General features: G+C 43.8%; 37 protein-coding genes, 1 pseudogene and 1 other annotated feature. Of the genes and pseudogenes, 13 read left to right on the top strand and 25 right to left on the bottom strand.

Translation table 11 applies throughout. The annotated features are described in order from the left end of the window. Positions 1-112: 112 nt before the first annotated feature. Together IQ211_RS05300 and rhtA are read right to left on the bottom strand one after the other, a co-directional pair. Positions 113-247 (bottom strand): annotated as a pseudogene (locus IQ211_RS05300) (DNA starvation/stationary phase protection protein Dps); the annotation flags it as partial. A gap of 382 nt (positions 248-629) precedes the next feature. Next, on the bottom strand, positions 630-1520 hold the full coding sequence (gene rhtA, locus IQ211_RS05295) for a threonine/homoserine exporter RhtA (protein WP_189758444.1): 891 nt from the start codon (positions 1518-1520) through the stop codon (positions 630-632). 190 nt (positions 1521-1710) lie between these two features. On the opposite strand from rhtA, the gene IQ211_RS05290 reads away from it, so the two are divergent. Then, entirely contained in the window at positions 1711-2175 is a 465-nt protein-coding gene (locus tag IQ211_RS05290; protein WP_189758445.1) for a GNAT family N-acetyltransferase, read from the top strand. A 134-nt stretch (positions 2176-2309) separates the two neighbouring features. Here IQ211_RS05290 and IQ211_RS05285 read toward each other — a convergent pair whose 3' ends face one another. Next, a complete protein-coding gene (locus IQ211_RS05285) occupies positions 2310-3311 on the bottom strand; it encodes a Gfo/Idh/MocA family protein (protein ID WP_189758446.1) in 1002 nt (333 codons plus the stop codon). 369 nt (positions 3312-3680) lie between these two features. On the opposite strand from IQ211_RS05285, the gene IQ211_RS05280 reads away from it, so the two are divergent. After that, positions 3681-5276: an ABC-F family ATPase gene (locus IQ211_RS05280; protein WP_189758447.1), complete on the top strand. Its 1596-nt coding sequence runs from the start codon at positions 3681-3683 to the stop codon at positions 5274-5276. Positions 5277-5355: 79 nt separating this feature from the next. Here the strand turns inward: IQ211_RS05280 and moeB are convergent, their stop codons facing one another. Together moeB and moeA are read right to left on the bottom strand one after the other, a co-directional pair. After that, complete coding sequence (gene moeB / locus IQ211_RS05275) at positions 5356-6111, bottom strand: molybdopterin-synthase adenylyltransferase MoeB (protein ID WP_189758448.1); 756 nt, start codon at positions 6109-6111, stop codon at positions 5356-5358. A gap of 112 nt (positions 6112-6223) precedes the next feature. Continuing rightward, positions 6224-7474: a molybdopterin molybdotransferase MoeA gene (gene moeA / locus IQ211_RS05270; protein WP_189758449.1), complete on the bottom strand. Its 1251-nt coding sequence runs from the start codon at positions 7472-7474 to the stop codon at positions 6224-6226. Positions 7475-7682: 208 nt separating this feature from the next. Here moeA and IQ211_RS05265 point away from each other — a divergent pair, with 208 nt between their 5' ends. The 3 genes from IQ211_RS05265 to yeiB all read left to right on the top strand — a co-directional run bounded on the left by IQ211_RS05265 (position 7683) and on the right by yeiB (position 10883). After that, positions 7683-8867: a YbfB/YjiJ family MFS transporter gene (locus tag IQ211_RS05265; protein ID WP_189758450.1), complete on the top strand. Its 1185-nt coding sequence runs from the start codon at positions 7683-7685 to the stop codon at positions 8865-8867. Positions 8868-9041: 174 nt separating this feature from the next. Beyond that, entirely contained in the window at positions 9042-9710 is a 669-nt protein-coding gene (folE, locus tag IQ211_RS05260) for a GTP cyclohydrolase I FolE (protein WP_189758451.1), read from the top strand. Between the two features lie 39 nt (positions 9711-9749). Continuing rightward, complete coding sequence (gene yeiB, locus IQ211_RS05255; RefSeq protein WP_189758452.1) at positions 9750-10883, top strand: DUF418 domain-containing protein YeiB; 1134 nt, start codon at positions 9750-9752, stop codon at positions 10881-10883. A 201-nt stretch (positions 10884-11084) separates the two neighbouring features. On the opposite strand, the gene sanA is transcribed toward yeiB, so the two are convergent. From sanA to metG, 6 genes are all read right to left on the bottom strand, one after another. Further along, positions 11085-11807 carry an outer membrane permeability protein SanA gene (gene sanA / locus IQ211_RS05250; RefSeq protein WP_189758453.1) on the bottom strand — a complete coding sequence of 241 codons (723 nt, stop codon included), beginning with the start codon at positions 11805-11807 and terminating at the stop codon, positions 11085-11087. Positions 11808-12223: 416 nt separating this feature from the next. Further along, positions 12224-13921 carry an NAD-dependent malic enzyme gene (locus IQ211_RS05245; RefSeq protein ID WP_189758454.1) on the bottom strand — a complete coding sequence of 566 codons (1698 nt, stop codon included), beginning with the start codon at positions 13919-13921 and terminating at the stop codon, positions 12224-12226. A 265-nt stretch (positions 13922-14186) separates the two neighbouring features. Continuing rightward, positions 14187-15071, bottom strand: coding sequence for a cytidine deaminase (gene cdd, locus IQ211_RS05240; RefSeq protein ID WP_189758455.1), 885 nt, complete (start codon positions 15069-15071; stop codon positions 14187-14189). Positions 15072-15264: 193 nt separating this feature from the next. After that, entirely contained in the window at positions 15265-15960 is a 696-nt protein-coding gene (locus IQ211_RS05235) for a CidB/LrgB family autolysis modulator (RefSeq protein WP_189758456.1), read from the bottom strand. Then, positions 15954-16439 (bottom strand): CidA/LrgA family protein, encoded by a 486-nt coding sequence (locus IQ211_RS05230; protein WP_189758457.1) that lies wholly within the window; start codon positions 16437-16439, stop codon positions 15954-15956. The genes IQ211_RS05235 and IQ211_RS05230 overlap by 7 nt, the downstream gene beginning before the upstream one ends. Positions 16440-16587: 148 nt before the next feature. Next, positions 16588-18615, bottom strand: a complete 2028-nt coding sequence (metG, locus tag IQ211_RS05225) for a methionine--tRNA ligase (RefSeq protein WP_189758458.1) — start codon at positions 18613-18615, stop codon at positions 16588-16590. A gap of 284 nt (positions 18616-18899) precedes the next feature. Here metG and apbC point away from each other — a divergent pair, with 284 nt between their 5' ends. From apbC to asmA, 4 genes are all read left to right on the top strand, one after another. Continuing rightward, positions 18900-20012, top strand: a complete 1113-nt coding sequence (gene apbC, locus IQ211_RS05220) for an iron-sulfur cluster carrier protein ApbC (RefSeq protein WP_189758459.1) — start codon at positions 18900-18902, stop codon at positions 20010-20012. Positions 20013-20308: 296 nt separating this feature from the next. Next, positions 20309-20950, top strand: a complete 642-nt coding sequence (gene udk, locus IQ211_RS05215; protein WP_189758460.1) for a uridine kinase — start codon at positions 20309-20311, stop codon at positions 20948-20950. Positions 20951-20997: 47 nt separating this feature from the next. Continuing rightward, the gene (gene dcd / locus IQ211_RS05210) at positions 20998-21579 is read left to right on the top strand and encodes a dCTP deaminase (RefSeq protein WP_189758461.1); all 582 of its coding nucleotides are present in this window, start codon (positions 20998-21000) and stop codon (positions 21577-21579) included. A gap of 65 nt (positions 21580-21644) precedes the next feature. Then, positions 21645-23501, top strand: coding sequence for an outer membrane assembly protein AsmA (asmA, locus tag IQ211_RS05205; protein ID WP_189758462.1), 1857 nt, complete (start codon positions 21645-21647; stop codon positions 23499-23501). 48 nt (positions 23502-23549) lie between these two features. Here asmA and IQ211_RS05200 read toward each other — a convergent pair whose 3' ends face one another. Both IQ211_RS05200 and IQ211_RS05195 read right to left on the bottom strand, forming a co-directional pair. After that, positions 23550-27107 (bottom strand): phage tail protein, encoded by a 3558-nt coding sequence (locus IQ211_RS05200; protein ID WP_189758463.1) that lies wholly within the window; start codon positions 27105-27107, stop codon positions 23550-23552. 244 nt (positions 27108-27351) lie between these two features. After that, positions 27352-28932 carry a TerC family protein gene (locus IQ211_RS05195; RefSeq protein WP_189758464.1) on the bottom strand — a complete coding sequence of 527 codons (1581 nt, stop codon included), beginning with the start codon at positions 28930-28932 and terminating at the stop codon, positions 27352-27354. A 290-nt stretch (positions 28933-29222) separates the two neighbouring features. On the opposite strand from IQ211_RS05195, the gene gndA reads away from it, so the two are divergent. Next, entirely contained in the window at positions 29223-30629 is a 1407-nt protein-coding gene (gene gndA, locus IQ211_RS05190; protein ID WP_189758465.1) for an NADP-dependent phosphogluconate dehydrogenase, read from the top strand. A 397-nt stretch (positions 30630-31026) separates the two neighbouring features. On the opposite strand, the gene IQ211_RS05185 is transcribed toward gndA, so the two are convergent. Further along, complete coding sequence (locus tag IQ211_RS05185) at positions 31027-31524, bottom strand: YbaK/prolyl-tRNA synthetase associated domain-containing protein (RefSeq protein WP_276529769.1); 498 nt, start codon at positions 31522-31524, stop codon at positions 31027-31029. Between the two features lie 167 nt (positions 31525-31691). On the opposite strand from IQ211_RS05185, the gene yiaY reads away from it, so the two are divergent. After that, complete coding sequence (yiaY, locus tag IQ211_RS05180) at positions 31692-32843, top strand: L-threonine dehydrogenase (RefSeq protein WP_189758466.1); 1152 nt, start codon at positions 31692-31694, stop codon at positions 32841-32843. Between the two features lie 84 nt (positions 32844-32927). Here the strand turns inward: yiaY and hisIE are convergent, their stop codons facing one another. From hisIE to hisL, 9 genes are all read right to left on the bottom strand, one after another. Continuing rightward, complete coding sequence (gene hisIE / locus IQ211_RS05175; RefSeq protein ID WP_189758467.1) at positions 32928-33563, bottom strand: bifunctional phosphoribosyl-AMP cyclohydrolase/phosphoribosyl-ATP diphosphatase HisIE; 636 nt, start codon at positions 33561-33563, stop codon at positions 32928-32930. Continuing rightward, positions 33557-34333, bottom strand: coding sequence for an imidazole glycerol phosphate synthase subunit HisF (gene hisF / locus IQ211_RS05170; RefSeq protein ID WP_189758468.1), 777 nt, complete (start codon positions 34331-34333; stop codon positions 33557-33559). Before hisF ends, hisIE begins: the two co-directional genes overlap by 7 nt. Beyond that, positions 34315-35052, bottom strand: a complete 738-nt coding sequence (gene hisA / locus IQ211_RS05165; protein WP_189758469.1) for a 1-(5-phosphoribosyl)-5-[(5-phosphoribosylamino)methylideneamino]imidazole-4-carboxamide isomerase — start codon at positions 35050-35052, stop codon at positions 34315-34317. The genes hisF and hisA overlap by 19 nt, the downstream gene beginning before the upstream one ends. A 4-nt stretch (positions 35053-35056) precedes the next feature. Next, on the bottom strand, positions 35057-35647 hold the full coding sequence (hisH, locus tag IQ211_RS05160) for an imidazole glycerol phosphate synthase subunit HisH (RefSeq protein ID WP_189758470.1): 591 nt from the start codon (positions 35645-35647) through the stop codon (positions 35057-35059). Between the two features lie 22 nt (positions 35648-35669). Then, the gene (gene hisB / locus IQ211_RS05155; RefSeq protein ID WP_189758471.1) at positions 35670-36737 is read right to left on the bottom strand and encodes a bifunctional histidinol-phosphatase/imidazoleglycerol-phosphate dehydratase HisB; all 1068 of its coding nucleotides are present in this window, start codon (positions 36735-36737) and stop codon (positions 35670-35672) included. Further along, on the bottom strand, positions 36734-37852 hold the full coding sequence (gene hisC, locus IQ211_RS05150) for a histidinol-phosphate transaminase (protein WP_189758472.1): 1119 nt from the start codon (positions 37850-37852) through the stop codon (positions 36734-36736). The genes hisB and hisC overlap by 4 nt, the downstream gene beginning before the upstream one ends. A gap of 42 nt (positions 37853-37894) precedes the next feature. Continuing rightward, the gene (gene hisD / locus IQ211_RS05145; RefSeq protein WP_189758473.1) at positions 37895-39208 is read right to left on the bottom strand and encodes a histidinol dehydrogenase; all 1314 of its coding nucleotides are present in this window, start codon (positions 39206-39208) and stop codon (positions 37895-37897) included. A gap of 2 nt (positions 39209-39210) precedes the next feature. Continuing rightward, positions 39211-40110, bottom strand: coding sequence for an ATP phosphoribosyltransferase (gene hisG, locus IQ211_RS05140; protein ID WP_189758474.1), 900 nt, complete (start codon positions 40108-40110; stop codon positions 39211-39213). 50 nt (positions 40111-40160) lie between these two features. After that, positions 40161-40282, bottom strand: a sequence feature (His leader region). Continuing rightward, positions 40258-40305, bottom strand: coding sequence for a his operon leader peptide (gene hisL, locus IQ211_RS05135; protein WP_113967449.1), 48 nt, complete (start codon positions 40303-40305; stop codon positions 40258-40260). Its footprint overlaps the feature before it by 25 nt. 297 nt (positions 40306-40602) lie before the next feature. Between hisL and IQ211_RS05130 the strand changes: the two genes are divergently transcribed. Beyond that, positions 40603-41442: an SDR family oxidoreductase gene (locus IQ211_RS05130; protein ID WP_189758475.1), complete on the top strand. Its 840-nt coding sequence runs from the start codon at positions 40603-40605 to the stop codon at positions 41440-41442. Between the two features lie 19 nt (positions 41443-41461). On the opposite strand, the gene IQ211_RS05125 is transcribed toward IQ211_RS05130, so the two are convergent. Further along, on the bottom strand, positions 41462-42082 hold the full coding sequence (locus tag IQ211_RS05125; RefSeq protein ID WP_189758476.1) for a glutathione S-transferase family protein: 621 nt from the start codon (positions 42080-42082) through the stop codon (positions 41462-41464). A gap of 182 nt (positions 42083-42264) precedes the next feature. On the opposite strand from IQ211_RS05125, the gene IQ211_RS05120 reads away from it, so the two are divergent. Then, positions 42265-43443, top strand: coding sequence for a serine hydrolase (locus tag IQ211_RS05120; RefSeq protein ID WP_399477746.1), 1179 nt, complete (start codon positions 42265-42267; stop codon positions 43441-43443). A gap of 209 nt (positions 43444-43652) precedes the next feature. On the opposite strand, the gene IQ211_RS05115 is transcribed toward IQ211_RS05120, so the two are convergent. Beyond that, entirely contained in the window at positions 43653-44960 is a 1308-nt protein-coding gene (locus IQ211_RS05115; protein WP_189758478.1) for an HAAAP family serine/threonine permease, read from the bottom strand. Positions 44961-45425: the final 465 nt, after the last annotated feature.

The raw sequence follows: 45425 nt of genomic DNA, 5'->3' as shown, positions 1-45425 counted from the left end.
TTTTACGGAACTCCCCAAACGTCAAGCCGATGATCCTCTGCATGATCTACTGCCGTGGAACGTGAGTATCAGTGATATGAGGTAAATTACACGGGTTAATTGGCCGCTTACGCATGGATAGATCGATAAATTGGCTCACCATATGATTTAAGGTCGTAATCGTTCTTTGTTTAATACCTTCATCAAGATTGTTTCGGGTATAAATCAGACCAAAAGGTTTGGTTTTGAGTAATTTTGCAGTATTCATAATAATGCTCCCTTAATTCTGAGTAATGAGTTATCTCATTAGATAGAATAAATTTAGCTGATCATTTGCCGGAAGTCATATTGATTACTTCTATTGAATTGATAGTTATTGTGTTGATCGGTAACACTTTGATAAGCCATAAAAATAAAAAAACCGGAGAGTAAATAGTTCTCCGGTTTCAATGAATTATCTCTATACGCATTAAACTTCAAGTTGCAATTTACAACACGATATGAAATTACACGCATCTTGAAGCTAAATAGGTTTTCATAATACTGAAAGTATCAGATGTTGGAGTTCCTTACCCCGCGCGGAGCGCGGGGTAAGGAATACGCCTATCATTTTGAAACGCTATTTAGATGGGTATATATTTTTAAAGTCGTTATTCTACTTTTTCTATTTTAGTTTTTCTCTTAATGGTCGAAGTGGAGCCTATGGAAGCACAAATAATACAGAAAAGGGCAATCCATTGAGACATTGCCAAATGCTCATTAAGGAAAATGATGCCTGATAATGCGCCCAAAGCAGGTTCAAGGCTCATTAATGTTCCGAATGTTTTGGCTGGCAGGCGAGTAAGGGCAATCATCTCCAGAGTGTAAGGAAACGCGGTGGATAAAATGGCGATCCCCAGGGCAATCGGCAGTAGAGAAGCATCGAACAGGAGTTCAGGACCTGTCTGTATTAATCCGATTGGGAAGAAGATAAAGGCTGCAATAAGTGAACCGATAGACACTGTCGCGGCACCATAGCCCGCTCCAGCACGTTGTCCAAAGATAATATAAAGCGCCCAAAAAACACCGGCTCCCAGTGCATACGCAATGCCGATAGGATCGAGTGTATTGACGCTATTCCCGATTGGCAGCAGGAAGCTTAATCCGGCAATAACCAAGGCAATCCAGAGAAAATCCAGAGGACGGCGGGAAGAAAACATGGCTACCGCCAAAGGTCCGGTAAACTCAAGCGCAACGGCAATGCCGAGCGGAATTCGGGATAAGGACATATAGAACAGGTAGTTCATCGCACCCAAGGAAATGCCGTAGGCGAAAAGCGGGAGCAATGAAGAACGCTGAAACTTTAACCGCCACGGTTTAAAAATCAGAAATAGAATAATTGTGCCTAATGCAAGTCTCAGGGCTGTGACACCGGGCGCGCCAATGACAGGAAATATTGTTTTAGCCAGAGAAGCCCCTGCTTGAATTGATGTCATTGACAATAACAATAAAATCACAGGAAGCAGTGAAAAAGACGCTGCCCGATGCTTGGAAAGAGCCATTTTAAAGAAACCTCAGTTACAACGTGTTATTTAAGGAAGCCATCTTCGCAGTGAAACAGATATAACTCAACAGTATTATCAGCTATATGCTTGTTAGCAGATGATGCTCCCCTGATACTTGACCATTTTAATAATTACATTATCCTGTTGGTTGAAATTTATACTAACTGAAAGTAATCGAGAAAAACTGATGATAATAAGAACGGCTACTATGCGGGATATTGATGCTATTTTATCTCTTTATAGTATATTGTTTGGTGAAATGGCGGTGTTGCAGCCGGATAGAATGCAAGTAGCTGAACAAGAGAGAGATTTTATTGTTTCCAACATCAATAACGATAAGTTTCATTTACTGGTTGCGGAAGATGGGAATGGCAATATTAAAGGTTTTGCTATTGCTCAGGAGCAAAAAACACCCCCCTTCAATTGCCTGGTTCCGAGAACTTATGGTTATGTTTTTGACTTAATGGTAAGTCAGGATGCCAGAAATCTTGGCGTTGGTCAGAAGTTACTGGCTGGTATGAAAAAGTGGGCACAAGAAAACCATTATTCACATCTTGAACTGAGTGTATTATCCCAGAATGTTGATGCGATACGCTTTTATGTCAGAGAAGGGTATCAAGAGGTCAGCAGGACGATGGCAATTATCTTGTGAACAGAAATAATATACGCATTAAACTTCAAGTTGCAATTTACAACACGATATGAAACCTGATTTCTTCTCGCGCAGCGAGAAGAAATCACACGCATCTTGAAGTTAGATTGGTATAAACAGTAACATTAAGCCAGTTAGGAAATAATATTTACAGCAGTCCGATATTCTTTTAATACTTCATCCATAACCCAACTGGTGCGGGCGGCAGATTCACCCGTGGATGGACAATTGCCATTTCCTTGTATGTTATTAATCATTGTCTGGATGAATGGCATTTGGATATGTTTTGGATTTTCGAAATGATATTGGTGTAGTTGATTATTTTCGTCATAGTGTGAAATGGGGGAATCACCAAATGTGGCAAAAACGATTTTGCCTTTTGTACCGATAATTTCGACTTTATCCTCACGAGAACTGGCGACAAAATTCCAAATACCAACTCCCTGAACATGATTTTCGAACATAAATGACATGGAAACACAGTCTTCGGCGGGATAGGCTTTTGCCTGTGAATTGGCATGTCCTTTGACTGAGATAATTTTTCCCAGCAGAAAATCCAATATATCCAGTGTATGGCACGCTAAATCAACAAATAAACCACCACCAGATATTTCTGGTTGTACAAACCAGGGTAAGTTATTGGGATCTTGATAGATAGACGCCATTTCCCTAAATTGCATACAATTGACTATCCGTGGTGTACCAATTGCGCCAGAATCAATTAATTCTTTTATTTTAATAAACCTTGGTAATGCTCTGCGGTAATAAGCGACGAACAAGGGAACTTTTTGAAATCGGCAGATAGCAATCATTTCGTTGCATTCTTCAAATGTTAATGCCATGGGTTTTTCGACATAAACACTTTTGCCAGCTTGTGCTGCTAAAATAGTATATTTTTTGTGGGTAGAAGGTGGGGTTGCAATATAAACAGCATCAACTTCCGGATCATTAACCAACGATTCGGCATCCGAGTACCATTTTCGGATATTGTGCCGTTCGGCAAAATCTTTGGCTAAATCCGCATTGCGACGCATGACGGCGACTAATTCTGAATTCCCTAATTTATAAAAAGCTGGGCCACTTTTTACTTCTGTTACGTCACCACAACCTATAATACCCCATCTTACTTTTTGCATTGTGTTTTTCCGGTATATCAATTTGATGATTTGTAAAATATAGAGGAAAGTTTATAACAGTACCGTTTTCTATACACATTAAACTTCAAGTTGCCATTTACAACACTCTATAAAACCTGATTTCTCCCCCGCTTCGCGGGGAGAAATCACACGCATCTTGAAATTAGATGGATATATTCTATATGTCTTGTGTCCAATAGATTAGTTTATTTTATGGAAAAATGATTAATATTCAGTGTGTTATTTGAGGTGCAGCCCTGATTTTGCAAGTGGGTAGCGCATTCTGGCGATACTTTTCTTCTGTTGTGGCATAATGCGCGGCTATCGGTTTTATCATCTCCCTTTTATTCACTTATAAGAGCAACAGTTGTGTTAAGTACAAACAACATCACTATGCAGTTTGGCAGTAAGCCACTGTTTGAAAATATTTCTGTCAAATTCGGTAACGGTAACCGCTATGGTTTGATTGGGGCGAATGGGGCAGGTAAATCTACTTTCATGAAAATCCTGGGCAGAGATTTAACCCCAACTTCCGGTAATGTCAGCCTTGACCCTAACGAGCGTATGGGTAAATTGCGTCAGGATCAGTTTGCTTTCGAAGAATATACCGTGTTGGATACCGTCATCATGGGGCACCAGGAACTGTGGGAAGTCAAACAGGAGCGTGACCGCATTTATGCGATGGCAGAAATGAGCGAAGAAGATGGTTATCGTGTCGCGGATCTGGAAGTCGCTTATGGTGAGATGGATGGTTACAGTGCAGAAGCGCGTGCTGGCGAATTGTTGCTGGGTGTCGGTATTCCCGTTGAGCAGCATTATGGCTTGATGAGTGCAGTAGCACCGGGCTGGAAATTGCGTGTATTGCTGGCACAAGCCTTGTTTTCCAATCCTGACGTTCTGCTGCTCGATGAGCCAACCAACAACCTGGATATCGATACTATCCGTTGGTTAGAGCAAGTGCTCAACGAACGTAACAGCACCATGATCATTATTTCCCATGACCGCCATTTCCTGAATACGGTATGTACACATATGGCCGATCTGGATTATGGCGAGCTGCGTCTATTCCCTGGTAACTATGATGAGTACATGATTGCCGCAACGCAAGCGCGTGAACGTCTGCTGGCCGATAATGCCAAGAAAAAGGCACAGATTGCTGACTTGCAGGCATTCGTTAGTCGTTTTAGTGCTAATGCTTCTAAGTCTAAACAGGCAACTTCCCGTGCCCGCCAAATTGACAAGATCCAGTTGGAAGAGGTAAAGGCTTCCAGCCGTCAGAATCCTTATATCCGCTTTGAGCAAGAGAAGAAACTGTTCCGTAATGCGCTGGAATTGGAGGGATTAACCAAAGGATACGATAACGAACCCCTGTTTAAAAATCTAAATTTGCTGATGGAAGTCGGCGAAAAGATGGCGGTAATCGGTGAAAACGGTATTGGTAAAACGACTCTTCTGAAGACGCTGATTGGTGAGGAAACGCCAAATAGCGGCACCATTAAATGGTCTGAAAATAGCACGATTGGTTATTATGCGCAGGATCATGCCAGTGATTTTAACTGTGATATGACGGTGTTTGAGTGGATGAGCCAATGGAAGCGCGAAGGCGATGATGAACAGGCTGTACGCAGTATTCTTGGTCGCTTGTTGTTTGGGCAGGATGATATCAAGAAGAAAGTGGGTGTGCTTTCCGGTGGTGAGCAAGGCCGGATGCTGTTTGGCAAGCTGATGATGCACAAGCCGAACATTCTGGTTATGGATGAACCGACTAACCACCTGGATATGGAATCTATCGAGTCTTTGAATCTTGCGTTGGAACTCTACCAGGGAACGCTGATTTTCGTCTCCCATGACCGTGCTTTTGTGAGTTCACTGGCTAGCCGCATTTTGGAAATTAAATCTGACAAGGTTATTGATTTTAAAGGTACTTATGATGAGTATCTGAGAAGTCAAGGTATTGACGAATAAGCCTTTGATATTAACAGAGAAACATCCGGCTCAATTGGGCTGGATGTTTCTTTATCAGAATAAATTTTCAACGACATATTCATTGCGACCGGCAAACTTCACATAAAGGATCTTGCCGCAACGTTATTTGGCGAAATTGCATTGTCATTGCATCAAAAAGTAATACTTTGCCGTGACAGGTTTGCCCGTATTGGGTCAGTAGCTTAATTGTTTCCATTGCCTGCAATGAGCCGATAGTTCCTACCAATGGCGCCATAACTCCTGCTTCAACACAAGTCAGGCTGTTTTCGCCAAACAAACGACTCAGGCAACGGTAACAGGGTGTTTCCGGTTGGTAAGTAAAGACGGCAAGCTGGCCTTCCATGCGGATCGCAGCACCCGAAACCAATGTTATTTTACGTCCATAACACAGACGATTGAGCTGTTCACGAATGGCAACATTATCTGTACAGTCGAGTACAATTTCATGTTGGCTGATTAACTTATCTAACGCCGGATCATCCAATAGTCCTTCAATGGGATTGATGGTGATATGTGGATTGATCTCCCGCAGGGTCAACGCCGCGGAATGCACTTTTGCCATACCAATACGCTCATCGCGGTGGAGGATCTGCCGTTGCAAATTGGAAAGGGAAACCGTGTCAAAATCCAGCAGGGTGATTGTTCCAATACCTGCCGCTGCAAGATATTGGGAAGCAGCGCAACCCAGCCCTCCAGCTCCCACTATCAACACCTCGGCTGATTTTAATTTTTCCTGCCCGTCGAAATCGAAACCACGTAAGACAATTTGTCGGTTATAACGCAACGTTTCTTTATCAGTAAGTTCGACTGCCATGTTTCATTATCTTCTTAATTATACGCATTGAACTTCAAGTTGCATTTACAACACGCTATGAAATCACACGCATCTTGAAGTTAGATTGGTATATTAGTTTTTCAATTACTGGTTATTTCAATAAATAGTTAAAAAACTCGATTTGTACCGTTTCACCAGCAGTAACATGCCCACGTTCCCGTTCCAACACAATAAAACAGTTGCCGAGGCTATATGAACTAAAGATATGGGAGCCTTGATGCCCTGTAGTTTGTACCTCTAATTCACCTTGTTCATTAAGTGAAGCAATACCACGTTGGAAATCCAGTCTGCCAGGGGATTTTTTCAAAGGTGTTGTCGTCCTGGCCGTGAGACGCATAGGTGGTTGCCATGCAGAAAAACCCGCTAGATGGGCAATCAATGGTTGTACTAATTGGTAGAATGTGAGTACGGCAGACACAGGGTTACCTGGCAAGCCGCAGAACCAGGCATTTTCCAATTTTCCAAAAGCGAAAGGTTTTCCCGGTTTAATAGCGAGTTTCCAAAAACTAATTTTTCCTATTTCGTCTAAAATTTGTCTGGTGTAATCCGCTTCACCGACAGAAACGCCACCACTGCTGATCACTAAATCCGCTTGTTTATCTGCTTCAATAAAGGTCTGGCGCAGTGCCTCAGGATCATCGCGGATTACGCCAAGATCGATAATTTCACAGTCCAGTTTTTCCAGCATCAGGCGAATAGCAAATCGGTTGGTATCGTAAATTTGGCCTGCCTGTAAGGGTTTACCGATAGCTTGTAACTCATCACCGGTAGAAAAAATGGCCACTTTCAGTTTGCGGACAACATCAATCGTTGCAATACCTAGTGAAGCAATTAGCGGTAATTGTGCTGTGGAGAGCTTAATCCCTTTTGGCAATACCACCGCATTTTGGCTGATATCTTCCCCAATGGTGCGAATGTTCTGCCCCGGTTTTACCGGATGGGGGAAGCGAATGCCTGTTTCGGTCACCTCCGTTTGTTCTTGCATCACAACAGCATCAGTGCCAGGAGGAATGGGGGCACCAGTCATAATGCGGATGCAACTGCCGTTCGGCCATTCTTGCTGAAACGGCATACCAGCCAGCGCCTTACCTGCCACTGGTAAGATGTGGTTTTCGTGTAGATCTGCCAGGCGAATGGCATAACCGTCCATTGCTGAGTTATCAAACGAGGGTACGTTGATCGGGGAAATGATATCAGTGGCGGTAATTCGGTTCGCAGATTCAGTCAGGTTAATGATTTCTGTCGTGATCAAAGGAGTAGCAGTGAGGGGAACGGTGTGTGTCAGTAATGTTTCTAGTGCTTGCTCAAGTGAGATTAGATCTGAGGTATAACAATGATCCATAAGAAACTCCCTATACGCCGCAAATGGCGGGCAACTGTTTATTCTTGTATGGGATGCATTATGGCAAAGATTGCATTGTTGGGGAATGACAGGCAATGGTGACTGCCACAGAGAGAGGTTGTTAATAAAAGATGTATATTATATTCATGATTTGTTATAACTGGATGATGCCCTCCAAATCAATTAATTTCATTACTACTTAATCACTATGAAAAATCAAACTGTCACGTCTTTTAATCGTAACTATCAAGCTTTTCAGATTGCATTAAGCGGTTTCCTCGCTTTGGTTGTTGCAATGGGAATAGGGCGCTTCACTTTTACCCCACAAGTTCCATTAATGATCGCTGAGTCACAACTCACGTTAACGAGTGCGGGGATAGTTGCAGCATTCAATTACCTCGGCTATCTGGCGGGTTCTTATGATGCTATGCGGGCGCAACGTTTTGTAGAATACCGTTTGTGGAGCGGCTTGTGGGGATCTGTCATTATCACCTTGCTTTCCGCATTGTTGGATGGCCCGATATTACACAGTATTGCCCGCTTTTTTATTGGCTGGGCCAGTGGTTGGACGCTGGTATTGGTTGCCGCATGGACGAATGATGAATTGGCAAAATTGAATCGTCCGGGGTTGAGTGCAGCCGTTTTCTCAGGGACCGGAGTGGGGATATTTATCAGTGGCATGGTAGCAATAGGGCTTCAGTCCTGGCAGATGAGCGCAGCCAGTGCGTGGATGTTATATGGCATCCTGGCGCTGTTATTCAGCATTTATGTCAGTCGTTATCTGCCCCGCAGCGGTGAATTGCACCGTCCGCAGACGGCAATCCAAACCTTGAGTCTGACACCGGAAATCAAGCGATTAGTGTGGTGTTATAGCCTGGCTGGATTTGGCTATATTTTGCCTGCGACGTTTCTTTCCCAAATGGCGACAGTGCGTTTTCCTGATAGCTTGTTTGCCCAGTTTGTCTGGCCAATATTTGGCGGTGCTTCGGTCATTGGCATTATGTTAGGAATTTTGTTGCGTAATGTATCAACATCCCAAATTCGTCTGGCGGTGACGTTATGGCTTCAGGCACTAGGTATCCTGATTGCGGAAATGTTGCCGGGTATTAGTGGCTTGATGATTGGGGCATTGCTGATAGGCGGTGGATTTATGTGTGTAGTACAGCTTGCTTTGCAGTATGGACGTGAATTGGCGCCCAATCATGCCCGTTATATGGCGGGATTGCTGACCACGGGCTATGCATTGGGACAATTGGTCGGGCCAATGTTATCCGCTACTTCGACATGGCTGACAGGCAAACTGGAACCTGCGTTGTATATCGCATTTATTGGGTTGCTCATTGCTGGTTTGCTGGTATTTTATCGCACCAATACTCATCGTGAGCCATCCTGATTTGGTGCATTGATGATATACAGGTATAGTTATGCGCTTATTCGTGCAAACGATATATGCGTAGAACAAGATAATAAAGTCGATATTGTGTGGTATTACATTCGCTGATATCTGCGTAAAATAAGCGTCCCGATTTCCCGTCAAGTAACGGAAATATTTACCTTGGAGAAACTGATGTCATCCCTAAGTACAGAAGCTGCGCTGGTGCATTCGGCACTGGTTGCTCGTGGTCTTGAAACCCCATTGCGTGGACAAACTTTGGCGCCAGAGGTGCGTAAAGTACGCATTGAGGAACACATGACAGAAATTATGAAGCTGTTAAATCTCGATTTGAGTGATGACAGTTTGGCAGATACGCCCGCTCGTATCGCGAAAATGTATGTGGATGAGATATTCTCAGGGTTGGACTATAACAATTTCCCGAAAATTACGCTGATAGAAAATAAAATGAAAGTGGATGAAATGGTAACAGTGCGTGATATTACGATGACCAGCACTTGTGAACACCATTTTGTCACGATTGATGGCAAAGCCACGGTTGCTTATATTCCTAAAGATAAAGTTATTGGTTTGTCGAAGATTAATCGCATTGTTCAGTTTTTTGCCCAGCGTCCACAAGTGCAAGAACGCTTAACACAGCAGATCCTGATTGCCCTGCAAACTTTGCTTGGTACAAACAATGTTGCTGTTTCCATTGATGCTGTCCATTATTGCGTGAAAGCACGTGGCATTCGCGATGCAACCAGTACCACGACAACGACTTCTCTGGGAGGGTTATTTAAAACCAGCCAGAATACACGACAGGAATTCCTGCGTGCTGTGCGTCACCTGCATTTGTCATGATGAACTTTTATTATCATGAAACACAGTTGTAATGGGGTAATGTGTCAGAGAATTGAGATAGTTGATAGTGTGCGTGGTTTTGCCATTTTGGGAATATTATTGCTGAATATTTCCAGTTTTGCTTTGCCATATGCAGCCTCTATGAATTTGTTTTATAAAGATTCAGTCTCGTTCTCTGACGTGATGACATGGTCTGTATTGAATACTTTTACTCAGGGAAAATTCCTGTTCATCTTGACGCTATTGTTCGGCGCATCACTTGAATTGCTTCGGCAGCGGGGACGTGATTGGAATATTTCCCGGTTACTGGTTTTGGCTGTTATTGGTTTGCTGCATGGTGTTTTGCTATGGGATGGCGACATTTTGTTGTCATATGGCGTTGTTGGTTTATTGGCATGGCGTTTTATCAATACCCGTCAAAAATTGTTTGGTACAGCGGCGACTTTTTATTTATTCGGCATAATGATGTTTTACCTTTTAGGACTCTTTCCTGTAGGGGAAAATAATGCATTTTGGCAGCCGACACCGGAAGATATTTCTTATGAAAGCTACTGGAAAATGTATGGTGGATTATTAGCCATAGAATACCGTATTCGTCAGATAAGCGGTGCGATGATTGTGGTGATTGTGCAATATGGCTGGCAAATAATGGGGGTTATGCTTTGTGGCGCTATGTTACTACGCAATGGTTGGTTGAAAGGGGAATTTAGCCATAATCATTACCGCCGATTGGCACTATGTCTGATCCCTGTTGGTATGGTGGTTCAGGGGATTGCCTTGTCGATACAATATTTATATCCCTACAGCTATTTCGCATCCTGGACCGTCCGCTACACCATCACTGAATTGGCGACACCGTTGCTGGCATTGGCTTATATCGCATTAATTTATGGATTTTGGCCTGCCATTTCACGTTGGAAAATCACGTTTTGGCTCCGGCAGGTCGGGAAAATGGCACTGAGCAGCTACTTGTTACAAACACTGATTTGTACCACACTTTTTTACCGTTTTGAGTTATTTGGACAGTTTAGTCGTTTGGAGTTAATGGCATTTATTCCTTTTATCTGGGCATTCAATATTTGGTTTGCTTGCTGGTGGTTGCAACGTTATTCTCAGGGGCCTATAGAAAAGCTCTGGCGTAGCTTAACCGCAAAGTTGGCCGGTAAGGTTTAGAATAAACGCTTTGCCAACCATTTTATCCCTGACAGATTTTAAGAAGTTAATAGGTTGCAGTTTTAGTTTTGTCGATAAACTGCAATTTTTATCCACATTAAACTTCAAGTTGTCATTTACAACACGATATGAAACCTGATTTCTTCCCGCAAAGCGGGGAGAAATCACACGCATCTTGAAGTTAGATTGGTATATCCATTCTTATTTCCTTTGTGATTTCTTTTCTAATTCCTGTAACTCTTCTGGTGATACCGCAGGGTAACCTTGAATTCCTGTTGGTGCGGTATGTTGCGCAGGGATAGGCAATAATGGGCCTAAAAAGCGCGGTTCACGTTTTAAAATATAGAGATCAGTCAAGGCGCCAAGACGAGCCAAGACTTCCCTGAAACGGATTGTCATCATATTTTTGGGGGAGGGAACCACATAACATTGCGCTTCTATACCAAAATGCATAGCGATAAACAAGGCTCGTTCGCAGTGGAAGCGTTGAGTGATGATAGTAAAATCGTTGGTATCAAATACCTTGCGGGTTCTGACAACCGAATCTAATGTTCTGAATCCGGCAAAATCCATCACAATGTCACTGGCCGGAATGCCTGCCTTGATTAAATCCTTCCGCATGGTAATGGGTTCATTATAACTATGCTGGGCGTTATCTCCGCTCAATAGCAGGTACTTAACTTTACCGCTGTTGTAAGCATTAACTGCTCCCTGGATACGATAGAAATAATATTGGTTATATGTACCGGTTTTATAATATTTGGACGTGCCGAGTACCATACCAACTTCTCGCTCAGGCAGTTGCCTGACATCATCAAAAATGTAAGGAGCGGTTTTCCAGCTAACCCAACGGTCAAGCATAATGGCTGCCAGTATCAGGACAGCAATGATAAAAATGAGACCAGTAATCAAGCGCTTCCACATGATTTTTTTGTTTGCCTTATATGTGCTGATGAACCAATGGCCTAAAGGCTACTTGACTTGAAATATCGAAGCAAGTTTTGGGAGGGATCATACCGGAACTAAACTGATTCAATTTAAAAATATAAAGCAATAAATTATGATTTATCTGGCAGGATTATTATACCAACCATCTTTCAAGATGCGTCTTATACGCATTAAACTTCAAGTTGCAATTTACAACACGATATGAAACCTGATTTCTCCCCGCGAAGCGGGGAGAAATTACATGTATCTTGAAGTGAGGTTGGTTTATATCTCCCGCTACGCGGGGAGATATAAACAATCACATTGATTTGCAAGCTACAACTTGAAGTTAGATTGGTATATTGGATTATTTTTCAAGCCTGCCAATATGACTGGCAGGCTTATTACTAATATCAGAATGAAGTGCGTTTATAGACGCGATATTCTGGTTTCCAGAAATTGCGTTCAATCGCTTCATCCAACGCATCTTCCGATGTAACAATCGCTACGCCTTGAATTTGGGCCTTTTTCGCCACTTCTTTGGCTATTTTGCGGGAAACATCCTGGATGTCATCAATCGGTGGCAACAATGGGCCAGAGCCTGTTTGCGCCAGCGGTGAACAATCCGCTAATGCGCGGCTGGCAGCCATCAGCATATCATCGGTAACACGTTTGGCGCCGGCAGCGATAACACCTAAGCCGATGCCTGGGAAGATATAGGAGTTGTTGCATTGTGCGATTGGATATTCCTGACCGTTATATTTTACGGGTGCAAACGGACTTCCTGTAGCGACCAATGCTTTGCCTTCCGTCCAATTGATGATGTCTTCTGGACGAGCTTCTACACGTGAAGTTGGGTTGGACAGAGGCATCACGATGGGACGTTCACAATGTTTGTGCATTTCACGGATGATCCCTTCGTTGAACAGACCTGATTGACCAGAAACACCAATCAGAACGGTAGGCTTGGCATTGCGAACCACGTCCATCAATGAAAGAGAATCGCTGGTGATATCCCACGATTGCAATGTGACGCTTTTTTGTACCAAAGCACTTTGGAAGTCCAGCAAGTTTGGCAGCTTGTCAGTCAGGAGACCAAAGCGATCAACCATAAACACGCGGGCACGAGCTTGTTCATCACTCAATCCTTCAGATTTCATTTGGGCAATGATCTGCTCTGCAATACCACAGCCAGCAGAGCCGGCACCGAGGAATGCCACAGTTTGATCTTTCAATTGGCGGCCTGCGGCACGGCTGGCGGCAATCAGACTACCTAAAGCAACCGCTGCGGTACCTTGGATGTCATCATTGAAGCAGCAAAGCTCATCGCGATAGCGGTGCAGCAGTGGCATGGCGTTGTTCTGGGCAAAATCTTCAAATTGCAGCAGTACGTTAGGCCAGCGACGTTTCACAGCCTGAATAAATTCATCGACAAATTCATCGTACTCTTTGCCGGTAATGCGTGGATGTCGCCATCCCATATACAGTGGATCATTAAGGAGTTGTGGGTTATTGGTTCCTACATCCAAAACCACGGGCAGGGTATAAGCAGGGCTGATCCCGCCACAGGAAGTGTACAGTGACAGTTTGCCAATCGGGATCCCCATGCCTCCGATCCCCTGATCACCCAGACCAAGAATGCGCTCACCATCGGTAACCACGATAACTTTTACATTTTGCTTGGTGGCATTTTGCAGCATGTCATCAATGTAAGCCCGGTTTGGATAGGAGATAAACAACCCACGGGCACGGCGATAAATATCAGAAAAGTGTTCACACGCTGCACCAACGGTTGGCGTGTAGATAATAGGCATCATTTCGCTTAAGTGAGCATCAAGGAGGCGGTAGAACAGCGTTTCGTTGGTGTCCTGAATATTCCTTAAATAAATGTGTCTATCGATATCGTTTTTGAAATCGCAATATTGACGGTAGGCGCGTTCGGCCTGCTCTTCTATTGTTTCAACGGCCTGCGGCAATAAGCCATGTAAGTTGAAATTACTGCGCTCTTCTTCGGTAAAGGCACTGCCTTTATTCAGCAGAGGAAATTCCAACAAGATAGGACCAGCGTAGGGAATATAGAGAGGACGTTTACTTTCGTGTTCCAGTTCCATGATGCTTACTCTTTGAACTTATCAATAACAAAATCGGCTATATACGCATTAAACTTCAAGTTGCAATTTACAACACGCTATGAAACCTGATTTCTCCCCGCGAAGCGGGGAGAAATCACACGCATCTTGAAGTTAGATTGGTATAGATCCTAAGAAGATAAAAACAATAAGTACAGTAAATGTTACTTAGATATGATTATTATGAGCAAAAGTGAGAGATAACATACAGAATTCGCTAATAAAATGTTATTGGATGAAGTGCATTTCAAAATGTATACCGTTCTGCTTTTGTACAACCGAGAGCCGCTAATGTGCATTCTGTCGCATTCCATTGTGATAAATGGCTATTTTCACCTTCCACCAGGACTGCTCGCTTAATGGATTTAAAATTACCACCTGCCATATTCATGAAAATCAGTGCTGCCTGTAATGGTGGTAAGCTTGGGTTGAATGCAGCATTTTCTGCATAACGGCCGGTATAAATTTTCCCTTGTTCATCTTGTAAGGCAATTCCTGCATGGGATTGGCTATAAGGCGCATGGCTGCGGTTCGCTGCATCCAATGCTGCTTGCACCAATTCGTCGCTGGTAGCTAATTGATGGCCGTGATTAACCTCATCCAGTAACAATGGTGTGTCAGCTAAATCATGTGGGCCAAAGGCTTCTGGCAGGTAATCGGCCAGAGTTAATGAGGAATGGTTGGGGAGGCAAACTTCCAATTGTGTTCCACTATTTAGTTCATTCATAAATTGTCGGCAATGGCCACAAGGTGAATAGTTAACAGTGATGGTAACCAACTTCTTTTCACCACGCAGCCAGGCGTGTGTAATGGCCGATTGCTCAGCGTGGATAGTTTGTTGTAATGGAACGCCTACGAATTCCATATTAGCACCGAAATAGAGATTGCCACTTTCTCCCCGTGCAATTGCGCCAACATAAAAATGGGAAACAGGAGCAAGCGAATAAGCCGCAGCAAGTGGCAATAAGGCCAACGCCAGTGCCTGATCATCCAATCCGCAAAGCTGTTTAATTGACTCCGCTTGCTCTGCTGTCAGCATGGCTGGAAAATCGTCGTTGCCAATATAAGGTAATAGCGCTTTTTGTAGTTCAGGTGTGATTTCTGACCAAATAGCGTGAAAACGAACTTGCATAGAATGATCTCCAAATTAATTGAAGGTCATTCTAGGACGTCTGTTCAGGTTTGCAATGTAATAAATAGCATATAACTAATGAAATTCGTGAAATAAAGGTTTAATTTTATTAACCTATGTCAAATTTTCACTATTTTATGATATTTGTTTACTTTTTATCTACGTTTTTGTAACCAGTGAAACCATAAAATGATCAGCCAAACAGATGCAGTAATACTGGAAATAGAAAAGGTGCAATCAGTGAGGTAATAATGCCGCAGGTCATTAAGGCCAGTGAACTGTATGCCCCTTCGACATGATCCAGCTCCGCACAGCGAGCCGTTCCCACCGCATGGGATGCTGTACCCATTGCCAACCCTCGTGCCGCCTGGGTTTTTATTTTCAGGGCGTTAAATAGATTGTGACCAAAGATAGCCCCCAAAATCCCTACCATAATGACACAAGCTGCGCTAATAGCAGGAATACCGCCAATGGAGCTGGCTACAGCCATAGCAATTGGCGTTGTCACGGATTTGGGGAGAACAGAAGCGGCAATTTCAGGCGTAGCACCCGCCCATAATGCGATAGCAGTCCCTGTCACCATTGCGACAATGCTGCCCACAAAACAGATGCTAATAATAGATTTCCATTGGGCCCGGATTTGGTGTAGCTGTTCATACAGCGGAAAAGCCAGGGCAACAACGGCAGGTTGCAGCAAATCGTTCAGTATCCGGCTGCCGGCAAAATAGTGTCCATATGATGTATGTGTCAGCAACAGCAAGGGGATGATAACAGCCATTGATATCAATAACGGATTAAATATAGGCAGTTTGAGTCGCACTGATACCTTTCTAGCGCAGTAAAATACAAGCAGGGTTAGTGGTAGTGACCACCAAATATGGCTTAACATTTTTCTTTCTCTTCCGGTTCTTGTGATAACTGTTGTGATGGATTTGTGGGGGTTGAGGTGAGTTCTTGCTGCTTAGTATTCGTCGGGTTATGGGCACCAATAATGATACGTTCACGATGAATATAGTGTGAACTGTAGGCAACAACGACCATCACAATCACGGTGCTAACGATGCAAGAGAGCAGAATAGGGAGCATTTGTTGGCTAAGCTGTGGGTAATAATCCATGATCCCTACGCCAATGGGTAAAAAGAGCAGTGTCATATTTTTCATCAACAGGCTACAGCCTGGTTTTACCCAGTGTGAGGGAATAATTTGAGATGCGAGTAAGCCAAACAAGAGAAGCAGGCCAATAATACTACCGGGGAGAGAGAAGGGAAGTTGTGCCGAAATGATATTCCCCGCGATCAGGCACAAATAAAGCAACGCAAATGCGCGCAGGTATTGCCAACCTATTATCAGCACATTTTGGAAAGACATAATCAATAATTCCTCAATATAACGAGGGTTTCATCATACGACTAACATTATAAATGTGCCATACATCACATTAAAAAGCGGGCCTTTTTTGGAGCCCGCCTTGTTATCTATTTGATAATTAATGATGTTTATCAAAAATATGCAGTTATTATTTAACCTGCATACCTGGTTGGGCGCCACTATCGGGGCTTAACAGGAAAATATCTTTGCCACCTGGACCTGCCGCCATCACCATACCTTCTGAAATACCGAAGCGCATCTTGCGTGGTGCAAGGTTAGCAACCATCACTGTCAGGCGATTTTCCAGTGTTTTGGGATCAGGGTAGGCTGAACGAATACCAGAGAAGACCTGGCGAGTTTCACCACCGAGATCAAGCGTGAGTTTCAGTAACTTATCTGAACCCTCGACAAAATCAGCCTGTTTGATCAGTGCGATCCGCAGGTCAACCTTGGCAAAGTCGTCAAATGCAATGGTGTCCTGAATGGGATCATCAGCCAGTGGACCTGTTACGGTTTTTTGTGGTTCGATACTCTCTTTGGAATCAGCGACTATCGCTTCAATTTTCGCCATTTCGATGCGGTTGAACAGTGCCTTGAATGGTGAAACGTCATGGTTCAACAGAGGTTGCTGGATGCCGTCCCAGGTCAATTCGGTATTCAGGAAAGCTTCTGCCCGTGCAGCTAAACCCGGAAGTACAGGTTTCAGGTAAGTCATCAGCACGCGGAACAGGTTAATCCCCATTGAACAGATTGCTTGCAGATCAGCATCACGGCCTTCTTGTTTCGCCACAACCCACGGTGCTTGTTCATCAACATAGCGGTTAGCCAGATCAGCCAGTGCCATCATTTCACGGATTGCTTTGCCGAATTCACGGTTGGTAAAGTCTTCTGCAATACTTTGTGCAGCATCGACAAATTTCTGGTATAGCGCAGGATCAGCGAGTTGCCCTGCCAGTTTGCCGCCAAAGCGCTTGTTGATAAAGCCTGCATTGCGTGAAGCAAGGTTAACCACTTTGTTAACGATATCGCTGTTGACTCGCTGAACAAAATCTTCCAGATTCAGATCAATATCGTCAATGCGGGAAGAGAGTTTTGCTGCGTAGTAATAACGCAGGCAGTCTGCATCAAGGTGTTTCAGATAAGTGCTGGCTTTGATAAAGGTGCCACGGGACTTGGACATCTTAGTGCCGTTAACCGTGATATACCCGTGGACAAACAGGTTAGTTGGTTTACGGTAGTTACAGCCTTCCAACATGGCAGGCCAGAACAGACTGTGGAAATAAACGATATCTTTGCCAATAAAATGGTAGAGATCAGCTTTGGAATCTTTCGTCCAGAACTCATCGAAATTCAGGTCATCACGTTTATCACACAGATTTTGGAACGCGCCCATATAGCCAATCGGGGCATCCAGCCAGACATAGAAATATTTACCTGGCTGATCAGGGATCTCAAAACCAAAATAAGGTGCATCGCGGGTAATATCCCATTGCTGCAGCCCAGCTTCGAACCATTCCTGCATTTTATTAGCCACTTGTTCTTGCAAGGTGCCGGAACGCGTCCATTTTTGCAGCATATCGCTGAAAGCAGGCAGATCGAAGAAGAAATGCTCCGTATCACGCATTTCAGGCGTTGCCCCAGAGATAACAGAACGAGGGTTAAGCAATTCCGTTGGGGAATAGGTGGTGCCACAGACTTCACAGTTATCGCCGTATTGATCTTCTGCCTTACATTTTGGGCAGGAACCCTTGACGAAACGGTCTGGCAGAAACATGCTTTTTTCTGGATCAAATAATTGGGAAATCGTCCGGTTTTTAATGTAACCGTTCTTTTTCAGTTCCAGATAAATTTTGGAGGCAAGAACTCTGTTCTCTTCGCTGTGCGTGGAATGGTAATTATCATAGCTGATGGCAAAACCGGCAAAATCCTGCTGATGCTCTAGGCTCACCTTGGCAATCATCTCTTCTGGAGAGATACCACTTTGCTGGGCTTTCAGCATAATTGGTGTACCGTGGGCATCGTCGGCACAGACAAAGTGAACCTCTTTGCCGCGCATTCGATGATAACGAACCCAAATATCAGCCTGAATGTGTTCCAGAATATGACCGAGATGAATTGGACCGTTAGCATAAGGTAACGCACAGGTCACCAATAATTTGTTCGCGACTTGAGACATAGTTAGGATCTGACTTCCATAAAGTGAAAAGGGTTTTTGATGTTACCTGATAAGGAGCATTGCCGCTAGGGTAACGCGAGATCTTCGTCACTTTTACTTGTTGCTTTTATCCGAAGTGGTTAGCTTCTGTTATGATGGCTGAACAGTTTTATACCAATCCAACTTCAAGATGCATGTAATTTCTCCCCGCTTCGCGGGGAGAAATCAGGTTTCAATCGTGTTGTCAATTGCAACTTGAAGTTTAATGCGTATAGGTTTGAGAAAGATAAATAAAAGGAGCTGGGATGAACTCACAATCCCCGGAGCAGACCAATCCTGACCTGCTGAAAGAACAGGTTGCAAAGATATTAGCAACATTCAAACATCCAACTTTAGAACGAGATTTGATTGCCCTGAAAGCATTGCACCATTGCACTATGCTGGATGGAATACTACATATCGAACTAACTATGCCGTTTGTCTGGAAACGCGCCTTCGAAATATTAAAGCAAGAAACCACTCAGCCCTTGCAATCCGCGACGGGCGCAAAATCCGTTGAATGGCGATTAAGCCACAATATCAGCACATTACGCCGTTCCAATAATCTGCCTGGTGTTAATGGTGTGCGTAATATCGTGGCTGTGAGTTCAGGAAAAGGCGGCGTAGGGAAATCCAGCACAGCGGTGAATCTGGCGCTGGCGTTGGCACAGGAAGGCGCAAAAGTGGGAATTTTGGATGCGGATATTTATGGGCCATCCATCCCCAATATGCTTGGTACAGCCAAAGAGCGTCCGACTTCCCCTGATGGGCAGCATATGGCACCAATCATGGTTCACGGCATGGCAACCAACTCCATCGGTTATCTTGTTACCGATGATAACGCGATGGTATGGCGTGGCCCGATGGCAAGTAAGGCTCTGATGCAGATGCTGCAAGATACGCTGTGGCCGGATCTGGATTATCTGGTGATTGATATGCCACCAGGCACAGGTGATATCCAGCTAACGTTGTCCCAGAATATTCCGGTGACAGGTGCGTTGGTTATCACGACACCACAAGATATTGCCCTGATCGATGCGATGAAAGGCATTGTCATGTTCCAGAAAGTCAATGTGCCAGTGTTGGGTATTATTGAGAACATGAGCAGCCATATTTGCAGTAATTGCGGTCATCATGAGCCAATTTTCGGTACGGGTGGGGCGGCAAAGCTGGCAGAAAAATATGATTGCCAATTACTGGGACAGATCCCGCTGCATATTTCACTGCGTGAAGATCTCGATCGTGGTGAACCAACAGTAAGCAGCCAGCCTGACAGTGAATTTGCGGATATTTATCGTGACATCGCTGCGAATATTTCTGCGAAGATGTATTGGCAGGGCGAAAAAATCCCAACTGAAATTTCTTTTCGTGCAGTTTAATTAATGAGTTTAACCGTATGTAATCGCGGTTGTGTAGAAAAGGTTGGTCAATGGCTCAATTGATACAGAGTCATTGATCAGTACTCGGTGTTTTCTACGCTTTTTACTTGCAGAATATTTTCTATCAGAGACCTAAAATCGCGGGATTTTTATGCGAAACGTATCGAAAAAAACGAGACTTATCTTGTTTACTCTGGAATAGAAGTCATTAACTCCCTATAATCCGCCAAACATGGTATTAGTGAATACCATATTTCTATTTTATTTTTTTCTTTTTTAACCAGGTTATTTTTAGTATGGCTGATGAAGCACATAAGTGTACAATCGTAGGTATTTCAGGTGCCTCCGCCTCAGGCAAAAGCCTTATTGCCAGCACACTTTATCGAGAATTACGGGCTCAGGTTGGTGATCACAATATCGGTGTTATCCCAGAAGATTGCTATTATAAAGACCAAACTGACACCCCGATAGAAGAACGTTATAAAGTTAATTATGATCACCCAAATTCAATGGATCACAATCTACTATTTGAACATCTTCAGGCATTGAAAGCTGGAAAATCCATTGAATTGCCGCAATATGACTACGTTGAGCACACCCGCAAACCTGAATCCATTCATTTTGAACCGAAAAGAGTTATTATCCTCGAAGGTATTCTACTATTAACAGATAAGCGTCTACGCCAAGAACTGGATTTCTCCATTTTTGTCGATACGCCACTGGATATTTGTTTGATGCGCCGTATCAAACGTGATGTGAATGAACGTGGACGTTCATTGGATTGCGTGATGGAGCAGTATAAGGAAACCGTGCGTCCAATGTTCCTGCAATTTATCGAACCATCAAAACAATACGCCGATATTATTGTGCCTCGTGGTGGGAAAAACCGCGTGGCCATTGATATCTTAAAAGCCAAGATTGGCCAATTTTGCGAATAATCTGCTGTTTAGGCATTCATAAGTATCATCGTATTTGAGAGGAAATAATGCGACTCTGTGACCGTGACATTATTAAATGGCTAGATGAAGGTAAGCTGGTAATTACCCCTCGTCCCCCTGTTGAACGTATTAATGGGGCAACTGCTGATGTGCGCCTTGGGAATCAGTTTCGTGTTTTTCGTGGTCATACTGCCGCCTATATTGATTTGAGTGGTCCTAAGGCGGAAGTCAATGCGGCACTTGACCGTGTCATGAGCGATGAAATTACTTTGTCGGATGGCGAAGCATTTTTCCTCCATCCTGGCGAATTGGCTTTGGCAGTAACACTGGAATCTGTCACACTGCCTGATAATTTAGTCGGTTGGTTGGATGGTCGTTCATCTCTGGCGCGCCTTGGTTTGATGGTCCATGTTACTGCGCATCGCATTGATCCAGGTTGGCAGGGGCAAATTGTCCTGGAGTTCTACAATTCAGGCAAACTGCCTTTAGCCTTGCGTCCTGGCATGGTAATAGGGGCATTGAGTTTTGAACCGCTTTCTGGCTCTGCTGAGCGACCTTATAATCGGCGTCAGGATGCGAAATATAAAAATCAGCAGGGAGCCGTAGGTAGCCGAATCAGTGAGGATTAATCTTTTCTGGTAAAAGCCTTATGGTGAAAAAATAGTCTTCTTGTGAACATGAGACTGGGGAAGTCATGAAAAGATTGTTGACGACACTCATTATTTTGTTAGTAGTCATTGTAGCTGGCCTGACGGCATTGGTTATGCTGGTTAATCCAAATGATTTTCGTGGCTACATAGTTAAACAAGTACAAAAGAAGAGTGGCTACCAGCTCGTGTTGCGGGATGACTTGCGTTGGCATGTTTGGCCCAAGTTAAGCATTCTTACCGGCGAGATCTCGTTGACTGCTGAGAATGCCAAGGTACCAACCATTGTGGCTGAAAATATGCGTCTGGATGTGGAGTTGTTGCCACTGCTGTCTCATCAACTCTCAGTCAAAGAGGTGATGTTGAAAGGCGCTGTTTTGCGGTTCACGCCGGATAGTCAGCCGCAAAAGCAGCCAGAAGCCCCAATTGCGCCGGAAAGTGATATGCATTATCCAGGCGTCACGGGAAGCCAGGCTTGGAAACTGGATATTGCCAGAATCAGATTAGTGGATAGCTTACTGATCTGGCAAACCAACGCACATGACCAATTAAATGTTCGTGATCTCAATTTATTGCTGGAACGCAGTGATCAAGATCACGTTAACCTTAACCTCCGCAGTAAAATCAATAAAAATCAGCAAGAGCTGTCATTTGAGCTCAATTCGTCAGTAGATATTTCTGATTATCCGCAGCAGCTATCGGCCGACATTCATTCCTTTGAATACCAATTACAGGGCGTTGGGTTACCATCTGCGGGTATCCAGGGAACGGGCAGTAGTATAGTAAAATATCAGGCGGCACCTGAATCAATTGCGCTGCAAAAAATAGCATTGACAATGAATGATGGGAGTGAGCTAAAAGGGAATATTACTGCCGTTTTGCAAGATAAACCGCAATACGCTATCAACTTGAGTTCAGCAAAATTCAATTTGGATAACTTGTTGGGGTGGGATGCCTTACCGAAAAATACGCCGCAGGCAAAACATGATTATCGGATTGAAAATAATTCCTTAAAACCGGTGATTGCGACGTCGGTTTCGCCATTGTCTAACTATGACCTTAGCTTTTTACAAGGGTTTAATGCTGATATTTCATTGGCAGCAGATAAATTCATTTATCAGGGCATGGATATTGACCATTTTGGTCTGCAAGCTATCAATAACAGTGGCCTGGCGAAAATCACTAAATTAAGTGGCAACGTGTTTGGTGGGCATTTTGCGCTGCCGACATCAATTGATGCCACGGTTATTCCGGCAAAACTGCACACAAAGCTGCTTTTGCAACGGATTGAGATACAACCTTTGTTAACTGCATTGGCATTGCCATCGATATTCAGCGGTCAGCTTAATGTTGATGGTGATCTTTTGGGAGAGGGTTACGATGAGTACGCGATTTCTCATTATTGGCAAGGTGATTTGAATATCGATCTAAAAAATGCGCGTCTGGAAGGATTGAATATTCCTCAGCTTATTCAACAATCTTTTGCGCGGGCAACAGATCAAGTCGGCCAACCGACAAATACAAATGATTTCACTGAAGCCAAAAATATGTCAGTGAAAGCCCAATTGGAGCACGGTGAGGTTAAAATTAGTGAGCTTGTAGCGAATTCAGGCATATTCAATATTAAAGGGCAGGGAAAAGCCAATTTACTGAAACAGAACACCGATGTTTCATTATGGGTGCAATTAACCAATGGATGGGGTAAGCAGAACGAGTTTGTACGTCGTCTGGCGCAGTTAAAAATCCCATTGCGGGTTTATGGTGACTGGAACAATCTGCAATATGCGTTGAACGTAGAACCCATGTTGCGTGATGAATTACAGCAGAAGGCAAAAAACTGGCTCGAAAATAACAGCAATAATGAAAACATTAAGGCATTAGAAGATCTGCTCAAGAAAAAATAGGTGATCGCCGAAGCGATCACCCGAATTACCGAACTTACTGTTTTTTTATTAATACCCTACAACCTGGTAATAGAAGTTTGGAACCCAACCTAATTGAGGTGTTGTGACGGATATTGTTAAGGTATCCTTCGACAAACCATCACCGTTTACATTGCCTCGCTGTGTTTTGACATCAGCCAGGTAACTGGGACGTTGATTATCAAAATTATCTCCGACAACACTTGCCTGGCATGAGATGATGCCATTTGGCAAAGTCGTGGGCAGTTGGATCTTATAGAAATGGGTATAGTAAGTCACTCCACCGATCTCGGCTGCATGAGAATCCCCAATAGGTTCACTGCCTACAGCCACCCCATTTATCATAAGTATTTCACCCAGCTTGATGATGGTGTGCTCGTCCGTGATTCGACGTGACTCAATACCTAATCCAATCAGATTACCCAAGCCTAAATTTCTTATAAAGGCTTGTTTATCAGGAATATCCGCCCCGTTTTTGCTTTTCGCCAGTCGGCTATCAGCGTCAGCTTTGGCTGCCACCGCATTGGTATTGGCATCACTCGCTAATACTTCAATTTTGTTGATATGAGTATCAACCTCGACTTTGCTATAAGCGCCTACATCAGAAGCGGTCAGTTTAATATCGGATAATAGTGCCTTGCCATTGACAGTGCGTGTAAGTGGCACTCGGCTATCTGCATTGTTATTAGCTTTATTTGCCAGACTCTTGATATCTTCAAGGCGATTTTCTACCTCTACTTTAGTATAGGCATTCACATCAGAGGCCGTCAGGTCAATATCGGATAACAGAGCCTTGCCATTCACAGTGCGAGTCAATGGGACTTTGTGCTCCGCAGTGTTATAGGCATTATTGGCTGTCTCCTTGACTTCATCGATAAGGATGTTGATCTCTGCCTTGTTATAGGCATCTACATTGGCTGCGGTGAGTTCAATGTCTGTTGACAGTTCTTTGCCATTGACTTTACGGGTTGATGGCACTTTGCTGTCAGCAAGTTGAACAGCCGAATTCGCTGTCTGATTGGCGGCATCAGCCCGTTTGTCAATTTTGCCGATACTCTCATCAAGTTCCGCTTTATTGTAAGTACCAACGTCAGCGGCATTCAGCTCAATATCCGTTAACAACTCTTTGCCGTTTACCTTACGAGTGGATGGTACTTTGCTGTTGGCATCTTTACTCGCTGTCTCAGCTTTGTTATAGGCAGATTCCGCCAGCTTATCGACCTTACCGACACGATCATCGATTTCTACTTTGTTATAAGTACCGACATCAGCCGCAGTCAGCTCAATATCCGTTAACAGCTCTTTACCATTAACCTTGCGAATGGATGGGACTCTGTTAGCAACCTCTTTAAGAGCTTCATTTGCGTTCTGATTGGCAATATCTGCCAGGGCCTTAACATCCTTGATCTGGGCGTCAGTTTCGCCTTTGTTATAGGCATCAACATCTGCCGCAATCAGTTGAATATCTGCTGATAGCTCTTTGCCATTGATTTTGCGGGATTTTGGAACTTTTTGGTCAAGCTCTTGGATGGCGTTATGGGCATTATCATTGGCGGTGTTAGCCAATTGTTGGACATTATCAATTTGTGTTTTGACACCACTAATAAGGTCATCCGTTTCCTTCTTGTTGTAGGCATGGACATCGGATGCCGTCAGTTCAATATCCGTTAACAGCTCCTTGCCATTGACCTTACGGGTTGATGGGACTCTATTCTTGGCATCTTGAATTGCGGTATTGGCGTTGTTATTGGCCGTTTCCGCCAGCTTATCTACCTTTCCAATACGATCGTCGATTTCCACCTTATTGTAAGTGCCAACATCCGCTGCACTTAGCTCAATGTCAGTGGTCAGCGCTTTGCCATTAACTTTGCGAGTTGATGGGACGCTGTTAGCAACCTCATTAAGGGCTTCACTTGCACGTTGATTGGCCGTTTCCGCCAGGTTGTCAACCTTGCCGATGCGGTCATCAATCTCTGCTTTGTTGTAAGTATCAACATCTGCGGCAGTCAGATGAATATCTGCTGACAGCTCCTTACCATTAACCTTACGGGTTAATGGGACCTTACTCTTCGCCTCCTGAGTCGCGGTATTGGCATTATTATTAGCGTCTTCAGCTAAGTTATTAACATTGTCGATCTGTACTTTGACATCTTTGATGATGGCATCAGTTTCTTCTTTACCATAGGCACCAACATCAACTGCGCGTAATTCAATGTCAGATAATAGCTCTTTGCCATTGATTTTGCGGGATTCCGGGACTTTTTTGCCAAGTTCTTGAATAGCGGTATTGGCGTTGTTATTGGCCGTTTCCGTTAGCTTTTCAACATTACTAATACGATCGTCGATTTCTACTTTATTATAAGTACCGACATCCGCCGCACTTAATTCAATATCTGTTGTTAACTCTTTGCCATTGATCTTGCGGGATTCCGGGATTTTTTTGCCAAGTTCTTGAGTCGCGGTATTGGCGTTGCTATTAGCCGTGTCAGCTATTTTCTGAACTGTGTTGATTCGATCATCAATTTCTTTTTTATCGTAAGTGTCAACATCATTTGCGGTTAACTGTATATCTGTTATTAACTCTTTGTTGTTGATCTTGCGATCTGTTGGGACTTTTTTGTCCAACTGTTTCAGGGCGTCGTTGGCATTCTCATTAGCTGTGTTAGCCGATTTCTCAACGTTTGCGATAAGCCCATTGACTTCCTGTCTGGTGTAGGCATTCACATCATGTGCGGTAATTTCGACATCGGTTAACAACTCTTTTCCGTTTATTTTACGGGATAATGGAACCTTAGTGTTTGCCAGCTCACAAGCTTTCTTGGCTGATTGCTTGGCTTCATCAACAAGAGTGTCTGTTTGAATTTTGTCATAAGCGCCGATATCTGTTGTTGTCAGTTCAATATCTTTGGACAGTTCTTTACCGTTAACTTTACGTGTTGATGGTACATATTTATTTGTCGAGAGTACCAAATTAACCGATTCATTGGCTTGATTGGCTAATTCATACGCTCTTTTGACTGCTTTGGGCGTTGCAGCATGAACTTCGCTGTCACTGCCGACTTCATTACTTAACGCAACAAATCCTTTTTTTCCTAAGGTGGCGCTTGGGTGATTACGGCTTTCAGCGTGTTCTTTAATTTTTTCTCTCACATAATTGCGAGAGGCAAAACCGGAAAGCAGTTCTTTTATCCACCCTGTCAGGCGATTGTTGCTAACCGTCAGCGCCATACGGATAGCTTGTTCCTGGGATTCTGGTTTGTAGAGTTCGGCACAATTTCCGACCGCAATCAATGTACCGTCTTTATCAAATAGGCCAATTTCACGAACCCACCAATTACCTTCACCCTCAGGAAGTATTTGTTCGGCAATAAATTGGCCAGGTGTTTGGGGGTTGACGATTAAGGCATCAAGTTCAGCGCGGTGTTTTTCATTAATCAATCCTGATTGGTTGATATTGGGTGTGGGTGAACTGCCACCACCGTCACCTACAGCCATATGGGTAATTTCAAGTTTGACACCTGATGAGGCTGCTCTTTCCAGTTTTTCTGCGCCAGCCTGTGTTAATAATGCAAAATATTTTGTACTCATATAAACCCTCACTTTATCAACAATAAATAGAAGTATTGCTAACTCAGCCACAAGAGACATTGCATAAGACTCTTGAACCTGATGAAGGCGGTGCGACATCTCCGCTAACGACCATTGGACGGGTTTATTGTACTTAGGGTAATCATGAACAAATACTTTAAAAATTAAATGAAACTGATAAAACTTATAGGAATAAAAAAAACCGGACTTATGCCGGTTTTTTCTCAGTGGGTGATATCGTGGGTTATATTTCTGCCGTTTCTTCCATAGTCAGCGGGGTAATTTTCACTTTATTGATGCGGTGACTGGTGATTTCCATCGCTTCAAACAGATAGTCACTAATCTTCAATTGTTCGCCTTGTTGTGGAATGTGTTGCAGATGTTCCATCAACAGGCCTGCTAGTGTCTGGTATTCCCGTTTTTCATCCAATGGCAGCGGCACATAAAGCACTAAATCTTCCAGTGGCATAAATCCATTGGCGATCCAATATCCCTCTTCCACGACTTGAATATCATGGCGAGCATCGATCTCTCCGCTACCTACAGGAAGATTACCTGTAATGGTTTCCATCACATCAGTGACTGTAACCACTCCTTCGACAGAGCCAAACTCATCGACAACAAAGGCAAAATGCGTTTGCGCCTTACGGAATTGTTCCAACGCCTGTAATAAGGAAAGCGATTCTGGGAAAATCAACGGCTGCTGGACTAACTTCCTTAAATCGAAAGTATTATGCATCAGTTGTTGATTAAGGATATCAATTACATGTACAACGCCAAGCGGTTCGTCACCACTTTGTTCATCTGTGACTACAATTCGTGTATGTGGCTTTTGTTCCAATAACTTAGTCAATTTTTCCGTAGGGGAATGGACATCAAGATAAACCACATCATGGCGTGACGTCATGATGCTGCTGACGGTACGTTGTGCCATGCTAAGAACGCGGGCAATCATCTGGCGTTCCTGAGGCTCAAAGATTTCTTTGCTATCTTCATGATCGGCAATCAGGTCAGAAGTATGGTTATCCAGCGCAGCGTTTTCACGTTTGCCATTTAAAATGTGAAGAACCGCTTCTGCGGTTCTTTCGCGCAGGGAGCGAGAAGCGCTCAAGAATTTGCGGCGATTGAACTGAGCGAACTGGTTTAGTGCTTCAATCATGATGGAAAAGCCGATGGCCGCATAGAGATAGCCTTTCGGAATGTGATAACCAAAGCCTTCTGCAACCAGGCTAAAGCCGATCATGAGCAAGAAGCTCAGACACAGGATCACGATTGTGGGATGCGCATTGACAAATTTTGTCAGCGGTTTGCTGGCCCATATCATCAGGATCATGGCAATGGTGACAGCAGCAATCATGATACCAATATGGTTGACCATTCCTACGGCGGTGATAACAGAATCCAGAGAGAATACCGCATCTAAGACGATAATTTGCACAACAACCGCCCAGAAGCTGGCCCCTTTGCGTTGTTGATGAGTATGTAACATTTTTCCTTCCAACCGTTCATTCAATTCCATGGTCGCTTTGAACAGCAAGAAGATCCCCCCTATCAACATAATTAAATCACGGGCACTGAAACGGTGCTCCCATAAAGTAACCAGTGGATTAGTCAGGGAAATGAGCCAGGATAGGCTAAATAGCAGCAATATCCTCATGACAAGGGCACAGGAAAGCCCCGTCAGGCGAGCTTTATCTCTCTCTTTTTCAGGTAATTTATCTGCCAGAATGGCAATGAATATTAAGTTGTCTATTCCGAGAACAATTTCTAAAACGATAAGTGTGGCCAGACCTGCCCATATCGTCGGATCAGCGATCCATTCCATATAATTTGTTTTACCTTGTTAGTGGGACGGCATTTGCCGACTATTCAATAATGCGTATTGAAATGCGAAATATCAATAGGCGATTTATCTCAGTTGGAAATTTTTTCAGCAAAAAAACGTCACGACGATATCGGTTGCATCAATAACTATCACCGATGACCATTCCTGAGTTAACATGTGACTTCATTAACAAATTGCCCGCTCTGTTTTGTTGCATACGGTATGTACACACTCGGTATCACGTATAGCATCTTGGGCGGGCGGCAGTCATTATTAGACGGGAGTTATTCATGTCCAAACAACAGATCGGTGTTGTCGGTATGGCGGTAATGGGGCGCAACCTGGCGTTGAATATTGAAAGCCGTGGTTACTCTGTATCTATTTTTAACCGCTCCAGCGATAAAACAGATGAAGTTATTGCTGAAAATCCAGGGAAAAAATTAGTTCCAAGTTATTCCATTGAAGAGTTTGTCGATTCGCTGGAAAAGCCACGTCGTATTCTGTTGATGGTTAAGGCTGGTGAAGCTACGGATAAAACCATTGCATCGCTGATGCCACATTTGGATAAGGGTGACATTCTGATCGATGGTGGCAACACCTATTTTCAGGATACTATTCGCCGTAATCATGAGTTGTCTGCACAGGGCATTAATTTTATCGGGACGGGGGTTTCTGGTGGCGAAGAGGGAGCGTTGAAAGGTCCTTCAATTATGCCGGGTGGTCAGAAAGAAGCTTATGAGTTGGTAGCCCCAATTTTGAAAGAGATCGCAGCTCAGGTTGATGGCGAACCTTGCGTGACTTATATCGGGGCAGATGGTGCAGGTCATTATGTGAAGATGGTTCACAATGGCATTGAATATGGTGATATGCAGCTGATTGCAGAAGCCTATTCTCTGTTGAAAAGCGCATTGAACCTAAGCAATCAGGCGTTGGCTGAAGTATTCAGTGACTGGAACCAGGGTGAATTAAGCAGCTATTTGATCGAAATTACTGCTGATATTTTCCGTAAGCAAGATGAAGAGGGAAAATACCTGGTTGACGTGATCCTGGATGAAGCCGCTAACAAAGGTACCGGTAAATGGACCAGCCAAAGCTCGCTGGATCTGGGTGTTCCAGTAACACTTATTACGGAATCTGTCTTTGCACGCTATATCTCTTCTCTGAAAGATCAGCGCGTAGCCGCATCTAAGGTTCTGTCAGGCCCGGACGTTCAGTTGTTCAACGGAGATAAGGCTGAATTTATCGAGAAAGTCCGCCGTGCCTTGTATTTGGGTAAGATTGTGTCTTACGCGCAAGGTTTCCAGCAGTTGAAAGCGGCATCGGATGAGTACAACTGGGATCTGAACTATGGCGAAATTGCCAAGATCTTCCGTGCGGGTTGTATTATTCGCGCGCAATTCCTGCAAAAAATCACCGATGCATACAATGAAAGCCCAGCTATTGCGAACCTGCTTTTAGCACCTTATTTCAAACAAATCGCAGATGAATATCAGCAAGCTCTGCGTGATGTTGTTTCTTACGGTGTGCAGAATGGTATCCCAACGCCAACATTCTCGGCGGCAATCTCTTATTACGATAGCTATCGTTCGGCTGTATTGCCGGCTAACCTGATTCAGGCACAGCGCGATTACTTTGGTGCGCACACTTACAAGCGTACTGATAAAGAAGGTGTTTTCCACACTGAATGGTTGGACTAATCATTAAATATCTTTATACCAATCTAACTTCAAGATGCGTGTGATGTCTCTCCGCGAAGCGGGGAAGACATCAAGTTTCATATCGTGTTGAAAATGGCAACTTGAAGTTTAATGCGTATATAAGAAATAACATTTTCTTAAAAAGTAAGGTGCTGAGTTTTCAGCACCTTTTTTATGAAATGACGTGAAATAAAATTAAAGTATCAATCTAGAGGCTGCCATGCAAGCAATCGTTGGGCAAATCTCTCTAACCAGTGTGCTATCTCCGCATCGTGAAGATAAAGATATATGGTGATGAAGAAGATAGTCAGGCTGAGTATTACCAGAAAAAAAATATTATTCATATAATAATCACCCATTTTACCTGGTTAAATTATAGCAAACTTTAAATTGTCTTTTATTTATTGGGTATTTTCCGAAAAGCAACTAACTCCGGCATAGCGATGCGAAGGTAATCTTTTGTATTCAAAATAATCGAACGTTCCAGACTAGCTGCATTAAATGCCAATTCCTCATAGCGTTCGAATAAAAGTGGATCGGCAACCAATTTCAGGTCTGGGTGAAAACTAAATGGGGGGATGGCACCAAAAACACAACGAGTCAATTCAGAAACTTCTTTTGGGCTTGCCAGAGATGCCCGGCTTCCGCCAACTTGTTTGGCAAGAGTAGCAAGATCGGCTTGTTGGTCAGCAGGCAAGACAGCAAGGACATACTGTCGGTAATCCTTTCCTTTTACATGGCAAACCAGGGCCTTAGCGCCTTGCCCTAGGTGGGTTCCTCGTATTTTTGCCACTTCTTCTGAGCGGCCGCCAGTAGCGTGTTCCATAACGCGATAGTGGGCATTGTTAGTGTCTAATAAGGTAGTGAGGCGTGTAAAGATGTCGTTTTTTAGCAAAATATTCTCCTACATAAACTCAAAGTAAATGATACCTATTTCTTTCATGCTTGCTTCGCCATTTATTGATTTTGATCAAAATGACGAAAATAGATAAGTGTCACATTGTAATTCCATTTTTTTACATTCAGGTTTGGAATACTTCAGTAAAACCTAAGGAGTTTCAAATGGCAGCATCAACTTTCTTTATCCCGCCAGTGAATAAAATCGGTATGGGATGCATGGCCGAAGCCGTCGAATTAATAAAAAATTATGGCTACAGGCAGGCTTTGATTGTCACTGACCGCGTGTTAAACGAGATTGGTGTTGTTGGAACAGTTCAGGCTTTACTGGCAGATGTTGGAATAAAAAGTGCAATTTATGATGGAACCAATCCAAACCCAACCACGATTAATGTTGGGGAAGGTTTGGCAATTCTGCGCCAGCATAACTGTGATTGTGTGATCTCTTTGGGGGGTGGTTCACCGCATGACTGTGCAAAAGGTATTGCATTGGTGGCAGCGAATGGCGGGGATATTCGTGATTATGAAGGCGTCGATCGTTCAGCTAAACCACAGTTACCTTTGATTGCCATCAATACTACCGCAGGGACAGCTTCTGAAATGACACGCTTCTGTATCATTACAGATGTTGAACGTCATATCAAAATGGCAATTGTAGATAAAAATGTAACGCCTATTTTGTCAGTCAATGATTCTGCATTGATGGCAGGGATGCCAAAAGGATTGACTGCCGCAACGGGGATGGATGCGTTGACTCATGCTATTGAGGCTTATGTTTCTACAGCGGCAAATCCTATTACTGATGCTTGCGCATTGAAAGCGGTGACAATGATTAGCAATTATTTGCGTCGTGCTGTTGAAGATGGCAATGACATGGAAGCGCGTGAAAACATGGCTTATGCCCAGTTTTTGGCTGGCATGGCGTTCAATAATGCCTCTTTGGGATATGTCCACGCCATGGCACATCAGTTAGGTGGGTTTTATGATTTGCCTCACGGTGTCTGTAATGCGGTTTTATTGCCACATGTACAGAGATTCAATGCAAAAGTTTCTGCTGCACGCCTGAAAGAGATTGCGGCGGCTATGGGGGTTGAAGTTAGTGCTTTAAACGATACGCAAGGTGCTGAAGCTTGTATTCATGCAATCAGTGAATTGGCAAAAGATGTGAATATTCCGTCTGGTTTGGCTGAGTTGAACGTAAAAGAGGAAGATCTGCCAACATTAGCGACCAATGCGTTGAAAGATGCCTGTGGATTTACTAACCCGATTCAAGCATCACATGAAGAAATCGTTGCTATCTTTAAGGCAGCAATGTAGCGCCAGAGAGTAAGCCACTTCGTTTAGGTATTTATTGTGAAGTGGCTGCTATTTTTCAAAACTCTCAATTCCTGCAATCGAAAATTATGCTTTGGCTGAGTGCCGTTGCCGCAACTGACGAATGATTCTACTGAGGTCGAGCTTTTGATCCTGAAGTAAAACCAGCAGATGATAGAGCAAATCTGCGGCTTCGTTGGTCAGCTCTTCCCGATCATTGACTGTGGCGGCTAACGCGGTTTCGACGCCTTCTTCGCCAACTTTCTGGGCGATCCGTTTTGTGCCACTGGCATATAAGCGAGCAGTATAAGAACTGTCTGGCGAGGCATGTTTTCGGCTTGCCAATAATTGTTCCAATTCATAGAGAAAACCCCATTCGGTTTGTGCAGGCGCAAAACAGCTTTCACTGCCTGTATGACAGGTGGGACCAATAGGCTCTACTAAGGCTAACAAAGTATCGTTGTCACAGTCGGGATAGATACCAACCAAATTCAGAAAATGGCCGGAGCTTTCGCCTTTTGTCCATAATCGCTGCTTAGTACGGGAAAAAAAGGTCACTTTGCCAGAGTTGAGCGTTACATTTAGCGCTTCCTGATCCATGTATCCCAGCATTAACACGGTTCCAGAGATGGCATGTTGGACAATGACGGGCATCAGATTATCCACTTTTTTCCAGTCCAGTTTCTCTATTTCCTGGGTTGTTAATTGTCGTTCTGTCAACATGTCCTAACCTCGATGCCCTGTGTAGCAAGATATTGTTTGAGTTCGTTGATATTAATGATCTGTTTGTGGAAAACGGAGGCAGCCAAAGCACCATCAACATTTGCAAGCTGAAAAGCATCGCGGAAATGTTCTGGTGCTCCAGCTCCTCCAGAAGCAATCAGTGGTACAGAACAAACATCACGAACTAATTTTAGTTGGGTAAGATCATAACCATTGCGGACACCATCTTGATTCATCATATTCAGGACGATTTCACCAGCGCCGCGTTGTTGCACTTCTTTGATCCAATCCAATGTTTGCCAGCGGGTTGCTGTTGTACGCTTTTCATCCCCGGTAAATTGGTAGACTTGGTAATTGTTGGTATTTTCATCAAACCATGTATCAATACCCACGACAACACATTGCACACCATAGCGATCAGCCAAGCGGCTAATTAAACTTGGATCAACCAAGGCTGGGGAGTTAATGGAAATTTTATCTGCACCGAATGCTAAAATTTGTCCCGCCTCTTCGACGGATTTAATGCCACCCGCTACGCAGAAAGGGATATCGATAACTTCAGCAATTTTTGCCACCCAGCTTTTATCTACCATGCGGCCGTCGGAAGAGGCGGTAATATCGTAAAACACCAACTCATCAGCGCCCTCCTGGGCATAGCGTTGAGCGAGCGGGACAATATCACCAATAATTTCATGGTTACGGAATTGTACGCCTTTGACGACTTGTCCATCACGGACATCCAGGCATGGAATTATGCGTTTTGCCAACATTGGATAGCCTCCGTCAGGGTAAATTTTCCTTCCAGTAGTGCGCGCCCGACAATGACACCTGCCACACCAGAAGCAGGTAGGGAAGAGATATCGGTGAGACTGCCAATGCCGCCGGAAGCCTGAAATTGGATTTGTGGATATTTGTGACTGATTTCCTGGTAAAGCGCGATATTAGAGCCATTTAATGTGCCATCACGGGAAATGTCGGTACATAAAACATGTTTTAGTCCGACAGGGAGATACTGCTCAATGACATACTCAAGGGTAGCGTTGCTGTTTTCTTGCCAACCACTAATAGCGATTTGTTTTATCCCATCTGCATTGATGCGAACATCCAGTGCCAGCACAATGGCTTCTGCCCCGTAGTTTCGCAACCATTGTTTGACTGATTCAGGTTGTGTAATTGCTGTGGAACCAATAACAACCCGACTTGCACCTGCTTCAAGCAGGGTTGTTATATCTTCCTCTGAACGAATACCCCCGCCAACTTGAACGGGAATAGTAACGCCAGCCAGTAGCTCTTTTAAGAGTGCAATTTGGCGTTTGGCAGGATCTTTGGCACCGGTCAGATCGACTAAATGCAGTAATTTAGCGCCTTCCTGTTCATGTTGCTGTAAGCGTGAGAGTGGAGAACTGTCATAATCTCGGCGTTGGTCATAATCTCCTTGATGCAAACGCACCACATTGCCATCGATTAAATCTAATGCAGGTATAATCATGCGGTTACATCTCCAAAAAGTTTTTTAGTAGTTGTACGCCTGCTGCCCCTGAACGTTCAGGGTGGAATTGCACCCCAAAGAAATTATCTTTTGCAATGGCGCTACTAAATGTATTGCCATATTCAGTTTGAGCAATCGTATATTCACCGACAGGCAGGGCATAACTGTGAACAAAATAGAAACGGGAATTATTTGCGATAGAGCGAAACAGTGGATTATCTGTCTGCGCTTTCACCTGATTCCAGCCCATATGTGGCAATGGCAAATCTGCGGTCATCATTTTTTTGACTGGTGCGTCAATGAGCTGCAAGAGAGGGATGTTATCACCTTCTTCGCTGATACGGGCCAGCAATTGCATGCCAAGACAGATACCTAATACGGGTTGGGTAAGAGAATTAATCAAGGGAATTAATTGTCGTTGTTCAAGTTGTTTCATTGCGGCAGTCGCCGTACCCACTCCCGGTAGAAATAGTTTATCGGCTGCCTGAACAATATCCGCATCTAAACTTACCGTCGGCTCACAACCTAACCGGCGGATGGCATAGGCAACGGAAGCGAGGTTAGCGCAGCCTGTATCTAGAATAACAACGTTCATCATAGTTTCCTTTATACCTTTCCTATAAAACACCTTTGGAACTCGGCAATATATCGCCCTCTACGCGCATAGCTTGACGTAAAGTTCGGCCAAACACTTTAAACAGGCTTTCTGCCCGATGGTGATCATTCTTGCCTTTAGTTTTCAGGTGTAAGGTGCATCCCATTGTGTAAGAGAGAGAACGGAAAAAGTGCTCGATCATTTCTGTACTCAAATCGCCAACCCGTTGGTGTTTAAATTCAGCTTTATATTCAAGATGTGGGCGACCGGAAATATCCAGAGCACAGCGAGCAAGGCATTCATCCATTGGTAGCATAAAACCAAATCTGGCAATACCGCGTTTATCCCCCAATGCTTGCTTTAAAGCTTCTCCCAGTGCGAGGCCGGTATCTTCAACAGTATGATGATCGTCAATATAGAGATCACCCTTGACTTGGATATTCATGCGGAAGCCGCCATGAGTTGCGATCTGATCCAGCATATGGTCGAAAAAACCGACGCCTGTATTGATACGACTTGCTCCTTCACGATCCAACCAAATTTCAATATTGATAGCGGTCTCTTTGGTTTTTCGTTCGACATGGGCATGGCGATCTTTACGGGTCAGCTGTTGACAAATGAGCGGCCACCCCAGGGATTCGGGTTGGTAGTGAATACCCTTGATCCCCATATTTTGGGCTAATTGTAGATCGGTTTCCCGATCGCCGATGACGTAACTGTTGCCAGTATCAATGGCATTGTCTGCCAAATATTTTTGTACCAACCCAAGTTTAGGCTTACGGCAGTGACAGTGATCTTCTGGTTTGTGTGGGCAGATCAACACCTCTTCAAAATGGATACCTTGTGAAGTGAAAACTTGCATCATCAAGGCATGAGGTGGCTCAAAATCCGTTTGTGGAAAACTAGCTGTACCTAACCCATCCTGATTAGTGATCATCACTAACTTATAATTGGCTTTTTGCAGGGCAAGTAAGGCAGGGATAACACCAGCTTCAAAAGCCAATTTATCAAGGCGATCAACTTGATAATCACTGGGTGGCTCGGTGATCAATGTTCCATCGCGGTCAATAAAAAGCATTTTCTGGCTCATGGATTTTCAGTTTCCTTGATTTGTTGAGGTTGGTCGGAAAGTGCACTAATGGCACGAACCAGTTGTTCACATTCATTCCGGTTGCCGACGGTAATACGCAGACAATTTGTTAATCCTGGTTGTTTACGCTGGTCACGCAAGATGATCCCTTGTTCCCATAGCGTCTTAAATACAAGCTCTGCATCGGTAAATTTCACCAAAATATAGTTGGTTTCACTTGGAAATATGTTTTCAACCAACGCCAGTTTGCTGAGGGCTTGCTGGAGATAAGCCCGATTGTTGATGATTTCTGCCACACGATTTCTCATTGTTGCAATACCTGCTTTCGTAAGTGCTTGTGCCGCGATATCAGCAACAGGCGTCGCCAGTGGATAAGGGGCAATCACTTTTAGCATCAGTGCGATGATATCGGCAGAGGCCAGCGTAAATCCACAACGCAATCCAGCCAAAGCAAAAGCTTTCGAGAGAGTTCGCAAAATAACTAAGTGAGGATAGTCATGTAGCCAACGGGTGGTAGCATGGGTAGTTGTATATTGTGAGTAAAATTCGATATAGGCTTCATCAATAGCAACGATGGCACGGTTACGGGCTAATTCAAGGATCTGGCGTAATGCCGCAGGATCAATCAGGTTACCTGTCGGATTGTTGGGGCTACAGATATAGATTAGCTTGACGCGATCCAGATTATTTTTGATAGCGGCAATATCTGGTTGCCAGTCGGCACTGACAGGAATTTTTTTCTGTTCTACACCGAAAGTTTCGGCGCTAACACTGTACATACCGTAGGTTGGCGGGCAAAACAGGACCGCATCGCGTCCTGGCTCGCAGAAAACGCGGATCAGCAGTTCGATAGATTCATCGGCCCCACGGCTGACAAGAACTTGCTCCGCTTGCAGGCCAGCATAATCGGCATAACGTTGAATGACGGTTGCTGGTTGGCATTCAGGATAGCGATTGAGTGTATTTTCGGTGAGTTGGAAATCGGGGGCGATGGGATATTCATTCGCATTTAACCAAATATCACCACGACCACCCAGACGGCGGGCAGACATATAAGGGACTAATTTGCGAACGTTTTCTCTTGCCAATGAATTGATATCAAAAACTGTACTCATGATTGTTCCTTAATTTTTTATGGCTATCAAACCCCGTGGTTCTCAGTCTGCATTATTCAAGACTGCCATACGTAATGTAACGGCATTTTTGTGCGCGATAAGCTGTTCGGCCTGTGCCAGTGTTTCGATAGTGGGGGCGAGTTTTTTTAATCCTTGCGGCGTGATCCGCTGGACGGTCATTCTTTTCAGGAAATCAGCCAGACCGAGACTGGAATAGGTTGAAGTATAGCCGTAGGTAGGCAGAACGTGATTGGTGCCGGAAGCATAATCTCCGGCGGATTCAGGTGACCAGTCGCCAAGAAAAATAGAACCGGCGTTTGTAATCTGCTCAACCAGTTGTTCAGGCTGACGAGTTTGGATGATCAAGTGTTCTGGACCATATTGGTTGCTGATTGCGACGCACTGGTCGAGATCTTGCGTAATAATTATCCGGCTGGCTTGCAAGGCTTGAATTGCGATCTGCTGGCGTGGCAAGGCTATGAGTTGGGTTTCAATTTCATGGATAACTTTTTTAGCTAAATTTTCATCGGGAGTTAGCAATATCACTTGGGAATCGGGGCCGTGTTCTGCCTGTGAAAGTAGATCTGCTGCGGTAAATACGGGATTGGCTCCGCTGTCAGCGATAACCAATACTTCGGACGGGCCTGCGGGCATATCGATTGCCGCGCCGTCAATCTGTTGACTGACCTGACGTTTGGCCTCTGTTACCCACGCATTTCCGGGACCAAAAATTTTGTCTACTTTGGCAACGGATTCTGTTCCGAATGCCATTGCGGCAATCGCCTGAGCACCACCGATTTGAAATATTTCGCTGATCCCACATAGTTGCGCAGCATAGAGTATTTCATCGGCAATAGGGGGAGGAGAACACAAGATAACTTTACGGCAACCTGCAATGTTGGCGGGCGTACCTAACATTAATACCGTTGAGGGCAGGGGAGCAGATCCGCCAGGAATATAGAGTCCAACCGAATCTATTGGGCGTGTAACTTGTTGGCAGCGAACTCCGGGCAATGTTTCGACGTCAATTTCTGCCGGTTTTTGTGCTTCGTGGAATTGCCGGATATTGTTCATAGCCTGTTGCATAGCTTGCTTAATTTCTGGGGGCAGACGAGCGGCGGCTGCATTCACTTCGTTGGCAGAAATTCGGATGGTTTCAACAATGGTTTTGTCGAAGCGTTGGCTAAGCTCTTGTAATGCCTGGTCGCCTCGTGTTTTCACGGTTGCCAAAATCTGTTTCACTGTATCGGCAATATCGTCGGATGCGGCAATAGCCGGACGGGTTAGCAATATTTTTTGTTGTTCTGGCGTACATGCTTGCCAGCGAATGATGGTTTTAAAATTAGTGTTCATCAAAGTTACTCCATCATTTTTTCAATTGGCAGCACCAGAATAGAACTGGCACCTAATGCCTTGAGTTTCTCCATCGTTTCCCAGAACAGGGTTTCACTACTGACCATATGCATGGCTACGCGATTTTGGGCACCTGCCAGCGGCAAGATCGTGGGACGTTCTGCACCTGGCAGCAGGGAGATAATCTCTTCCAGCTTATCGTTGGGGGCATGTAGCATGATGTATTTGGATTCTCGTGCCTGAATGACGCCTTGGATACGGAGCATCAGTTTGTCAATAAGCTGCTGTTTGGCTTCTGATATCTCTCCGTCACGTTGGATCAAACAGGCTTTTGACCGATAAATAACTTCAACTTCCCGTAAGCCATTGGCTTCCAACGTAGCACCTGTGGAAACTAAATCACAGATAGCGTCTGCAAGCCCTGCTCGGGGGGCAACTTCGACTGAACCATTGAGAAGACAAGGTTTAAAGAAAATGCCTTTTTGGTCTAAATAACGTTTCAATAAGTGTGGGTAAGAGGTTGCGATCCGGGCATTTTGCAGGCATTCCACGTTGGCATAATCGCAATCGAAAGGCATTGCCAGGGAAAGCCGGCAATCGCCAAAATCGAGGCGGCGTAATATCAGATAGCGAGGATCTTCTCCTTGTGCCTGGCGAGTCAGTAGCTCTTCTTCAAGCACGTTTGCCCCAATAATGCCCAGATCGACAACTCCATCCATCACGAGGCCCGGAATATCATCATCACGGACACGTAGAATGTCGATAGGCATATTTTCAGCAAATGCGATCAGGCGCTGTTGCTGTAAGTTAATTTTGATGCCGCAACTCGCCAGCAATGCTCTGGAGTCATCACTCAGACGGCCTGATTTTTGAATGGCGATACGTAAGCGTGTTTTATCTAGCATGTTTTGTCCTATCTCAAGATTCAGTTAGTCATTAATTCCTAAAAAGCAGAAACAAAAAACCCCCGGAAAATCTTCCGAGGGTTTTTATCGTATTCGCACCACCGGAAGACGGGTCAAATGTCTTCCAGCACACAGCAGCCTGAAAGACTAGTCAGGATGATGGTGATGATGATGGTTAAACTGAATACGGTTCATATATGCGAATTCTCTATTTTTCTTACAAAAAAAGTTTTATGCAAAAATATGCTGTACTGAATAATGGCGGTACGTAACGTTATGTTTGTGACTAAGGATTGGTTGCTTGTTGTTTAACCTATACGATCTTGTGTATAAAAAGCAAACTTTATTTTAAAGGAGATGTTTATTTCTTAATAACTAATTGTTTTTAAATAAAAATGTGTTTTGTTGCTATTAAACGAATATATGAGTAATGTTAGCCGTGGTTATGTAATAGCCTAAAAATCAAAATGGCATTGCTTTTGGGAGGGTAGGGTGAGAAAAGTTTCCATTATTGGATTAGGGTGGTTAGGAATGCCATTGGCACAAGCACTACAAAGCGAGGGAATGCAGGTAGTTGGTAGCAAAACAACACCAGATGGTGTTGAAGCGGCGTGTATGTGTGGAATAGATTGTTACCAACTAAATTTGGAGCCTCAGCTTGTTTGCGATGCAGATGATCTTGATCAGCTGATGTCTGTTGATGTGCTGGTTTTGACATTGCCTGTTAGTGGTGTTGCTGGTGGCGGGAAGGAATATGTAAAAGCAGTACAACTGGTTGTTGATACTGCACTTTCGTATTCAGTTCCACGGATTATTTTCACCAGTTCTACTTCAGTTTATGGTTCATCTGTGGGTTATCTCAATGAAGATGAGGCTGTGTCCCCTGAAACCGAGTCAGCCAAGGCACTGGTTGAATTGGAAAACTGGCTGCATCAATTACCTAATACATCGGTCGATATCTTGCGCCTTGCCGGACTGGTGGGCAATGGGCGTCATGCAGGGCGTTTTCTCGCTGGAAGGAAGGCACTCAGTGGAGGAGAAAGTGCGGTCAATTTGGTACATCAAGACGATGCTATTTCTGCCATTAAGCTTCTTATTCAACAACCACAAGGCGGGCATCTTTTTAATTTGTGTGCACCAATACACCCAAAAAGAGCCGAGTTTTATCAGTCAGCCAGTCGCCAGCTCGATCTGACGCCGCCAGAATTTTTACAGTCAGAAAACGCAGAAATCGAAAGTAAGGCAGAGAAAATCGTTGATGGTAGCCGCATCTGTCGGGAACTAGGGTTTGAGTATCAGTTTCCAGATCCCGGCAGAATGCCAATGAGTTAATGAAATACCAGGTAAAACCTCAGCTTATTTCTATCATAACAATTTTTCTGAAAGCTGGTCTTTCGGTCAGCAATTGATACCAGCGTTCTAAGTTTGGCAGGGATGGACGCTCTATTTCTACGTTTAGCCATAAATAAGCCAGTGGTGCCAGGGCAATATCAGCCATACTAAATTTGTTGCCGGAAAGGTATTGCTGAGTGCTTAGAGTGTCATCGACAATTCTTAGCCATTTTTCAATCTCTGCTAACAATTGGCTGATGATTTTAGGGTCACGTTGATCTGCCGGTGTTCTGATAAAGTTGATCATAAATTGTTTAGTCGGAGGGAAGAAGTTGCAACCAACCCAATCCATCCATTTTTCAACACTGGCTCTTTCTTGAAGATCGGCGGGGTAAAGCGTATCTTTGCCGAATTTCGCCGCAATATAGCGAACAATCGCGTTGGATTCCCATAAGATAAAATCGCCTTCTTGCAAACAAGGAATAACTGCATTGGGATTCATACGCAGGTATTCAGGATCGTTGAGTTTGCCAAATTTGCCACCAACATCCATTTGTTGATATGGCACATTTAGCTCTTCCAGACACCAAAGCACTTTTTTCACGTTTGATGAATTTTTACGGCCCCAAATTGTCAACATTATTTTCTCCTTAAGATCAGTACACTTTTAATACTTGATAATATGACAATAAAATTGATTGAATAACAGAAAAATCTTTACGTTATTGGGTTGGAGTCTTCATTTATAACATCCTATATTAATAGAGTTTTAGCAGAGAAAAAGGGCGAGCGATGATGAAAAAAAGACAGCAGATATCGATAATGAAATTTTTTACTTTTGGCTTGGGTGTTTTTTGGTTGGCGAATATCAGTGTATATGCAATGGAACAACCCGCAGCGCCCGAAATTGATGCAAAAGCCTATGTGTTGATAGATTATGCCAGTGGAAAAATTCTGGCCTCAAATAATGCGGATGAGCGGTTAGATCCTGCCAGCTTGACGAAGATAATGACCAGTTATGTTGTCGGGCAGGCGCTCAAGTCAGGAAAAATTACCACGGAAGATAAGGTAACGGTTGGTAAAGATGCCTGGGCTACAGGGAATCCAATACTTAAGGGTTCATCGCTTATGTTTCTGAAACCGGGTGACAGGGTTAAGGTGATTGATCTGAACCGCGGTGTTGTTATCCAATCCGGCAATGACGCCAGTATTGCACTTGCAGATTATGTTGCAGGCAGTCAGGATGCTTTCGTTGATTTGATGAATAAATACTCAGAAACACTAAAGTTGACGAACACCCATTTCAAAACAGTGCATGGCCTGGATGCAGCAGGGCAGTATAGTACAGCCTATGATATGGCACTTTTAAGTCAGGCCATGATCCGTGATGTGCCGGAAGAATACGCCCTGAATAAAGAAAAAGTGTTCACTTTTAACAATATCCGCCAGCCTAATCGCAATCGTCTGTTGTGGAATAAAAACATGAATGTGGATGGTATCAAAACCGGACACACCAGTGGCGCTGGCTATAATCTTGTTGCGTCGGCAACTGAAGGACCAATGCGTTTGATTTCGGTGGTATTGGGTGCGCCGAGTGATCGCGTACGTTTTTCTGACAGTGAAAAACTTTTGTCATGGGGATTTCGTTTTTATGAATCGGCGACACCGTTGAAGGCCAGTGATACCTTGGTGACGGAGAAAGTCTGGTATGGAACTCGTCCAGAAGTCGCATTGGGCGTGGAAAAAGATGCTTCCGTGGTAGTTCCTCGTGGACAAGTAGGGAATTTGAAAGCGAGCTTTACTCTGGATAATGCTTCTCTTGAGGCGCCATTAGCACAGAACCAAGTAGTGGGTACGGTGAATTTCCTGCTGAATGATAAAATTATTGACCAGCGCCCTCTGGTCGTTAAAGAAGCCGTGGCAGAAAGTGGCTTCTTCGGACGTATGTGGGATTTCGTTGTAAAAACAGTTAGTGGCTGGTTTAACTCAATCTTTGGTTAACCTGTGCCGATTAATATCTATACCAATCTCACTTCAAGATGCGTGTGATCTCTCCCCGCTTTGCGGGGAGAGATCAGGTTTCATAGCGTGTTGTAAATTGCAACTTGAAGTTTAATGCGTATAAATGAAAAAATGCCAGTCGATCTTTCTTTTGATGACTGGCATTTTTTTAGGTGCTGCTGTTGAAAAAAGCAGCGCATGGATTTTGATTACATGACGGAGTAAATCGCCGCTGAGATAGCAATTGAACCGGTCACAATAACAAAAATATTGCTTGGTTTACCTGCATATTTGCGCATAGCTGGAACTTTTTTGATTGCGTACATTGGCATGATAAACAGGATCATCGCAATAACTGGCCCACCCAGTGATTCAATAATGTTCAGGATACTTGGATTAAGTGTCGCGACGAGCCAGGCACTCACGAGCATAAAGAGGCTAGTGATTCGATTCAGCGTTTTATGCTGAACAGTCTTACCACGCGTGTTCATCATTGCTTTGTTCACAATACCGTTAAAGCCTTCACGAGCGCCCAGATAGTGGCCAAGGAAAGACTTGGTTATAGCAATAAAAGCGATAAATGGCGCAATATACTCAATAGTTGGTACACGGAAGTGGTTAGCCAGGTAGGACAGAATAGTGATGTTCTGTGCTTTTGCTTCTGCCAGATTTTCTGGTGACAAGCTCAGTACGCAACTGAAAACAAAGAACATGACTGTCAGCACCATCATGATATGGGCATAGGCCAGAATGCGGGAACATTTTTTCTCTGCGTGCTCACCATATTCTTCACGTTTTGCCACTGCGAATGCTGAGATGATTGGGGAATGGTTAAAAGAGAAAACCATAACAGGGATTGCCAGCCACAGAGTAAATAGCAGACCATTATTGCTTGTCGCAGACAGGGTACTGTCCTGCAACAGGTTATCAAAAATGGTAGTGTTCCAGTGAGGAATTAAGTACAAGGCTAATAGCATCAAAACGGTGACGAATGGGAATACTAAGACACTCATGGCCTTAACGATGGCTTTCTCGCCGAAACGGATGATGCTCATCACCCCCAGGAGCAATACTAGTGCCAGCAATGCACGTGGCGGAGCATCTATCTGTAGCTGATGCACAAGAAAGCTCTCTACCGTATTGGTTAGTGCAACACTGTATACGAGCAGAATAGGATAAATAGCAAAAAAATAGAGGACGGTGATCAGAAAGCCTGCAACTTTACCAAAATGTTCTTCTACCACGCCGGTGATATCATCACCACTGCTTTTACCAGATAAAACAAAACGGCACATTCCACGATGCGCAAAAAATGTCATGGGAAGAGCAAGAATTGCCATGATAATGAGTGGAATTAAACCACCAATACCGGCATTGATGGGAAGAAATAAAACACCGGCACCGATCGCTGTGCCATATAATCCCAGCATCCATACTGTGTCTGATTTACGCCAGGTAGTGTGATTGCTTTTGCTGGAAGCAGAGGATGCTATCGAACCTGCTTGAGATGTGTCCATAAGTATCTCCGAAATAACGCGGTAAAGTAAAATTTAAAAACTACTAAACCCGTACATTAATTAAATGCACGAGTTGGATTTTTATATGAATAATAAGTTGCCTGAAATATGTTCATTTAAAACAAAGGATCTTCAACTCATCAGCTTTGTCTAAATCTAAAAAAACTTAACCCCTGACTTTTGGTAGGGGAAATATAGTTATTTTCAGTGAAATGTACCGTGATCACTCTCGCAATTGCAAGATTTATATAAAAAAGGAAAATTGTTACAGATATTTATCTAAATGTTGAATAAATATTAAATAAAATAAAATGCGATTTTTGTTAAAGAATATATCATTATTTTTATTTTAAATTCTAATACTTATCTGACTTATTGCTTAATAATATTTACATATTAATGAAGTTTTCTTTTTTGGTGTTTGAATAGTCTGGAATTGAATTATAAATGCCAATATTTCTATCT

Source organism: Xenorhabdus griffiniae (assembly GCF_015163655.1).
GTDB classification, from domain to species: Bacteria; Pseudomonadota; Gammaproteobacteria; order Enterobacterales; family Enterobacteriaceae; genus Xenorhabdus; species Xenorhabdus griffiniae.
The sequence above is the reverse complement of the archived record's forward strand: the minus strand, read 5'-3'. Positions and strand labels throughout refer to the sequence as shown.

Excerpts from the sequence above, each read along its gene's own strand:
- rhtA (WP_189758444.1), bottom strand. The coding sequence starts at position 1,520 with ATGGCTCTTTCCAAGCATCGGGCAGCGTCTTTTTCACTGCTTCCTGTG.
- IQ211_RS05290 (WP_189758445.1), top strand. The coding sequence starts at position 1,711 with ATGATAATAAGAACGGCTACTATGCGGGATATTGATGCTATTTTATCT.
- IQ211_RS05285 (WP_189758446.1), bottom strand. The coding sequence starts at position 3,311 with ATGCAAAAAGTAAGATGGGGTATTATAGGTTGTGGTGACGTAACAGAA.
- moeB (WP_189758448.1), bottom strand. The coding sequence starts at position 6,111 with ATGGCAGTCGAACTTACTGATAAAGAAACGTTGCGTTATAACCGACAA.
- moeA (WP_189758449.1), bottom strand. The coding sequence starts at position 7,474 with ATGGATCATTGTTATACCTCAGATCTAATCTCACTTGAGCAAGCACTA.
- IQ211_RS05265 (WP_189758450.1), top strand. The coding sequence starts at position 7,683 with ATGAAAAATCAAACTGTCACGTCTTTTAATCGTAACTATCAAGCTTTT.
- folE (WP_189758451.1), top strand. The coding sequence starts at position 9,042 with ATGTCATCCCTAAGTACAGAAGCTGCGCTGGTGCATTCGGCACTGGTT.
- yeiB (WP_189758452.1), top strand. The coding sequence starts at position 9,750 with ATGTGTCAGAGAATTGAGATAGTTGATAGTGTGCGTGGTTTTGCCATT.
- sanA (WP_189758453.1), bottom strand. The coding sequence starts at position 11,807 with ATGTGGAAGCGCTTGATTACTGGTCTCATTTTTATCATTGCTGTCCTG.
- IQ211_RS05245 (WP_189758454.1), bottom strand. The coding sequence starts at position 13,921 with ATGGAACTGGAACACGAAAGTAAACGTCCTCTCTATATTCCCTACGCT.
- cdd (WP_189758455.1), bottom strand. The coding sequence starts at position 15,071 with ATGCAAGTTCGTTTTCACGCTATTTGGTCAGAAATCACACCTGAACTA.
- IQ211_RS05235 (WP_189758456.1), bottom strand. The coding sequence starts at position 15,960 with ATGTTAAGCCATATTTGGTGGTCACTACCACTAACCCTGCTTGTATTT.
- IQ211_RS05230 (WP_189758457.1), bottom strand. The coding sequence starts at position 16,439 with ATGTCTTTCCAAAATGTGCTGATAATAGGTTGGCAATACCTGCGCGCA.
- metG (WP_189758458.1), bottom strand. The coding sequence starts at position 18,615 with ATGTCTCAAGTCGCGAACAAATTATTGGTGACCTGTGCGTTACCTTAT.
- apbC (WP_189758459.1), top strand. The coding sequence starts at position 18,900 with ATGAACTCACAATCCCCGGAGCAGACCAATCCTGACCTGCTGAAAGAA.
- udk (WP_189758460.1), top strand. The coding sequence starts at position 20,309 with ATGGCTGATGAAGCACATAAGTGTACAATCGTAGGTATTTCAGGTGCC.
- dcd (WP_189758461.1), top strand. The coding sequence starts at position 20,998 with ATGCGACTCTGTGACCGTGACATTATTAAATGGCTAGATGAAGGTAAG.
- asmA (WP_189758462.1), top strand. The coding sequence starts at position 21,645 with ATGAAAAGATTGTTGACGACACTCATTATTTTGTTAGTAGTCATTGTA.
- IQ211_RS05200 (WP_189758463.1), bottom strand. The coding sequence starts at position 27,107 with ATGAGTACAAAATATTTTGCATTATTAACACAGGCTGGCGCAGAAAAA.
- IQ211_RS05195 (WP_189758464.1), bottom strand. The coding sequence starts at position 28,932 with ATGGAATGGATCGCTGATCCGACGATATGGGCAGGTCTGGCCACACTT.
- gndA (WP_189758465.1), top strand. The coding sequence starts at position 29,223 with ATGTCCAAACAACAGATCGGTGTTGTCGGTATGGCGGTAATGGGGCGC.
- yiaY (WP_189758466.1), top strand. The coding sequence starts at position 31,692 with ATGGCAGCATCAACTTTCTTTATCCCGCCAGTGAATAAAATCGGTATG.
- hisIE (WP_189758467.1), bottom strand. The coding sequence starts at position 33,563 with ATGTTGACAGAACGACAATTAACAACCCAGGAAATAGAGAAACTGGAC.
- hisF (WP_189758468.1), bottom strand. The coding sequence starts at position 34,333 with ATGTTGGCAAAACGCATAATTCCATGCCTGGATGTCCGTGATGGACAA.
- hisA (WP_189758469.1), bottom strand. The coding sequence starts at position 35,052 with ATGATTATACCTGCATTAGATTTAATCGATGGCAATGTGGTGCGTTTG.
- hisH (WP_189758470.1), bottom strand. The coding sequence starts at position 35,647 with ATGAACGTTGTTATTCTAGATACAGGCTGCGCTAACCTCGCTTCCGTT.
- hisB (WP_189758471.1), bottom strand. The coding sequence starts at position 36,737 with ATGAGCCAGAAAATGCTTTTTATTGACCGCGATGGAACATTGATCACC.
- hisC (WP_189758472.1), bottom strand. The coding sequence starts at position 37,852 with ATGAGTACAGTTTTTGATATCAATTCATTGGCAAGAGAAAACGTTCGC.
- hisG (WP_189758474.1), bottom strand. The coding sequence starts at position 40,110 with ATGCTAGATAAAACACGCTTACGTATCGCCATTCAAAAATCAGGCCGT.
- IQ211_RS05125 (WP_189758476.1), bottom strand. The coding sequence starts at position 42,082 with ATGTTGACAATTTGGGGCCGTAAAAATTCATCAAACGTGAAAAAAGTG.
- IQ211_RS05120 (WP_399477746.1), top strand. The coding sequence starts at position 42,265 with ATGAAATTTTTTACTTTTGGCTTGGGTGTTTTTTGGTTGGCGAATATC.
- IQ211_RS05115 (WP_189758478.1), bottom strand. The coding sequence starts at position 44,960 with ATGGACACATCTCAAGCAGGTTCGATAGCATCCTCTGCTTCCAGCAAA.